At 42.9% G+C, this 57,671-nt stretch carries 52 protein-coding genes and 2 pseudogenes (1 of these 54 running past the window's edge); 35 read left to right on the forward strand and 19 right to left on the reverse strand.

Annotation, left to right across the window (positions count from 1 at the left end; all coding sequences use genetic code 11):
- Positions 1–692: 692 nt before the first annotated feature.
- Both R7P69_RS19975 and R7P69_RS19980 read right to left on the reverse strand, forming a co-directional pair.
- Entirely contained in the window at positions 693–983 is a 291-nt protein-coding gene (locus R7P69_RS19975; RefSeq protein ID WP_005377002.1) for a type II toxin-antitoxin system RelE family toxin, read from the reverse strand.
- Positions 973–1,221, reverse strand: coding sequence for a type II toxin-antitoxin system Phd/YefM family antitoxin (locus tag R7P69_RS19980; RefSeq protein ID WP_005377003.1), 249 nt, complete (start codon positions 1,219–1,221; stop codon positions 973–975). Before R7P69_RS19980 ends, R7P69_RS19975 begins: the two co-directional genes overlap by 11 nt.
- Positions 1,222–1,408: 187 nt before the next feature.
- Here R7P69_RS19980 and R7P69_RS19985 point away from each other — a divergent pair, with 187 nt between their 5' ends.
- From R7P69_RS19985 to R7P69_RS20085, 20 genes and pseudogenes are all read left to right on the forward strand, one after another.
- A complete protein-coding gene (locus R7P69_RS19985) occupies positions 1,409–1,666 on the forward strand; it encodes a class I SAM-dependent methyltransferase (protein WP_238951964.1) in 258 nt (85 codons plus the stop codon).
- 259 nt (positions 1,667–1,925) lie between these two features.
- Positions 1,926–2,385, forward strand: a pseudogene (locus R7P69_RS19990) (N-acetyltransferase family protein).
- A gap of 156 nt (positions 2,386–2,541) precedes the next feature.
- Complete coding sequence (locus tag R7P69_RS19995) at positions 2,542–3,183, forward strand: hypothetical protein (protein WP_155486758.1); 642 nt, start codon at positions 2,542–2,544, stop codon at positions 3,181–3,183.
- A 1,496-nt stretch (positions 3,184–4,679) separates the two neighbouring features.
- Positions 4,680–5,651, forward strand: coding sequence for a phosphotransferase (locus R7P69_RS20005; protein ID WP_047102731.1), 972 nt, complete (start codon positions 4,680–4,682; stop codon positions 5,649–5,651).
- 686 nt (positions 5,652–6,337) lie between these two features.
- A complete protein-coding gene (locus tag R7P69_RS20010; RefSeq protein ID WP_054575062.1) occupies positions 6,338–7,402 on the forward strand; it encodes a hypothetical protein in 1,065 nt (354 codons plus the stop codon).
- A gap of 140 nt (positions 7,403–7,542) precedes the next feature.
- Complete coding sequence (locus R7P69_RS20015) at positions 7,543–8,064, forward strand: GNAT family N-acetyltransferase (RefSeq protein WP_054575061.1); 522 nt, start codon at positions 7,543–7,545, stop codon at positions 8,062–8,064.
- Between the two features lie 104 nt (positions 8,065–8,168).
- A complete protein-coding gene (locus R7P69_RS20020) occupies positions 8,169–8,570 on the forward strand; it encodes a DUF2007 domain-containing protein (protein WP_005377076.1) in 402 nt (133 codons plus the stop codon).
- Positions 8,571–8,713: 143 nt separating this feature from the next.
- Positions 8,714–9,322, forward strand: coding sequence for a pyridoxamine 5'-phosphate oxidase family protein (locus R7P69_RS20025; protein WP_149192529.1), 609 nt, complete (start codon positions 8,714–8,716; stop codon positions 9,320–9,322).
- A gap of 141 nt (positions 9,323–9,463) precedes the next feature.
- Positions 9,464–9,877: an RDD family protein gene (locus R7P69_RS20030; protein WP_065274600.1), complete on the forward strand. Its 414-nt coding sequence runs from the start codon at positions 9,464–9,466 to the stop codon at positions 9,875–9,877.
- A gap of 143 nt (positions 9,878–10,020) precedes the next feature.
- The gene (locus R7P69_RS20035) at positions 10,021–10,584 is read left to right on the forward strand and encodes a sugar O-acetyltransferase (protein ID WP_005389307.1); all 564 of its coding nucleotides are present in this window, start codon (positions 10,021–10,023) and stop codon (positions 10,582–10,584) included.
- A gap of 253 nt (positions 10,585–10,837) precedes the next feature.
- The gene (locus R7P69_RS20040) at positions 10,838–11,383 is read left to right on the forward strand and encodes a GNAT family N-acetyltransferase (protein WP_025768089.1); all 546 of its coding nucleotides are present in this window, start codon (positions 10,838–10,840) and stop codon (positions 11,381–11,383) included.
- Between the two features lie 142 nt (positions 11,384–11,525).
- Positions 11,526–12,167: an alanine--tRNA ligase-related protein gene (locus R7P69_RS20045; protein WP_053350311.1), complete on the forward strand. Its 642-nt coding sequence runs from the start codon at positions 11,526–11,528 to the stop codon at positions 12,165–12,167.
- A 143-nt stretch (positions 12,168–12,310) separates the two neighbouring features.
- Entirely contained in the window at positions 12,311–12,598 is a 288-nt protein-coding gene (locus tag R7P69_RS20050; protein WP_053306982.1) for a putative quinol monooxygenase, read from the forward strand.
- 143 nt (positions 12,599–12,741) lie between these two features.
- The gene (locus tag R7P69_RS20055; RefSeq protein WP_017634583.1) at positions 12,742–13,038 is read left to right on the forward strand and encodes an antibiotic biosynthesis monooxygenase family protein; all 297 of its coding nucleotides are present in this window, start codon (positions 12,742–12,744) and stop codon (positions 13,036–13,038) included.
- A gap of 81 nt (positions 13,039–13,119) precedes the next feature.
- A complete protein-coding gene (locus R7P69_RS20060; RefSeq protein ID WP_238951961.1) occupies positions 13,120–13,725 on the forward strand; it encodes a hypothetical protein in 606 nt (201 codons plus the stop codon).
- Positions 13,726–13,822: 97 nt separating this feature from the next.
- Positions 13,823–14,173 (forward strand): DUF1428 domain-containing protein, encoded by a 351-nt coding sequence (locus R7P69_RS20065; RefSeq protein WP_064354014.1) that lies wholly within the window; start codon positions 13,823–13,825, stop codon positions 14,171–14,173.
- A 132-nt stretch (positions 14,174–14,305) separates the two neighbouring features.
- Positions 14,306–14,932 (forward strand): LysE family translocator, encoded by a 627-nt coding sequence (locus R7P69_RS20070; RefSeq protein ID WP_064354013.1) that lies wholly within the window; start codon positions 14,306–14,308, stop codon positions 14,930–14,932.
- Positions 14,933–15,259: 327 nt separating this feature from the next.
- Complete coding sequence (locus R7P69_RS20075) at positions 15,260–15,886, forward strand: LysE family translocator (RefSeq protein ID WP_033907480.1); 627 nt, start codon at positions 15,260–15,262, stop codon at positions 15,884–15,886.
- Positions 15,887–16,055: 169 nt separating this feature from the next.
- Positions 16,056–16,520, forward strand: a complete 465-nt coding sequence (locus R7P69_RS20080) for a DUF2846 domain-containing protein (protein WP_005377099.1) — start codon at positions 16,056–16,058, stop codon at positions 16,518–16,520.
- A 336-nt stretch (positions 16,521–16,856) separates the two neighbouring features.
- Positions 16,857–18,515, forward strand: a complete 1,659-nt coding sequence (locus R7P69_RS20085) for an autotransporter assembly complex protein TamA (protein ID WP_258488408.1) — start codon at positions 16,857–16,859, stop codon at positions 18,513–18,515.
- Between the two features lie 58 nt (positions 18,516–18,573).
- Here the strand turns inward: R7P69_RS20085 and R7P69_RS20090 are convergent, their stop codons facing one another.
- The 6 genes from R7P69_RS20090 to R7P69_RS20115 form a co-directional block, all read right to left on the reverse strand.
- Positions 18,574–20,025 (reverse strand): phospholipase D family protein, encoded by a 1,452-nt coding sequence (locus R7P69_RS20090; RefSeq protein ID WP_025768095.1) that lies wholly within the window; start codon positions 20,023–20,025, stop codon positions 18,574–18,576.
- A gap of 101 nt (positions 20,026–20,126) precedes the next feature.
- Positions 20,127–22,166 (reverse strand): carboxylesterase family protein, encoded by a 2,040-nt coding sequence (locus tag R7P69_RS20095; RefSeq protein ID WP_238951959.1) that lies wholly within the window; start codon positions 22,164–22,166, stop codon positions 20,127–20,129.
- Positions 22,167–22,375: 209 nt separating this feature from the next.
- On the reverse strand, positions 22,376–24,031 hold the full coding sequence (locus R7P69_RS20100; protein ID WP_238951958.1) for a hypothetical protein: 1,656 nt from the start codon (positions 24,029–24,031) through the stop codon (positions 22,376–22,378).
- Positions 24,032–24,333: 302 nt separating this feature from the next.
- Positions 24,334–25,689 carry an FUSC family protein gene (locus tag R7P69_RS20105; protein WP_318121668.1) on the reverse strand — a complete coding sequence of 452 codons (1,356 nt, stop codon included), beginning with the start codon at positions 25,687–25,689 and terminating at the stop codon, positions 24,334–24,336.
- Between the two features lie 13 nt (positions 25,690–25,702).
- Entirely contained in the window at positions 25,703–26,566 is an 864-nt protein-coding gene (locus R7P69_RS20110; protein WP_005377105.1) for an HlyD family secretion protein, read from the reverse strand.
- Positions 26,567–26,576: 10 nt separating this feature from the next.
- A complete protein-coding gene (locus tag R7P69_RS20115) occupies positions 26,577–26,789 on the reverse strand; it encodes a DUF1656 domain-containing protein (protein WP_005377106.1) in 213 nt (70 codons plus the stop codon).
- Between the two features lie 426 nt (positions 26,790–27,215).
- Between R7P69_RS20115 and aspT the strand changes: the two genes are divergently transcribed.
- From aspT to R7P69_RS20145, 6 genes and pseudogenes are all read left to right on the forward strand, one after another.
- On the forward strand, positions 27,216–28,931 hold the full coding sequence (gene aspT / locus R7P69_RS20120) for an aspartate-alanine antiporter (RefSeq protein WP_005377107.1): 1,716 nt from the start codon (positions 27,216–27,218) through the stop codon (positions 28,929–28,931).
- Between the two features lie 95 nt (positions 28,932–29,026).
- A pseudogene (locus R7P69_RS20125) lies at positions 29,027–30,622 on the forward strand (bifunctional aspartate transaminase/aspartate 4-decarboxylase).
- Between the two features lie 125 nt (positions 30,623–30,747).
- Positions 30,748–31,605 carry a pyridoxal kinase PdxY gene (gene pdxY / locus R7P69_RS20130; RefSeq protein WP_213906138.1) on the forward strand — a complete coding sequence of 286 codons (858 nt, stop codon included), beginning with the start codon at positions 30,748–30,750 and terminating at the stop codon, positions 31,603–31,605.
- Positions 31,606–31,815: 210 nt separating this feature from the next.
- Positions 31,816–32,985, forward strand: coding sequence for a patatin-like phospholipase family protein (locus tag R7P69_RS20135; RefSeq protein WP_158156557.1), 1,170 nt, complete (start codon positions 31,816–31,818; stop codon positions 32,983–32,985).
- A 17-nt stretch (positions 32,986–33,002) separates the two neighbouring features.
- A complete protein-coding gene (locus R7P69_RS20140) occupies positions 33,003–33,431 on the forward strand; it encodes a hypothetical protein (protein WP_238951957.1) in 429 nt (142 codons plus the stop codon).
- Positions 33,432–33,573: 142 nt separating this feature from the next.
- A complete protein-coding gene (locus R7P69_RS20145) occupies positions 33,574–34,482 on the forward strand; it encodes a LysR family transcriptional regulator (protein WP_017821360.1) in 909 nt (302 codons plus the stop codon).
- A 287-nt stretch (positions 34,483–34,769) separates the two neighbouring features.
- Here the strand turns inward: R7P69_RS20145 and R7P69_RS20150 are convergent, their stop codons facing one another.
- The 5 genes from R7P69_RS20150 to R7P69_RS20170 form a co-directional block, all read right to left on the reverse strand.
- Positions 34,770–35,921 carry an ABC transporter permease gene (locus tag R7P69_RS20150; protein ID WP_047009844.1) on the reverse strand — a complete coding sequence of 384 codons (1,152 nt, stop codon included), beginning with the start codon at positions 35,919–35,921 and terminating at the stop codon, positions 34,770–34,772.
- A complete protein-coding gene (locus R7P69_RS20155; RefSeq protein ID WP_225452410.1) occupies positions 35,918–37,084 on the reverse strand; it encodes an ABC transporter permease in 1,167 nt (388 codons plus the stop codon). Before R7P69_RS20155 ends, R7P69_RS20150 begins: the two co-directional genes overlap by 4 nt.
- A gap of 22 nt (positions 37,085–37,106) precedes the next feature.
- Positions 37,107–38,087 (reverse strand): HlyD family secretion protein, encoded by a 981-nt coding sequence (locus tag R7P69_RS20160; protein ID WP_206949659.1) that lies wholly within the window; start codon positions 38,085–38,087, stop codon positions 37,107–37,109.
- Positions 38,088–38,090: 3 nt separating this feature from the next.
- The gene (locus R7P69_RS20165) at positions 38,091–39,506 is read right to left on the reverse strand and encodes a TolC family protein (protein ID WP_005387166.1); all 1,416 of its coding nucleotides are present in this window, start codon (positions 39,504–39,506) and stop codon (positions 38,091–38,093) included.
- Between the two features lie 130 nt (positions 39,507–39,636).
- Positions 39,637–39,864, reverse strand: coding sequence for a hypothetical protein (locus R7P69_RS20170; RefSeq protein WP_005377125.1), 228 nt, complete (start codon positions 39,862–39,864; stop codon positions 39,637–39,639).
- Positions 39,865–40,340: 476 nt separating this feature from the next.
- Between R7P69_RS20170 and R7P69_RS20175 the strand changes: the two genes are divergently transcribed.
- A complete protein-coding gene (locus tag R7P69_RS20175) occupies positions 40,341–41,960 on the forward strand; it encodes a sensor histidine kinase (RefSeq protein WP_053306993.1) in 1,620 nt (539 codons plus the stop codon).
- Entirely contained in the window at positions 41,957–42,643 is a 687-nt protein-coding gene (locus tag R7P69_RS20180; protein WP_238951955.1) for a response regulator, read from the forward strand. The genes R7P69_RS20175 and R7P69_RS20180 overlap by 4 nt, the downstream gene beginning before the upstream one ends.
- A 91-nt stretch (positions 42,644–42,734) precedes the next feature.
- Here R7P69_RS20180 and R7P69_RS20185 read toward each other — a convergent pair whose 3' ends face one another.
- Positions 42,735–44,870 carry a TonB-dependent siderophore receptor gene (locus R7P69_RS20185; protein WP_104979271.1) on the reverse strand — a complete coding sequence of 712 codons (2,136 nt, stop codon included), beginning with the start codon at positions 44,868–44,870 and terminating at the stop codon, positions 42,735–42,737.
- A 99-nt stretch (positions 44,871–44,969) separates the two neighbouring features.
- Complete coding sequence (locus R7P69_RS20190) at positions 44,970–45,935, reverse strand: helix-turn-helix domain-containing protein (RefSeq protein ID WP_104979270.1); 966 nt, start codon at positions 45,933–45,935, stop codon at positions 44,970–44,972.
- Between the two features lie 537 nt (positions 45,936–46,472).
- Between R7P69_RS20190 and zwf the strand changes: the two genes are divergently transcribed.
- The 3 genes from zwf to gnd are packed head-to-tail and all read left to right on the forward strand — an operon-like array spanning position 46,473 to position 50,175.
- Entirely contained in the window at positions 46,473–47,975 is a 1,503-nt protein-coding gene (gene zwf, locus R7P69_RS20195) for a glucose-6-phosphate dehydrogenase (RefSeq protein ID WP_017634563.1), read from the forward strand.
- Positions 47,972–48,688, forward strand: a complete 717-nt coding sequence (gene pgl, locus R7P69_RS20200) for a 6-phosphogluconolactonase (protein WP_005387158.1) — start codon at positions 47,972–47,974, stop codon at positions 48,686–48,688. Before zwf ends, pgl begins: the two co-directional genes overlap by 4 nt.
- Positions 48,689–48,726: 38 nt before the next feature.
- Positions 48,727–50,175: a decarboxylating NADP(+)-dependent phosphogluconate dehydrogenase gene (gnd, locus tag R7P69_RS20205; protein WP_005377160.1), complete on the forward strand. Its 1,449-nt coding sequence runs from the start codon at positions 48,727–48,729 to the stop codon at positions 50,173–50,175.
- A 93-nt stretch (positions 50,176–50,268) separates the two neighbouring features.
- Here gnd and R7P69_RS20210 read toward each other — a convergent pair whose 3' ends face one another.
- Positions 50,269–50,472, reverse strand: a complete 204-nt coding sequence (locus R7P69_RS20210) for a hypothetical protein (protein WP_005377162.1) — start codon at positions 50,470–50,472, stop codon at positions 50,269–50,271.
- Positions 50,473–51,050: 578 nt separating this feature from the next.
- Here R7P69_RS20210 and R7P69_RS20215 point away from each other — a divergent pair.
- Entirely contained in the window at positions 51,051–51,188 is a 138-nt protein-coding gene (locus tag R7P69_RS20215) for a hypothetical protein (RefSeq protein ID WP_005377165.1), read from the forward strand.
- 61 nt (positions 51,189–51,249) lie between these two features.
- On the opposite strand, the gene R7P69_RS20220 is transcribed toward R7P69_RS20215, so the two are convergent.
- Positions 51,250–53,016, reverse strand: a complete 1,767-nt coding sequence (locus R7P69_RS20220; RefSeq protein ID WP_203345984.1) for a sigma-54-dependent Fis family transcriptional regulator — start codon at positions 53,014–53,016, stop codon at positions 51,250–51,252.
- 239 nt (positions 53,017–53,255) lie between these two features.
- Between R7P69_RS20220 and R7P69_RS20225 the strand changes: the two genes are divergently transcribed.
- On the forward strand, positions 53,256–54,776 hold the full coding sequence (locus R7P69_RS20225) for an aldehyde dehydrogenase family protein (RefSeq protein ID WP_005377169.1): 1,521 nt from the start codon (positions 53,256–53,258) through the stop codon (positions 54,774–54,776).
- 126 nt (positions 54,777–54,902) lie between these two features.
- Here R7P69_RS20225 and exsE2 read toward each other — a convergent pair whose 3' ends face one another.
- Positions 54,903–55,208: a T3SS regulon translocated regulator ExsE2 gene (gene exsE2, locus R7P69_RS20230; RefSeq protein ID WP_005387156.1), complete on the reverse strand. Its 306-nt coding sequence runs from the start codon at positions 55,206–55,208 to the stop codon at positions 54,903–54,905.
- An 8-nt stretch (positions 55,209–55,216) separates the two neighbouring features.
- Positions 55,217–55,663: a type III secretion system regulatory chaperone ExsC gene (gene exsC, locus R7P69_RS20235; RefSeq protein WP_005377174.1), complete on the reverse strand. Its 447-nt coding sequence runs from the start codon at positions 55,661–55,663 to the stop codon at positions 55,217–55,219.
- Between the two features lie 388 nt (positions 55,664–56,051).
- Here exsC and R7P69_RS20240 point away from each other — a divergent pair, with 388 nt between their 5' ends.
- Positions 56,052–56,465 (forward strand): YscW family type III secretion system pilotin, encoded by a 414-nt coding sequence (locus R7P69_RS20240; RefSeq protein WP_031778954.1) that lies wholly within the window; start codon positions 56,052–56,054, stop codon positions 56,463–56,465.
- A 609-nt stretch (positions 56,466–57,074) separates the two neighbouring features.
- Positions 57,075–57,671: the 5' portion of an AraC family transcriptional regulator gene (locus tag R7P69_RS20245; protein ID WP_005377191.1), read on the forward strand. Its footprint extends 264 nt past the window's final position; the window shows 597 of its 861 coding nt (coding positions 1–597); it begins with the start codon at positions 57,075–57,077; its stop codon lies beyond the right edge, outside the window.

The following is a 57,671-nucleotide window of genomic DNA, read 5'->3' on the forward strand; positions in this document are numbered from 1 at the left end:
GTGGTTAGCATAGGCATAACAAACTGTTTAAGAGTGATTCGCAACGCGTGGCATTTTTATTATGCGTTGGTTTTAGTTGTTAAGGTGGTATGCGGCGGCTTCGGTATTGCGTTGCTCACACCTTAACAGGGCGTTAGTACGGGTTTGATATCAAAGGTTATAAGTTTTGGTGTTTATCTGTTTTGGCGCTCGTCTTTACACCTTTCAGTTCGTACCTTTCACGTTCTTTCCGGTGGCACTATATGCGGATTGTTCGCTTTGATTTCACCGTTTACGGCTTCTAACTTTTAGCCTATTTCTTTGTCGCTTCTTCATTTTCGTGGTGTTTTTTGAGAGAGCCTTGATTACTTTTGGTGTGGCTGTTGAGTTACGAGGAAAGAATCCTTTTTTAATTTAAAGTCAGTGAAAGTCGGGCAGTTCAGTGCGTTTTTCTTCTAGCCAACTTTCGTCTTTCAATCGGGGTAAAGTTTTGTAACGGCCCGTCTCACTTCAGTGTTCAAAGCCTTTCATATCATGCCACTTTTCAATATCTTGGAGCGCATAAATAGAAGTGGCGCATGTACTAACAAATTGCTTAAGAGTGATTCGTAACGCGTGGCATTTTTACTATGCGGCGGCTTATGGTGATTTAGGCACTGTGCGGTAGCTTTTGTATTGCGTTACTCACACCTTAGCAAGGCGTTATACCGCAATCAGTCATCTAACCTTTTCATGGCTTTACGATAAACATCGCTACGTTCGCGCTTTCCAACTGCTAGGACGGTTACAATGATGACATCGTCTTCAACTTTGTAGACGAGACGGTAGCCCGATTGACGCAACTTAATTTTATACATGTTGTCAGCTCCAGATAGTTTTGAAGCCGGAACATGTGGGTTATCTAAGCGCTCGATTAGCTTTTTCTTAAATTGTTGTTGCAGAGTAGAACCAAGCTTTTTCCACTCTTTGAGGGCGCTCTTTTTAAAGTCGAGTTTATAGGTCATCAATATTTACCGAAATGCTCTCTTCAGATTCACGCTCTTTAGCGATAGCGAGTAGTTCAAGATCTTCGAGTCTGTCCATCATCATTTCGTACGCTTCGGCAGGTACGCAATAAAATGCTGGTTCATTTCGGTTTAATACAGCAACAGGTTCGCCGTAAGCACTAGTTGCAACTTTCATAGGGTTAGCTTTTAACTCAGTAATGCTTGCAGCAACATCGGCTAAAATTCTAGTGGTCATATAATCAATCTCTTAAGTGGTCTTTATGCTGGCCATTTTAGCCTCAACCAAGCGGTATAACAAGTTGCTTAAGAGTGATTCGCAACGCGTGGCATTTTTACTATGCGTCGGTTTATGTGTTTAAGGTATTATGCGGAGGCTAAGGTATTGCGTTGTTCACACCTTAGCAAGGCGTTAGCAGTCAAGGATGAATATGAAACAAAACTACCAAGTTCATGAAGACATGTATGTTGAAGCTCGCGAAGCTGGCTGGGAAGGTTGGGGTGGCAACGAGCGAATGTCTAAAGCAGTTTTAGTTGAGCGTTTTCTCGAGCTATTTAAACGACCGGTGCAAGGTAAACTGCTCGAACTAGGTTGCGGTGAAGGACATCATTGCAGAGCTTTCCAGAGGTTAGGCTTTGAGGTGGCAGTCCATATCGTCATGTTACCTCTGAAAGTGATCTAGTTGTTGAACTAGAGAAAGCAGGGTTCCAAGTGCTTCATGTCAGTGTCTATGAGCGTGAAACTTCAAACCACATAACGGTGTATGCGATAAAAGCATAATTTTGTGTAGAAAAAACTGCTAACAAATTGTTCAAGAGTGATTCGGCACGCGTGGCATTTTTACTATGCGTTGGTTTTAGTGGTTAAGGCGTTATGCGGAGGCTTCGGTATTGCGTGCCTCACACCTTAACAAGGCGTTATGTGCTTTGGTGGAAATGAATATGGAAATCACAATCAGGCTTATCGAAACAGAAAGCATAGAGGACAAGGGTATATTCGAGACTTTGTTTAGAGAGTACTTATCTGGATTCTCAGTTGAGCTAGATCTCTCAGTAATTGCTCAGCTATTTGCGTTGCCTTATTTCCACGGATTTATCAGTTTTGTCGACAATAAGCCTGCCGGTTTTGCGGTTTGCTTTGAATCGTTCTCAACTTATCGTGTGCAAAGAGTGATGAATATCCATGATTTTATGGTGTCGGACAACTTTCGTGGTAAAGGTGTGGGGCAAAGCGCAACTGAATGGTATCGAACAGTATTGTCGTGATAATGATTACCTCAAAATCACACTAGAGGTCGGTGATGATAATGTTGCAGCTAAAAAGCTCTATAGCTCATTGGATTACGAAGATTACAGAGTAGTTTTGACAGGGCAGCAACATTGGCAAAAGTACCTCAATTAGCACGCACATAACAAACTGTTCAAGAGGGATTCGCAACGCGTGGCATTTTCACTATGCGTTGGTTTTAGTGTTTATGGTGGTATGCGGCAGCATCGGTATTGCGTTACTCACCCCTTAACATGGCGTTAGGCTTCTTTCTAGAAAATGGAGGTAACTTTGATAAAGGTATTTATTACGGCTAGTGAAATAGTATTGCTAATCGTTGCTCTAATTATTGGCGCTTTCTGGATAAAGCAACCTGACGCAAACTATGAACCTATTCTTGTGTTTCTGAGCTTTCTTTTACCCATGTTAGAGGTAGCAAGACGCAAAGTGAGCAACAAACAAGTTGATATGGTTCCGCAAACTACATCCTATGCTAGGCGCTATCTTGATCAGCCTCATCAATGTCACTTTATCAATAATCTTCCCAACCTAAAGAAAGCTGTAGAGCAAAGCTCACAAGAGTTATGGGACAGTGGAATTACAGCAAACATGCGGCAAGGTAGTTACGATCTAATCCATTCGTTGCAAGATTACTGGGTTTCTCTTGCTGAATTTTTCCCACCGTTACACTTTGACGGTAAAGAGCCACGCGCTTACATTTCTGATTACACACAAAGTCGGTTCTCGTTTCACAGATCAAACCTAGAACCTGATGGGGCTGGTACTGGAGGCTCCATTGTTCACGTGATGGCAGGCGGTGGTGTTATTCAAGATCTGGAGAATATGATCGAAGAAACAGTCTGCACATTATCTTCAAGCACTGATACGTTAGATTTTGAGAATTGGAAAAAGCGATGGCGCGGCAAAGCCTAACAAACTGTTTAAGAGTGATTCGCAACGCGTGGCATTTTTACTATGCGTTGGTTTAAGTGATTAAGGTGATATGCGGCGGCATTGGTATTGCGTTGCTCACACCTTAACAGGGCGTTAGCACTGGGTTGGCATCAGAGATCAAAAGTCTTGGTGTTTATTGGTTTCTTTTCCTAGCTTTACACAGGAGCAAATGTGCCTTTCATGTTCGCTCCGGTGGCACTAGATGTGAAGTTTTCGCTTTGAGTTTATCGTTTACGGTTGCTAACTTTCGGGCTATTTCTCTGGTGTGGTTTCTTTAGTGCTGAGAAATTTTCGGCAAAACAAGCGTTGCTTTGTCGCTGTTGTTCAAGTTCGAAGCCCGTATTCTTTGCTAATTTGAAAGCGGTGAAAAAGGGCAGTTAAGCATGTTTTTCTTCTAGTCAACTTACGTCTTGATGTCTGTTTTTAGTTTGGCAGCTGTCCGTTTGGTTTAGTGTTTTAAGCCATAAGTTTCGTGCTATATTTCAATGTCTTGGCGTGTACCAAAAGCTTAAAGGGCAGCGTGCTAACAAACAGTTCAAGAGGGATTCAGCACGCGTGGCATTTTTGGTATGCGGTGGTTTCGGTGTTGAAGTGCCATGCGGAAGCTTAGGTATTGCGTGCTTCACCCCTTAACTGTTGCCAGTCCGTTTTCTGCGGCGTTGGTTGTTCCAAGTGGTTCCATTAAACAGCCGCTTTGAGACTACGCCTGACTTAAGTGCATCAAAGCACATAAAGTTTGTTGTTCGCAAAGTTTAGTTTGGCTTAAAATTGGCGCTCGGTGCCTCGCGACTAACAAACTGCTCAAGAGGGATTCACAACGCGTGGCATTTTTACTATGCGTTGAATTTAGCGATTAAGGTGGTTTGCGGCGGCTTTTGTATTGCGTTGCTCACCCCTTAGCAGGGCGTTATGTTTCTTTAGGAGTTAAACGTGGAATTTTTGGAAAGTCGTATAAATAAGCTATTGGGCGAAGCTAGAAAGATTGAAATTGATGTCGCGCATCATCAAATTAGTTGGTCTCAATGGGATCTAAAGCAAACCGGAGTTCGGTCGGTTTCCTTAGCTGAGCTAATGCGAATAATTTCAGTTTGATACTTAAGTTTACTGATGTGAAAGGCGGCACAAAGCCTTCTAATAATATAAGGCATTCGTGATTAGTTCGGCGCACTTACATCGCCGAAGTATGGTGTTGTGAGACGCATTTCAAACTAAAGATAAACGGTAATTTTTTGGTTAAATACATATTTGAGTTAGCTTTGTTAATCATTAATTAGCAAAACGAGCTTTGGCGAAAGTGGCTGAAAGATCAGCGAAAACTGAAAGGTGCTCAGTTAACAAACTGTTCAAGAGGGATTCGCAACGCGCGGCATTTTTACTATGCGTTGGTTTAAGTGTTTAGGGTGGTATGCGGCGGCTTCAGTATTGCGTTGCTGCCCCTTAATGCAGCGTTATGTACCTATGAGGTCAATTGAACTATGAGTGATTTTGTTCGTGAGGTTAGTGAAAACTGGAACCAAATAGATGCTGATGCTAGTTTAAATCGGCAATCAGCTGGCGCGACTAATCATGTCTTTCGAATCCAATCCTCAGAGACTTTTTACCTTAGAAAATATCGTGTTCGCAATGTTGCACAAATCAAGCTTGAGCATGAATTATTACAAAAACTCTCCCAAAATTTGAATACTATAATAGCCCCAGTTTTGACGCGCGATGGCTGCTCCTTTGGCAAAATAGGTGATGGCTTTTACGCTTTATTCCCTGAAGCAAAAGGGGGGCTAATTGGAAAAAGCGAGCTGTCGGAGTTACATGCTTTTCAGTTAGGAAAAGCACTGGCTGAATTGCATGTTCAACTAGCTTCTATGGCTGGAAATAGTTTTCCAACAATCGAGCTCTCATGGGATAAAAGTGCTTGGGTCGATAGGTTACAAAAAATAGTTGCCTGTATTGAAATCAACAGTGCGCTTGATGCAAAAGGTTCGGTGCTACGAAGAGTAAAACAACAGCGTGACTATCTAGCGAGCTCACAAGCCGTACACTCATATACTCCTTTAACAAGCAGGCAATTAATTCACGGCGACTTTCATCATTTTAACGTCTTTTTTGATTTAAACGGTGCTGTAAGTGATGTGATTGATTGGGACCTAGTACAAAATATGCCACCTGGTTATGAGGTGGCTAGAGCCTGTATGTACATGTTTGACATGGATGTTAATAAATCATTGGCCTTGTTAAAAGGGTATCTGTCTATTAAACCTATGACACAACCTGAGCTTAACGATGGAGCAAAGGCATGGGCTGTTTATGCTGACCATCATGTATGGGCTTTGGAAGAGGTGTTCTTAAAAAACAATACCGCTGCACAGAAGTTCATCCCCAAAAGTGACTTTATTCCGTTCATGGTTCAATGGTCCAAAATTGAAAGTGCATTATTTTGCGGCGGTACATAACAAGGCGTTTAAGAGGGATTCTCAACGCTTGGCGGTTTCAGTTCAAAGTTTAGCTTTTGTGTATATAGCACAATAGTTTAAGTTGGGTGGTATAGCGTTGCTCACCCCTTAACGCGGCGTTAGTAAGGGTTTGGCATCAAAGGTCATAAGTTTTGGTGTTTATCTGTTTTGGCGCTCGTTTTTACACCTTTCAGTTAGTGCCTTTCACGTTCTTTCCGGTGGCACTATATGCGGAGTGTTCGCTTTGATTTCACCGTTTACGGCTTCTAACTCTTAGCCAATTTCTTTGGCGCTTCTTCATTTTCGTTGTGGCTTTTGAGAGAACCTGGATTACTTCTGGTGTGGCTGTTGAAGTACGAGGAAAGAATCCTTTTCTAATTTGAAGCCAGTGAAAGTAGGCCTGTTCAGTGCGTTTTTCTTCTAGCCAACTTTCGTTTCTTAACCGAGTTTAAGTTTTGTAGCGGCCCGTCTCACTTCAGTGTTCAAAGCCTTTCATATCATGCTAGTTTTCAATATCTTGGAGCACATAAATAGAAGTAGCGCATGTACTAACAAATTGCTTAAGAGTGATTCGTAACGCGTGGCATTTTCATTATGCGTTGAGTATAGTGATTAAGGCGTAATACTGGATCTTCGGTATTGCGCTACTCACACCTTAACTCGGCGTTAGGCAAAAAGGAAGACATATGGCTATAGAAATAATTGTTGGTGCTGCTGGTGCATCCCTTACACTTCTTGACCTTGTATTAAGGGCTAAAGGGTCATTAATTGCTCCCAAAAAAGATCCTTTCATAAATTACGATACTAGCTATCTGTTAGGTGTTTACTCGGAAGAAACGCCGATTTCTCATTTTATACCTTACAGTGAACTAATAAGCATGTACCCTGAAGGTAAGAAAATAGAAATTAAAATAAACAATCGAAAGTTCATGCTTCGACCACCAAACCAAGAATGGTCTAAAGTCTCAGACCTTGGGTTCAGTCAACTTATAGAGTCCCAAAGGGTTAGAGATAACGAAGGAGCGATCAGGCTTCATGAAGTTTTAGAGTCAGGTGATAATATAAGCTTCTCACTACAGAAGGCATCATACTTTGACCAATGTAAATCCAATTTAATATTAGATTGGTCATCTCAGGATGATGATGGCATTTCACTAAGGTCCTTACAGCGTGGAATCTATGGAGGGCTCTTACCTAATTTAAATGATAAAACTATGGCTAACACAGTTGGAATTGCAGCTCTCATTTATTACAGAGAGGAAGACGAATATGTCCCCTATATGGTTAAACGTGTAAAGAAAGTAGGAGTCTTTCCTGGTGGTATTCACTGCACTTCGTCCGGGGTTGCAAAGTGGCCCTCAGATTCTGCCGATACTAGCTTTGAAAATTTCTTTACAAAGCATATGTACTCTGAATTAGAGGAAGAAGTTGGTCTGACAAAGAATGATATTTCAGAACTTATTCCCATGGCTGTTTGCAGGGAGTTCGCTAGGGGAGGAAAGCCCCAAGTCTTTTATGCTGGTTTTACTGAGTTATCTAAATCTGAACTAATAGAAAAAAGAATTAAAGCGCAAGCAACAATTGCAGAAATGAAGCTATGGCCAGAAATTGAACAGCAAAGATGGTATCACTCTGAAATCGTATTAGGTACTGATGAATTAATGGGATCTATTAGTAAATACAAAGTTACTTTAGAAGGCGTGGCATCTCTGCATTATGGAATAAAGTATTTGCAGCAGCACAGGATATAAAATGCCTAACAATCTGTTTAAGAGTGATTCTCAACTCGTGGCATTAACTGGGCGTTGAGCTCAGTGATTAAATCGGTATGCGGCGGCTTTTGTATTGCGTTGCTCAACTCCAAAAGGTCATTAATACTCAAAGGTCAAATATGGATATTTACCCAGAAATCGAGTTATCTAAAGCGCAGCATAATGCAATTGAAGCTCTTAGAAACCAGTCGTTTCCTGAACACCAAGTTACTCGCTCTTACTATAAGCAACTCCCGCATATGAGAGTTCTGAATTACGAAGGTGATCAGTTAGTTGGTTACATGGGATTAGACTACAGAGTTGTTCGCGTTGGTGATGAAATTTATAAAGTATTAGGTGTGAGTGACTTTTGTGTCGAGAGCAAAGTTCAAAGACAAGGTATTGGCACAACAATGTTGTCTCAACTCAGCGAGTATGCGTCCACTAAAGATGTCGACTTCATCATTTTAGTCTCCGATTTGGAGCGTTTTTATGTGGCTAATGGTTATATGCGCCTTAACTCTCTAAGTTCTTGGTTGCGAGTTCACGAACATAAAAATTACGGTGTCGCTGTAGAGCAACTAGATGATTTATATGTTAAACCTATCAGCGGTAAAACTTGGGCTGTTGGTCATATAGATTGGTTAGGGTATATGTATTAGTCTGTAGTGGGCTAATAAATTGTTCAAAAAGAAATACTACACGTGGCATTTCCAATTAGCGTTTCTTATACCTTACGGGAGCGCTTTCCCACAAGGAGTAATATGTGATTGTAGTAGCAAGGTTTTCTTTTCCTCATGAAGCTCATATTGCGAGAGCAAGCCTAGATAGTGTCGGAATAGAAAGTTACATCGCTGACGAGCACACGGTAAATACTCAGTGGCTTTATTCAAATGCAATTGGCGGCGTCCGTCTGATGGTGGCCGAAAGTGATGCAGAAGATGCGAAACAAATACTTAGTAGCGATTTCTCAGAATCATTGGGAAATGAAGTTGACGTTGATGAAGAAAAAGACGTTTGCCCTAAATGTGGTAGTAAAGATCTATTTGCATTTACAAAAGGTAAACGCCCAGCTTTCTTAGTTTTTATTTTACTGGGTTTTCCACTGTTTTTTTACAAGCATGGTTATAAGTGTAAGCAGTGTGGGGAGTTTAGTGAAAAACTTTAAATCTTCAGATAACAAGGCATTAAAGAGACAACTTGTACTCGTAGTATTTTTACGATGAGTTAGGTCTAGTGCCTATACAAGAAGTCAGAGTTACTGCTTGCTTACAAGCAAAGCATTATACGATAGTGAAGGAATAACATTGAATGAGTGAAATTAAAACAATAGAGCAGTTAAAAGAAATTTACGCAGAGCCAAGTGCGAGAGCTAAAAATAAAGCTCTGCCTGTGCTGGATGTTCATGCGATTACATTAATTAATAACTGCCATTTTGCAGTTCTAAGTACCGCTGATTCACAAGGGTATATCGATCTTTCTCCTAAAGGAGGGGAGCCTGGCTTCGTAAAAGTTTTAGATGAATCAACATTGTTGCTCCCTGATAGCTCGGGGAACAATCGTATCGATAGTCTAAAAAATATCATTAGTAACCCCAAGGTAGGGTTGTTATTGATGGTAAATGGTATTGATGAAGTGCTCCGTATTAAAGGAATCGCAAGTATTCACACCGACGCCAACTTGATATCTGCTTGCCCCGATGGAAGTAAAGATCCTAAGGTTGTTATCAAAATAGTCATAGAGAGTATGTACTTTCATTGTGCGAAAGCGGTGATGAGAGGGAAACTTTGGTCTGATGACTATAAAGTAAATCGCTCAATTCTCCCTTCATTAGCTCAAGTCTTTAAAGATCAACAAAAGTTAGAAAGTAAAGCGCTTAATCAAGAAGAGATGTTGAAATATTACCAATCTAGCCTTTAGAACGAGCGTGGTAATATATTGAAAAGATAGAAAAATCAGGTTCGACCGTACTATGCGGAAGTATGGATTAGGTTTAGTGGGGATGTTACTGTCTCAATAGCGTTAGTTCACAAATAAACAATTGTTAGTCCAAATTTTAAAATGAAAAATGCAGGAAAATTTACTCTAGAAAATTACGTTTTGGCTAGTCCGGGAGTTAGGTGTGTTGGACAAATGATTGATCTTTTTGTCAGTTTTAGCATTTTTACGCTCGTTTTATGGGGCGGCTTAGAAATCGGTATTGAAAAAGAGCTTGTGCGCGCTACAGCAGTAACTGCGACTGTATCGTATTACCTTTTTTCTGATTGTTTACCAAATGGTCAAAGTGTGGGTAAAAAACTTTTGGGCATTGCAGTTATAAGTGCAAGAACGGGTAAAAAGTGCAATATTTTTCAGTCGCTCTTTCGAAATGTTATTACTCCATTCTTAGGTTTTATTGACTCAATTTTCATTCTTGGTAAAAAGAGGCAACGGCTCGGTGATAAGTTAGTGAGAACGGTGGTGGTAGTGCACTAGTTTGTTGAAAAAATTGTTAACGCTGAGGACTTGGGTTCAAGTCGGGCTTTGTTTTCGTGGTGGAACAGCCTTGCTTAGGTGGTAGCGTTACTCACATACTTAATGTAGCGTTGTAAGAAAATTGGTATTGGAGTCCAAGTTTTATGTCAGAAAAAGAGAAAATGTTAGCAGGTGAGCTTTATGACCCAAGTGATGAAGAGTTATTAAAGTTAAGGTTGAGCGCTAGGTTACTAACTGAAAAATTGAATGCCACCTCTGTTGAGCATAAACAAAAGCGAGTTCAAATCACTAAGCGCCTGTTCGGCACAACAGGTGACGATATTCATGTTGAATCTTCTTTCAATTGCGACTACGGATCCAACATTCACGTTGGAGATAATTTTTACGCTAATTTTGGTTGTGTGATTTTGGATGTTGCGGAAGTTAAGTTTGGTGATAACTGTTTACTTGGGCCTCAAGTTGGCATTTATACTGCGACTCATCCCTTAGATCCTATCGAGAGGAACAGTGGTTTAGAGCTAGCAAAGCCCATAAACATTGGTGACAATTGTTGGATAGGTGGCCATGCCGTAATCAACCCTGGCGTAACACTTGGGAACAACGTGGTGGTAGCCTCTGGCGCAGTCGTTACGAAGAGTTTTGGAGACAATGTCGTTGTTGGTGGCAACCCAGCCAGAGTACTGAAGGAAATCGTCACTAAGCGATAATAAAGTATATGGACTATTTTGAGCCTGTGTTTAGGACTTATGATCAACTCACTCCAAGCTTTGATGCGTTCAGCGGTTACTTGTTGACGCACTTGAATGTCTAAAATTTGCTTCAATATAGAATCGTTACACGTGGCGCTTTTGCCGTGCGTTGAGCTTGTTTAAAAGTCTCATACGAAATCATTTGTATTACGTGTCTCACACTTTTATTGGATTTTCGTCACCAATAACGAACCAAAAGGCTGACCCCAAAATGTTAGTAACAAAGATTGAAACGGAACGATTAATTCTAAGAGAGCTAGTTGAAGATGATGCAAGCGAATTGTTTGACATCTTCTCAGACCATGAGGTCATGAAATATTGGAACTCTGGCCCTTGGGTTTCAATTGAAGAAGCGCGGACATTTATAGCCAAGAGTACACAGGCCATGAATAGCAATACAGAAGTGACACTAGGCATCTTCCTAAAGAGCAATGGCCAACTTCTGGGTAAGATAATGCTGTTTAATCACGTGAAAGAGTCTAGGCGCGCAGAAATTGGCTTTGGCGTGAGTCGTCATTTCTGGGGTAAAGGCATTGTATTAGAGGCGGGAACTGCATTAATCGAACACGCATTCAAAACACTGAATCTACGTCGAATCGAGGCTGAGATAGATCCAGACAATGCTTCTTCAGGTAAAGTCTTGGAACGGTTAGGTTTTATAAAGGAAGGTTTCCTAAGGCAGCGTTGGGAAGTGAATGGAGTAGTCTCAGATTCCGCAATTTACGGGTTGTTAGCTAAACCCTTAGACAGCGTTTAGTATCCGGCCTTAAACGCATCTAATAGGTCTAGCCTGCTCGTGCTCTATACACAGCCTTACATTTGACGGTGAGGTTTCTTGAATTGACTTGGTGGTCACTGAATGTACTATCAAAGATAGGACTTACTGCAAGGATAGCAGCATGAGCGAGAAATTATTTTGGGTTAATCCCTACCAAACAGAACTTAACTCAAGAGTGAGCAATGTAGACGGAAATAAGGTTGAATTGGACCAGACTATCTTCTTTGCAGAGTCTGGAGGCCAAGAGAGTGATAAAGGAACGATTAATGGTATTCCGGTTTTGATTGCTCAAAAGTTAGGTGTTCGACTTATTTACACATTGGAATCCTCTCCAAATTTTACTCTTGGTGACATTGTAACTACGAATATTGATTGGAAGCGTAGATACGCCTTAATGAAGCTACACTTTGCGGCTGAAGTGGTGCTCGAGATGTTTTATCAGCGTCGGGAAGGCATTGTTAAGATAGGCGCGCATATTTCTGAAAATAAGAGTCGCATAGATTTCGAGTGGTCTGAAAGTATTGGCCCGCTATTGAAAGAAATTGAAACTGATGTGCAAGATTTGATTAACTCTGATTCAGTCATTATTAGTGACTTTTCCGATCAAGAGAGTGAAAGAAGGTATTGGAGAGTGGATGGGTTTGCGCAAGTGCCTTGCGGTGGCACTCACTTAAAGCGCACATCAGAAGTCGGCCAAATTCAATTAAAACGCAAGAACATCGGTAAAGGCAAAGAAAGGGTAGAGATAACCTTATGCTCGTAGGTCGATAGGGCATTAGAAATAGATTCCTAACACGTGGCATTTTAATTCATGGTGAGATTCACATTTGCGATATGATGGTTGAGATTGAGGGCGTGTTGGCTACTTCTTAACGAAACGCTACACGATAGGGGCGGGAGGATGATATGTCGAAAGTTACATTGAAAGGCTTTATTTTAGTTCCGGAAAAGGATCTAGAATTAGTAAAACATGCGTTAATAACTCACAAAAGGCTCACGTTAGAAGAGCCGGGCTGCCTTAGTTTTCTTGTGACTCAAAGCTCGACTAATCCGTTTCGTTTTGATGTCTATGAGGAGTTCGTCGACAAAGCCTCTTTTAAACAACATCAGGAAAGAGTTCAAGCCTCACATTGGGGAAAAGTAACAGCCAATGTTAAACGGCAATACGAAATCTTTGAATGTGTGCATGACTAATCGAATCGGAGTGATTTAGAGCGTTTACACTTTGCTTTTCATGTTGCTCTACGCTCTACTATGTTGCTTTATTCAGCTATTCACCTGGCTTAGTGTTCTTAATGCTTTGCCGTATTAAATCTAGAAATTTTAATGGAAGTGTTATGTTTAGAGTTGTGTATGAATGGCGTGTGCCAAGTGAAAAAATGGATGAGTTTCAAAATATATGGCGTTCGACGACAGATTCAATTCATCAGTCAGTAGATGGGGCGCTTGGTAGTTTTATGCTTCGTTCTTACGATGTACCGGAAAAGGTTTTAACTATTGCCAAGTGGCGAACACGTGAAGACTGGGAGCGGTTTTGGGGAACTAGTAACCCAGAAAAAATGAAGAAGATGAGTGAAATTGCAGAGCGTGTTTCAGTTGAACCATTCGATGAAATTGAAGATAGAACTAAGTAGGGCAATAGAAACGTTAAAGTGATGCCTAATGAACAGTTTGGCGGACAATATGAAAGACAACCTTAACCAAGGAGTAGGGTTATGCAGATTTTAATCGTTGGAGGTAGTAAGGGGCTAGGAAGGTTCTTGGCTACGAACGTACAGGGTACAGAAATTTATGCGATTTCTAGATCAAAGCTAGTTGAGGAGGGAGTCGCTTCTGTTTGTATTGACGTTGATCCCGGTAAAAAACCAGATTATACGTGCTTCAAAGGTGTAGAGTTTGACATCATCGTTTATTTGGCGTCGATGTGGGGAGAGTCTTCAGAATTGACAACAAGCGAACTGATTGAGTTTATGAATGTTGGCCCGATTGGGTATCTTAATTTAGTCAATGAGCTTAACGCTTTAGGTTCACTTAACGATAAATGCAATATTGTATCTATTGGATCTACAGCCGAGCTTTCAGAAAGTAGTGAATACCCTGCATTCACCCTCAGTAAAAGATTACTCAAAGATATTTCTAGCCAGCTGCAAAACGTTTATCGTGATTACCGCTTTACTCACTTTACAATAGGTGGGATCGGGCATGCTGAAGAGGAACGTATTGAGTATTCGAGTGTTTTGGAGATTATAAATATGCTAACCAAGCTTGATCCAAACACATACCTTTCAAATATGCATATAAAGTCCAAGCTAGGAATGTAGCTCTCAAGCTGTATTACGTACCTGCTTCTATGGTTTGGCATCATGTGCATTCTTTTTATTGAGCTATGGTTATAACTCCAATGAAAGGAGTTTACTTATGTCATACATTGATGGGTTTGTCGCTGCAGTGCCGACAGCGAATAAAGAAAAGTATATCGCACACGCAAAAATAGCAGCAGAAATGTTCAGGGAGTTTGGGGCCTTAAAGGTTGTTGAGACGTGGGGGAGTGAAGTACCAGATGGTGAGATCACATCATTTCCCATGGCAGTTAACGCTGAAAGCAACGAAACCGTTGTGTTTTCGTGGGTAGTCTGGCCTTCAAAAGAAGTTCGAGACTCAGGGTGGCTGCGGATCATGGGTGATCCTCGAATGAGTCCAGACAATAACCCAATGCCCTTTGATGGAAAGCGTCTCATTTATGGCGGATTTGATGTTATTTTGGAGTAGTAAAATACCAAATAATCTCAACTCGATTCGTGACACTTGGTGTTTTAATCAGTATTACGCTTCTGATGTACGTTCAATAGAGTATTCCGCGATAAGTGTTGATAAAACTCCATTTGGAGGCTTAGAGTAAAAATGGAAGAGATAAATTATTCACTGATTGTCGTATCAGCTATCGCTGCCATCGCTAGCCCCGGACCTGCGACTCTTGCGATAGCAGGCACGTCAATGAACCACGGTCGACGCTTTGGTGGGTATTTGGCTGCAGGTGTTTTAACGGGGTCTTTATTTTGGTCAACCTCAGCCGCTTTTGGTCTCGCAACCATACTCTATAGCAATGTTTGGCTTTTTGAAATTCTTAGATATTGTGGGGCATTTTATCTTTTATATTTGGCTTTAAAGTCCGTACATTCTGCCTGCAACATCGAGCAGCTAAAGTTACCCAAAACATACGTAACGACAGAGAAGGGTAATTACTTAACCGGAGTGTTAATTCACTTAACTAACCCAAAGGCTATTCTGTTTTTTGGTGCGCTTTATTCGATAGGGGTTCCTCCTACGGCCAGTCCGTTGGAATTGTTGTCGGTCATTTTTGTTGTAGGGCTGGTTAGTGCTTTGGTTTTCTTTGGCTATGCTTTTCTTTTCGCGTATAAAAAGGTCAGGCAAACCTATCTCAGATCCAAAGCAGTTTTTGAAGGCGTGTTCGCGTTATTTTTTGGTGTGGCAAGTATTAAGTTGCTGCTTAGTGAGGCAGGAAAATGAAGCAAAAAAGGCTTGAAGAAATAAGAATAGATAATCTATCTGATTTGACGGTCTATTAAGTATACTAAGTAGCCGATTTGTTAACTTCCATAAGAGCTGCTGGCTAGAAAAAGCTTACAACCAAACGATGCTAAATATTATCATTCAAAGGGCTAACAAAGGCCCATAATTTAATTCGTATCACTGTTCATGATTGTGCTCTTCGCGCAGTGCTGTAGTATTAGTAACGTGTTGTTAATACTAAATATAACCAATTGAAACCTGGACGTTGCATTACTTGTAGTTCGATGAAATGTTATCCCGCAAGACGTTAATTTGGAGAAAAGAATGGATTCAAACTCACTATTATTATTTGTTGTCGCTTGTCTCGCTATCAACATGATTCCTGGACCTGATGTAATTTATATTGTTTCCAATACAATGAAAGGTAAATTATCTGCTGGGCTGAAAGCGGCTCTGGGGCTTGGTATTGGTTACTTTTTTCATACACTAGCGGCATGTTTAGGTTTGTCAGCAATAATTCTGAGTTCATCTTTGGCTTTTAGCGTTGTTAAATGGTTAGGGGCCGCTTACCTAGTTTATTTAGGTGTTCAGTCATTACTGTCTATGTGGCGTGGAGAAAGTAAAATCGTTGAAAACAAAAATGTTGATAATAATAAAAATGTGTTTGTTCAGGGGGTTATCGTCAGCGTCTTGAATCCAAAAGTAGCGCTATTCTTTCTCTCGTTTCTGCCTCAATTTATTGATACGTCTGCAAGCTCAACATCAATGCAATTATTAGTACTTGGCTTGCTGTTCAGCGTACTTGCGACGACATGTAACGTTTTGTACGCCTCTGTGGGTAATTGGGTATTTAGTCGTCCACACTCTCAGCGTTATTCAAGAACTCTTGAAGGTGTTTCAGGTATTCTACTTATCAGTCTAGCGAGTAAAGTGGCATTTAGTGATCGTTAGATACAGGGCATTTTATTCTCGTGATTATTATATGGCTAATGTTTGCTCAATCTATACGCTAAATGAGTGCTATTGCATAGGTTGAATCACAAATTTCAAAAATACCAATAAGTGAACGTATTTATTTATAGTATGGTTGGCGCGATTTTATCGTAGCTAGGTTAATAACATGAAAAATAAAGTAATTCTGTGTTCCGCATTCCTTTTGGGTTTGTCAGGTTGTGCTTCTGTTCCTACTGTTGATTCGACAGTATCAAATCAAATGAAATCATTTGAAGCACCTCAAAAGGGGAACGCAGGGATTTACATTTACCGAGAAGATGCTTTTGTCGGAGCAGCGCTTAAAAAGTATGTTTACGTCGATGGGGAATGTATTGGTGAAACCGCTCCTGGTGTATTCTTCTACCATGAGGTCGAAGGCAATAAAGAACATCAAGTAAGTACAGAGTCTGAGTTTTCTGAAAATCACTTAACTATCTTAACGGAAGAGGGCCGTAATTATTTCGTTAATCAATACATTAAAATGGGTGTATTTGTTGGTGGTGCGGGCGTAGAACTCGTAGACGAAAGCAAAGGTAAAGCAGAAGTACTAAAAGTCGACATGGCAGAAAAAGGAAACTGTTCTTCGATCTAGTTTTACAAACAGACCGCTTTTTAGATTAAAAAACACATTATCAATGTAACCCAACGCTTGATGAGATCCATTCAGCGTTGGGTTTTGTATTTTTGGCAAACAGTATACCTATTTCAGACCGCATGATTTGCCACCTCCTAGCTTGAGCCCACTTATTGTTCAAAGAATCTACTTGTGAAACGTGAATTTTCGAGAGGATTTCGTAGGGAGCAATCCTACAAACGCGATTAACAGATATGCCATTCCATCATTAACCTTGTCGAGTGTATTGCTAAACTAGGTAGCGGTGTGTCTCCTCACATTAAACAAATAATAGGTATATCAGTTTTAGCTTCTATGCCTTTACATCATGCACTCGGAGCGCAATTTAAAATCAAAGGGCTAACACCAATATTAGAGAAAAATCTTGAAAGTCACCTTACACCACTAACGAAACTCTCTGTTTCAAACATTACCTCAAATCGACTAACGCAGATGGTTAATAATGCGTTAAACCCTTATGGTTACTATCATTCCGAGCTCAATGTTAAGAGATCGGAAAATGATATCATCACGCTTGAGGTTGACGCAGGGGAGGTTATGTTGGTCAAAAAATCTAACCTTGCTGTGTCGGGGGAGGCCAGTAACGACCAGGATTTCATCGAACTAATTAATCAAGCTAAACTTAAACAAGGGCAGCCGTTGCTTCATTCTGAGTACGATACGCTAAAGCGAAACTTGATTTCATTGGCTCAGCAAAAAGGTTACTTGGATGGACGTTTTATCGAATCGTCTTTGGAAGTCATTCCAAGTTTGAATCAAGCCCATGTGAATCTGCATTTCTCTAGTGGTTCTCGTTACCAATTTGGAGAGCTGTCTGTCCTTACGTCGGGTATCGAAACGGCTCGAATAGAAGCGATGAGAACATTTGAGCGGGGCGACGATTTTGATACTTTGAAATTGAGTCAATATCAGGCCGATCTCTCCAGTACTGATTGGTTTCGCAGTGTGATTGTGAAAGCGGATTTCGAGGAGATATCCGATGGTCATAAGGTGCCGATAGAAGTGCTCGCAGAGCCGAATTCACGCAATATTGTGCAAGTCGGTGGAGGGTATTCGACAGACTTGGGATTACGCGCTTCGCTGAACTGGACCAAGCCTTGGTACAACGCACGTGGACACAGTTTTGAGGCACAAGCGTACGTTTCCAAACCGGAACAATCTCTATTACTTGGTTATAAAATTCCCACACAAAATGTTCTAACGGATTACTACGGGATTCAGTTTGAATCTAAGCATGTCGATTATCGAGATACATCGAGTTTTTCTAATGATTTATCGTTTGAAAAGCACTGGCAGTTAGACAGTGATTGGCAAAGCACCATGCACGTTCGTTATTTGCAAGAAAGTTATCGACAAGCGTCGGAGAATAACGAATCACAGTTGTTATTACCGGGGGTGATATTTTCACTACTTGATCGCAAGAACGATCAATTAGAAGTAAAGCACCGTCACGTTTACTCATTGGAATACTCAGACCCCAATTTTTTCTCCGATTCTCGTTTGCTGCGTATTGAGGGCAATAGTGTTCTGTCTTGGGACATTAGTGCAAAACACAAGTTTCACTTTCGTTCCAATGTCGGTATTAATGTCGCTGACACTTTGAGCGATATTCCATCCTCGTTACGCTTCTTTGCGGGAGGTGATGGCAATCTTCGTGGTTATGGTTATGAGTCTATCTCTCCGAGAGATGAAAATGGCGATTTAACGGGTGCTCGTTACATGTTCACTGCTGGGCTGGAATATAAATATCAGGTCTACCGCCAACTGTGGCTTGGGGCATTTTATGATGTTGGTGATGCCTTCAACGATAGGGTGGATTGGAAAAGCGGTACAGGGCTGAGTTTGATATGGAACTCAAAATACGTGCCTGTCAAAGTGGACTTTGCTTATGGTTTAGATGCTCCGCAAGGAGACCAATTCCGCGTTCACTTCTCACTAGGCACGCAGTTTTAGAGGGCATTAAAAAGGCTCTCATCCTTGCAGATAGAGAGCCTTTTTAAGTCTTGATTGTTTAGAGTTCGAACTCACCATTCAGTTTCTTGAATATCCAGTTAGGCGCCTTATGCCATCCACCATAGTTTGGATTCTTAGTATGGATCTCATTCATTGATTGCCATTGAGTTTGGCCTTGTCCATCTCGAGATACTCGCCAAAACAGTTCATCTTGTTGTCGATTTAAGTAGTGCATGACATGTTCTGCAAAGGCTTCGCTTTGGACCAACACACCAAATTCCACATTGAGGAAGTCCGATCTTGGGTCGAAGTTTGATGAGCCGATATAAGTCAGCCGATCATCGAGTATCACCGTCTTGTTGTGATAATAAGTATCCGCATGGAAGTAATGGTCATCATTTTTCGCTTGGTTTTTGTACTCAAGTATATGAACGCCCTTATCCAACAGGGTTTGGCGATGCTCCTCGTAATAAGCCGGAATAAAGCCAGAATCATTAGATGCAGACGAGTTCGTCATTAACGTGATGTCCGCTTTTTGCTCCATCAAGGTATCAATAAAGGCAAACTCACCATCACTTGGTACCACGTAAGGCGTTGATATCACGGCTTTAGACGCAGTGGCTATTTGTTGCCAAACTTGGTGTTCTGCACGTTTTCTAAAGTAGGGTTTGTTGTTTTCTAACTTGTTTAATGAGTCGAAAACGGGGGTGACTTGCGCAGTGATGAAGTCGGGACTGGTCAGGTGTTTAACCTGTTTTTCAACCTCAGCCAGAATGATGCTTTTGTCTTTCTCACCTTTATTAAGCGCTTTAGTAAACGCGGAATAGTTTGGGGTAACGTTAACGATGTTTTCTATTGGCGTGACATGCTCGCTGTCCCAAAGTTGTTGGTAGTTTTGGTCGAACGCTCGAAGAATGCTGCCTTTGAACAAGACATCCATATCAAAGAAGTTGGCTTTGCGGCTGTAACCAAAATAGTCGTCGCCAATGTTGCGTCCACCTAGAATCATCCATTGATGGTCGACGTTGAAGTACTTCTCGTGCAGACGATTGTCCAAACGTTGTTGGTGAGTAGAGAAGTTGACGGCGCGACCAATCCAACCTGACTTACGTGAATCAAACGGATTGAATAAACGGATTTGAATGTTGTCGTGAGCGCTGAGATCAGCAAGCCATTTCTCGTTAAAAACCAATAGATCATCGAGAGTGAGTCGAATTTGCACGCCTCGATCTGCTGCTTGCTTGAGTTCATTGAGTAGCATCAAACCAAGCGTGTCACTCTCCCAAGAAAAGTAAGTCATATCGATGCTTTGCTGAGCATTTCTAACCAGTTCAACGCGACGCGCAAAGGCTTCCGGAGCGTTAGGAATTAAGTAAACTTCGGCTTGATGCTGAGTAGTTTGCCAATTGGCTTCAAAATCCGGTTCAACTTGCGGGTAGGGCTGGGCACAGCCAACCAATAGTGCGCTGAAGATAAAGAGTAGCAGGGCACGAAGGGCGTTAGGAAACATGAGTAAACCTTCCTAATGATGTTCAAGGAATAAGGATGAAAAAAGCCAGTGAACTGGCTTTTAGGTATTTGGTAACGAGCTATTAGTGACTGAAGATAACGTTACATGTGACTCAGAATCAGCCCAAGTTCCTCGAGACCGTTGAGGCGACCTTGGCGCAGTTTTGGATCGATGCCTGAGTGATGAGCATTGTCCCAGTCTTGTGTGGATTGAATACCGCCATCGTTATCGATCAGCAATACTCGGTCAGTCGCGCTGTTGTATTGGAAGTCCTCAAATAAACGTTCGCTAAACCACATACGAGAGAGCTCGTTCATCATTGCTTTGTCTTTGCTACCTGGACGAACACTTGAACCATCAAGCTTTAATGCTTTATTAAACACAAATGGTAATTCCGATGCATTGCAAGCGCCGACAATACAACTGATGCTTTTGAGTAAATCGCCAACGTCGAGATCGCCATTTTCACCTTTGGTATTGTAAGTCCATACGTTGAATCCAGGTTTGTAGTCAAAGTAGTAGAAGCTTGGCGTTGCCCCTGTTGCTTCTTCAGTTGAAACTTTATGACGGTTTGGACCCGTGAAGAGCAAATCATGCAACGTGGTTTTGAATTGCTGCATGTTTTTGGTCGCACCATTTAGTTCGCTTTCATCGTTGGGGAAGAAGTCAGCCAGAGCAAGTAACTCCGTTGTTGAATCGGAGTTCCCCAAACCGAAGAACAACTTAGTCATCGCCTCATAAGCGGTGCTAGGCAGCAGTTCCAATAAGTCAGAAAGATCGAGTTCAATCGAAGCTGAATCGTTGAGTAATGAACGATATTCGGTGCGTAAACGGTTTAAGTTCGTTTCCGATTCTAGCCACTCCACCATGTATTCGACGATTAAGTTTTCGTCACCACTTTCAATGATTTCTGGCGCTTCTTGGCTCAAGATTTCAATAATAGTTGGGATCAAAAATGTCAGGCTCGGCAGCATGCCTAGAGTATTGCTTTCTGCACTGTTTGAGCCAATTACCGTCGGTACGATCCATTCACTCTCAATCGCTTGTTCAGTAAAGTGATAGCCTGGTACTTCTTTCACTAGAAACGCTGGTGGGCGATGCTCGATGTAAGGCGCAAATGGCATCAACGTAGCTAATGGGCTGTTGTCTCGTGTTGGACTTATAACCGGAATATTCGCAGCGGTCAGTACCCAGTTCTTAAGACGTTGAATAGGATCAAGCATCTCGCTCTGTACCTTCATGACCTCTTCAAGTGGTAGTAGCGTTAGATCTTCAACACTTTGCTCTGGCCTTTGGCTCTTGGCAACATCGTAACTTTTATATTCAAAGCCGTACGCGTTGCTTTGCATGATGGCACGCTGAAAGTGCTCACCTGCGATTGCAGCATCGCCTTTTGATTGCTGTAAAATTCCCACCGACATGGCACCCGCACCTTGCCCCATGAGTGTCACGTTTTGCGGATTGCCGCCGAATGCCTCTATGTTTTGTTGAACCCATTCAAGCGCGTGTTTTTGATCGCCTAGGCCAAAGTTACCACCCTCTGAGTTGTCCAAACCATCGACCCAAACACTGCCCAGCAAGCCCAAACGATAGTTAAAAGTAACAGCAATAAACGGGTTACCATCGTCAGCACCTTGCGCAACCACCATATCACCATGAATCAGCGGTTCTGAGCCTGCGCCGTATTCAAAGTCTCCACCGTGAATAAAGACATAAACTGGCAAATCTGCGTACGCTTCTGTCCCGGCAGGTCGCCAAATGTTTAGGTTCAAACAATTTTCTGATTGCGTTTGTGTCGTGGTTTTTAATTGCGGACACGCATCACCGAACTGAGTCGCATCAATATCGCCTTCAAGTGGGACCGCAATGCTGTGCTGAAAGCGGTCTGCTTGCGCAAACTGGATACCTTTGAACGCCTCTACCGCTGCCAGTTTTTCATCCGCATCAAGAGGCGTGATGACAAGGGACTCTTTGGTCGCTTGAATGGTCGCATCACCAATTTCCAAAGCGATTTGCTCTGGCGGTAACGGTTGTAGTGGCTTCGGGCCGTTAGGAACGCTAGGTTTACCAGAGTCATCACTGCAAGCTGCTAAGGCAAGAGTGATGGTAATGGCTAAAGTTGAGCGATTGAGTAAAGTCATTGTTATGTCCAAAAGTCATTTGGTGCGTACACCGAAAATGTTAAACGGCATCTAACAAGCGACGTCCTGACGCTTTGGCATTAATCCGTGAATGGTTGGATGGCTTGTTGTATTGATGGCTCAAATGGTAGGACATCGGCGACAGTTTCAGTAATCGCCTTTGTAGGATGCAGTCCTACCATCGTCTAGGGGCGGGCTCTTTATGAGAGCTAGAAACGGTAACCAAGATTTAAGGTTACTGACTCTCGAGTTTCCCCTTTGTTATAGAGAAAGGTCAGGTTGTAGTTTTTGCCGATTTGCTTATTGAAACCAGTCAAAAACGCCCATTGATTAAGATCTACACCAATGTCGTAATCGAATTCGATATCACCACTTTTTACATGCCCGTCCATTCGAGCGTCCAGTCCTTGATATTCTGCTCCGACAAAGAACTGCGTGCGATAATCGACAAGTTGATAACCCAACATCGGCTGTACAGTAACAATACCATCGCCCCAATCATCTAAGCCCTTTAAGCGAGTTTGCGAATAGGTACCAGTGACAGAAGCAAAGAATTCTTTATAGCCAACCGAAAGGGTTGTACCTATACCACGAAGGTCATATTCCAAATGCAGCGGCACGTCTAGGCGTCCGCGACTACAAAGTGCAGATAAACCATCGCAAAACTTATCACCTAATCCTGGCAGTTTATCGTTCAGCTTATCTTTTATGTACTGGCCACCTTCACCCGTGTAGGCGGCATCAACATTGGCATCGACATTAACTTTTCCGATGTAACCAAATACATTCCAAAATGGCAGGATGTTTACATCGCCACGAAGCGTCATGCTCTCAGCACTCACGATGCCGACACTGTCTTCTGGATCAAACAATTCATTAAGGCCGATGCCTTCAATCGTGAAATCATTAAATGGAATATTCATATCTTGATTTCGATACGCTAGCGATACACCAAACGGCAGAGGCAAATCGATACCTTGACGACGAACCATATCACCCATTAAAGGAAAAACGCGGTCTAGCTTAACACTGGCTTCTTGCATGCGTGGATCAGAGACCTCATTCAAGTGTTTTTCGTCTAGTACTTGCACGCCAAGCTTATCTTCATAAATCGCTACCGGTTTTACGCTGCTCATCATTTCGAGGGGTTTATTTTTCTTTGAACCAACTATCTTGGTGTTTTTACTGGCAATCGCAATTTTGCCTGATGTTAACTTCTGGAAGAGGATCTCTTGATCGTAAGAATCCACTTGGTAGTTGTGATGTGTGAACGGTTTATCGTTGGTAATGACCATACGTTTCGGTTCACCATTAACCAACTCAATATCAACGCTTAAAAAGCGAAAGTAGGCGATATCTTGAGGAAGACCGTATTTTGAGTAATTAAAACTGATGATCACATTACCATTCTGATCCTCTTTGGCTCTTACTGATGACGGATCAAAACTCTCCGCGTAGTTTCGAAGGCGGTATTCTGTTCGTGTGAAAGCTTCGATCTCATCAAGTACTTTTTCATTTTCATCGAGTTGTTCAGGGTTGTACTTGATACGCAGATCAATGTTGCCTTTGTTATCGGTGTTCTTGACCAAGTAGACGGACGAATCGCGAACGCTATCACCGATTTTAACACTTCGGTGGGCATGCTCGACCAAATGCTCGCCTTGAACTAGAGAGCTGATGGCCAGTTTTGGTAAATCATGACTGATACCGTATTTGTCGAACAGTGCTCGGCCTTGCTCGATTACTTCGTTGTAGGTCGTCGTCTCTTCAGCGGCGAAGCCAAAAGTGGGGGTAGTAAGCATTAGTGCGCTCGCGAGCACAGTAAGAGAAGACGTCTTGCCGGCGCGTAATTCAAAAAAACTCATGACAGTTTCCACTCTGAATAGTCTCAAACCTTCGAGACTCAGACAGTTAATGTGTCACTGAACTTCTTGTTCAGTTAAATAGATGTGTTTGCTGTGATTGACGTTGTGAATGCGGCGTTTTAAATTGCATTTCGTAAATCAATGAGAGGATTTTATGGGGGCTAGAGAAATACCGTTAATCGCTTTTGATGGATACTATCCTCGCTTTATGGGTTACGAAAGAATAATGGCTAGCTCACAAACAAACAGCCCCGCATAGCAGAAGCAATGCAGGGCTTTAGTTTCAAGTACGGAGCTGACGCTTAGACCGTAACGCGAACACGAAACAGATCAGTAAACAACTTGGCAATCATCAAAATGATCATAATGTTTACCAGCATCAGCAAGGGCGTTTCAATTCGATATGCTGGGGTTAAATTGAGCGCTCCTGATGTCAAGACAACCAATAAGTTAATACCTAGAATTCTGTGTACCATCAGCTTTGGTGTGGAAAATATCTTCCAAATTACGATGATGTTGATGAAGTAGAATAGCCCAAGCTGCCAAAGCTCGGTCATCATTGGCATTAGGAAAATGTATTGCAATAGAATCACCGTGCCAGTGCCTATCACACCAAAAAATGCATCTTTAATAATGCTTGGTGGCATAGTAGGAACGATTGAAGAGAACACGCCAGCTAGCATCGGAAAAATGAAACCTCCGGGTACGGGCAGATAAATCCAGATCAACAAAGAAGTGACGAACATGGATACACCTTGCAATACCTTTCTGCCGTCTTCATTCAAATGCTGGATATACGTTCGATGCTCGTGATGCCAAACTGTGTTTTTCTCTCTTTGCATGACACAAGCAACGTGACCAATGAGCGAAGTACTTGGATTTCTAATATCAAAGCTTTGAAGTTGCTGCGTTAGCGTTGGCCAATCGATCTCACGACTTTGCGATTTATCTGCTTGTTCTAGCAATCGGTCTTGGATTTGTGCCATCTCATTTAAACGCGCACGCCATAGCTGACGATGTTCTTTCAAGTGGTAGCTGCCAGTAAGTGGTAAGCCGACCAGTTGGAACAACTTTTCTATGTTGGCGCTGTTGGTCTCAAGAGCTTCAATATCTATATCATTGGGCGATTTCATAGCGTTAAGCATCGCCTCTCTGCTGGTCTCAAAACGTTGAATGAAGTTTTGTTCTGTACTGACTGGCCAGACTAATCGGTACACAACAGAAAACGTGATCACACCAAGAATCGTCTCTTGCATGCGAAGAACAGCGAAGTGGAACGTTGCTTGACTATCAAATCCTCCCATACATGCGATGATGGAGCACACAGCAAAACCGATAGAGAACACATAACCATACTTTTCGTCGCTCGACATAAAAATGCACGCACCTAAAAACAAGGTGAAGAAGGTGAGAAACAAAAAGCGATCTTGAGAAAACGTCGTGATGAGGAAAAAGGCATAACCGATGCCAAGGAGGGTTCCTAATAAGCGATTATGACCTTTGTTTATTGAGTGAGCGAAGCTTTCATTTAATGCCATTACCGCGACTGCGATCGCTGCCCAATACGGTTTCTCCCATTGAAACCATAAGGCAAGGCAGATCGCGATAACGATAGACAGCGCAGCTTTGATTGCTTCTTTGGTTGAGGCATTAAACATACATTCCACCGCATTATTGTTTGATGATTTTGATAGAGGCCGTCATACCAACACGTAGTTGAAAATCTTTCGGTAAGTGATCTAATTTAACTTTAATTGGAATGCGTTGAGCTAAGCGTATCCACTGAAAGTTAGGGTTCACATTGGGCAAAAGATCGTTACCAGTACTACCATCTTGCTTCGCAATGCCGTAGCCAATGCTTTTGATTTTGCCTTCCAGCACAGCTTCATTGTGCATCATTAAGGTCACGTAGGCTTTATCTTGTGGATCAACGCCAACTAAATCCGTTTCTTTGAAATATCCTTCGATCCAAAAGCTGTCTTCATCAATCAAAGCCACGACTGGGGAGTTAGCGACGACTTGAGAGCCGACGCGTAAGTTCAAATTAGTGATATAACCATTCGTTGGCGCATAAACTTTTGTGTAATCAAGGTTTAGCTTGGCTTCTTCAACATTGGCTTTCGCGAGTTCTACGTTGGCAACGGCTGTCTCCACCGCATTGTCTAGGTTATTCAATGTCAGTACAGGTACAGCGCCAGGTGTGCGCTTTTCTAACTTAAGTGCTCGCTGCTCTTCATTTTTGGCCTTTGCTAGTAATGCAATGGCTTGCTTTTGAGCTGCTAGCGCTTTGTGGTACGCCGCTTTATAGATGCTTGGGTCAATCTCAAACAGCAAATCGCCTTGTTTCACTTGCGAATTGTCTTCGACGTAGACTTGGATGATTTGTCCTGTTACGCGGGGGGTTATAGAAACGATGTGCGCGCTAACTTGGCCATCTCTAGTCCAAGGGTTGTCAGAGTATGATTGGTAGTAGCTGAAAATCACGGTGCCAGCGGAACACAGTAATAGCAGTGTGATGAGATAACGTTTTATCACGGAATTTGCCTCAAAATATGGTAATGAATCGACCAATAACGCCAGTAAAAATCACAATTAGGCTTAGCTCAGCGAGCGCAGGAAATGCAACGTATTTGTGGAGTCCCAGTTTTGTTGCAACGGTTCCAACCAAAATGGTGAGCATGTAAGCCAATGCAATAACCAGCAACAAGGGAGGGAAGTAAACTTCGCCCCACACAAGTTCATGTGGCATTGAGTTCATGGTGTTTTTCTCTATTAACTTGATGAATGTAAAGATAAGGCAAGTGATGGCATCAGTGATAATCGCTTTTGTAGGATCTAATCCATCAAGAGAAAGGTGTTATGCGCTATATAGAGGGAATAGCGCAACAAAGTAGCTTTTTGGACAGTGAAAATAAAAATAAATTTATTTTCCAATTTATTTGATGTTCATTTCAGACCACTAAGTTATTAAATTTTCGACAATTATTGTTCAATGTTTGCGTTTGAATATGCGAAGTGATGGTTTCATCCTTCAAATGGGATTACGAGTTGTGAGGTTTTGTTTCTAATATTCGCTTCGAAGCAAACGAGATGCTTTTTAAATTAAATAATCCAACAAATATGAGTGACAGATTATTCGTTAGATTATTTGAGTTTTATATTTATTAGTAAGAGTAAAATTGTCATGGAAATTATTTCTAACCTTTTTGACATGGCACCATTTGTTGCTCTCTTTATTACGCTCTCTCTCGGTTATATGGTAGGTAAAATTACCATTGGTCGATTTGTTCTTGGCGGTGTTGCGGGAACATTATTAATGGGTGTAATTATTGGGCAATTTGGTGTTCATATTGATCCCGGCGTAAAAAGCATTTTCTTTGCGCTCTTTATTTACGCAGTAGGGTATCAAGGTGGTGCGCAGTTCTTTAAAGCATTGAACTTTAGAACCATCAACATTCTACTTTCTGCTGTAGTGATGACGGTTTCTGGCCTGCTTTGTGTACTAGCAGCAGCTTGGATGTTTGATCTAGACAGAGGTACGGCAGCAGGCCTTGCAGCTGGTGGTTTGACTCAATCGGCAATCATCGGTACAGCGGGTGATGCGATCGCACGTCTTGGTGGTGTGACAGAAGAAGCGAAGCACCTAATGCAGACCAACGTCGCAGTAGGCTACGCGGTTACGTACATCTTTGGTTCGCTTGGTCCAATTCTGATGGTGACATGGGTATTCCCAACACTGATGAAGTGGGATATCCGAGCAGAAGCGATTGCGCTAGAAGAGAAAAATTCAAATGGTAAGCGTGATTTAGCGCCGGGTGAGTTCAACGCTATCACAGCGCTGGTTACACGAGCATTTAAAGTGAGCAAAGATGGTGGGCTAGCAGGCAAAACCTTAGCTCAGTTAAACCAACACGCTCTAGCTGCTTGTATTGAATTGATTCAACGTGATGGCAAAGTGCTAGAAGTGGACAAATTCACAGCACTGAAAGAAGGGGATGTCATTGTTGTAACTGGTCGTCGTAATGCGGTACATAAGCTGCAAGATGGTTTGGCTGACAACGAGATTGCACTTCCAGAAGGCTATGAAGTTATTGAAGAAAACCGTCAACTGATCGCAGACAACCGCAAACTGATTGGTAAGTCGCTGCAAGAGATTAAAGAGGCTTCGAACCAAGGCTCTATGCGCGGTATTTATGTGACAGACTATATTCGTGAAGGCAACTCAATTGAAATGACGCCGGATCTTGTGGTGAAGAAAAACGACGTCATCCAGCTTACAGGTACCGCAAAAGATATCAATCGCGTTGAGAAAAACATTGGTCAGCGAATGGGCTCAGCAAACGTGACTGACTTAATCGTGCTTGGTATGGGCATGGTGGTGGGCCTATTAATTGGTCTAATCAGTTTTAAGATTGCTGGTATTCCCGTCACTATCGGTTCTGGTGCAGGTTGTTTGATCTCAGGTTTGATCGTCGGTTGGTTGCGTAGCCGCAATCCGCATGTTGCTCAGTTTCCTGTGGGTGCCGCGAACTTTATTCGAGATTTCGGTTTGGCAGCATTTGTAGGCATTGTTGGCCTTGAGGCTGGGCCTCAAGCGGTCGACACCATCAAAGAACACGGTATGTCTCTGTTGTTCCTTGGCATGGGTGTAACGATTATCCCTCAGATTATTTCGTTCTTCTTCTCATATTTTGTATTGAAGATTAAGAACCCGGTTGAAGCACTTGGCTGTGTGACAGGTGGACGAAGTGCGAACCCAGCATTCGCGGCTTTAATGGAAAAAACAGGTAACGCAACGCCAGTATTCTCATTCACCGTGACTTATGCTGTCGCCAATGTACTGCTCACCCTATGGGGTCCTATTATTGTCGGCATTATTACTTTAAACGCAGGCATGTAATTTAAATAAATTCGAACACGCTTATCGCCTAATTAAATAGGCGGTAGGGAAAGTATTATCCAAATTTCACTAAATAATAAATTCAGGTAAATATTATGACTACGCCAAATACAACAATTGATTTTTAAAAATTTGCAGATTTAAGCCCATTTGAATTAAAAGATAAACTTATTGAAGTGGCACAAACTGTTCCTGACCGCGCGTTATTAGATGCAGGTCGTGGTAATCCTAATTTTCTTGCGACACTACCACGTAAAGCGTTCATTCGTTTGGGTGAGTTCGCAATATTGGAAGCCGAGCGCACTTATTCATACCTAGATGGCGGTTTCGGTGGCATTCCAGATGGTGTGGGCATTGTTGAGCGCTTCGATACGTTTGCAAGCAAGAATAAACAAGACCAAGGCGTACAGTTCTTGGAAAAGTCGCTGAGCTACGCAAAAGACCGTTTGGGTCTAGAGAAACAAGCTTTCTTGAATGAGCTGGTTAACGCATACCTTGCATGTAACTACCCAGTGCCACCACGCATGTTGACGAACATCGAAAAGGTTGTGAAGCAGTACATCGCAGAAGAGATGTACGGCCCGATGCCAATGACAACAGACTTCGATCTGTTTGCAACGGAAGGCGGCACAGCGTCTATGACGTACACGTTCCAAACTATGTTCAACAACGGTTTATTGAAGAAAGGTGACAAGGTTGCGCTAATCACTCCAATCTTTACGCCGTACCTAGAGATTCCAGAACTGAGTGAATACGAACTGGAAATCGTTGAACTACGTCTGGATGAGACAACATGGCAACTGCCGATGTCTGAAATCGAAAAGCTTGCAGATACAGGCATCAAACTGCTTTGTGTTGTTAACCCAGCAAACCCAGCGTCTGTGAAGTTCTCGGATGAAACTCTGGATAACCTATCAAACTTCGTGAACAACGAACGTAGCGACCTGTTCATTGTGACTGACGATGTATACGGCACATTTGCGGACGACTTTGTCTCACTGTTCGCGAAACTTCCATACAACACGCTTTGTGTTTACTCGTTCTCTAAGTACTTCGGTGCAACAGGCTGGCGTTTAGGCTCGATTGCGATTCAACACAACAACGTGTTTGACGATGCAATGCGCAGCCTTCCTGAAGCGCGTCAACTTGAGTTGGACGATCGTTACAAAACACTGACTCCGGAACCTCGTGAGATTAAGTTTATTGACCGTATCGTAGCAGACAGCCGCAGCGTAGCGCTTAACCACACAGCAGGTTTGTCTCTTCCTCAACAAGTTCAAATGGCGCTGTTCTCTTTGAACTGCTTGATGGACTCGGAACAAAACTACAAAGAAGCATGTAAACGCATCATCCGCGAGCGTTACAAAACTCTGTACAAAAACATGGGTGTAGAAATTGAAGAAAACAAAGATCGTGTGGACTACTACACACTGCTTGAGCTCGACACTCTGGGCGGCAAATTGTACGGACCAGCATTCGTTGAATGGTTCAAAGCGAGCGAGAAAGGCAAAGACTTCCTGTTCCGCCTTGCACATGAAACCGGCGTTATCCTACTTCCAGGCCAAGGCTTCGATGTAGTGCATGCATCAGTTCGAGTTTCGCTAGCAAACCTTACTCACCACGAATACGAGCTTATCGGTCGTGCAACACGCAAAGTGTTGGATGAGTACTTTGCTGAGTTCAAAGGCTAATGAATCCAACCTGATTAAGAATAAGCCTCGGCGTTGTCGAGGCTATTCCGACCAAATAAGCACAGTGCGCAATATTGTGTTTATTTAGTCGCCAAGCTAACAAACTTCTCAATTAAGAGTGACTTATGAAAAGCATTATTTCTATTCAATCTCATGTGGTTTATGGCCACGCAGGAAACAGTTCTGCCGTCTTCCCGATGCAGAGAATGGGCCTCGAAGTCTGGCCAATTCACACGGTTCAGTTTTCAAATCACACTCAGTACCAGCAAGGTTGGACTGGACAGAAGTTTGGGGCAGATGAAATTCATTCTCTAATGAGAGGCTTAGATAACATTGAGAAGTTAGGCGAATGTGGCGCGATACTGTCCGGTTATCAAGGCAGCGCAGAGCAATGTCGAGCGGTGGCCGAAGCGGTAAGTTTAGTCAAATCGCGTAACCATAGTGCACTTTATGTGTGTGACCCAGTTATGGGTGATCCAGACAAAGGTTGCATTGTGGCAGACGGTGTCAAAGAAGCGATAAGCCATAGCTTGTTGCCCATCGCTGATGTGATTGTTCCTAACCAGTTTGAACTGAGCGAGTTAACAGGTGTGAAAATTGACTCTCTTTATGATGTGGTCACTGCATGTAAAAAAGCCTTAGAGTTAGGACCGAAAATGGTATTGGTGAAACATCTGCATGCTCTAACAGATGACGCCTTCAGTATGATTTTAGCGACGCCGAAAGCAAGCTATTTGGCCCAACGCCCTAGTGTTGAATTTGCTATGCAGCCAGTCGGTGTCGGTGATTTAATTTCTGCGATTTTTACCTCTTGTTTGGTGAAGAAGATGTCTCCTGTCGCAGCCTTTCGTCATACACATAACGCCGTTTACGGTGTATTGGAGATCACCAAAGGCTATGGTACATGGGAGCTACAGACGATCAATGCCCAATACGAATTTGTCGAACCGACGCATGAGTTCAACGTCGTGAAAATTGCTTAGCGCAGTACCTAATTAACGGAGAAGCGTAAAGTTAGCATATAGAAACTTGGCATAATTGCTTTGATGGATAGCATCCTACCATCGCGATTATGGGGTTTAGCCGTGCCTAGCTATAGTAACTCCACACAACGAAACGGACTTCATTTTGACCCAATTAACTTCAAACTGAGTCTCTGGTCATACGCCAGAGAACATTAAATGAGACTGATTATGAATCGTTTAATTTCCTCTGGTGTGACGGTTGTACTTTCGCTGCTGATAGTAGCTTGTAGTTCACCCCATACGCTGGATGTTCGTGTTTCTCAAAGCAACTATAAAGATGTCGAGATCGCGAGTTCGACACCAAATGAGCCACTTCGAATGTGGGCCAATGAAGCTCCGGATTTTCTCTACTCGTCGCACAATCAAACCACACCGATCAAAGTAGAGGGTGAACAGCTCAATATTTTGGCCTTATCGGGTGGTGGCGTAAACGGCGCATACGGTGCCGGCGTTTTGATGGGGCTGCAGGAAAAGGGGGAGCTAAAAGATTATGCCATCATTACTGGAGTCAGTGCGGGTGCCCTAATCGCTCCTTTTGTTTTCATTGGCGGTGATGCGATGCCAAAGATGAAAGAAGTCATGCTCAACATCAATGATAAGAATATTTTGGGTAAGAAGAACTTCTTAAATACCCTGTTTAAGGACGCGTTTACCGATGGTGAGAATCTCTATGATTTCATCGCAGACGCTTACCCTGAGCCCATGATCGAGGCGATGGCGCAGCAACACCGCAATGGTAAACGCCTCTTTATTGGCAGTACCCATTTTGATTCAGGCGAACTGGTGATTTGGAATATTGGTGCGATTGCGAACAGTGATTTGGCGGACAAATCTGAACTGATTTACAAGGTGCTTGCTGCGAGCGCATCGATCCCTGGTGTTTTCCCTCCACAATTTATCGATGTTGAACATGATGGAGAAACTCTTGAGGAGTTACACGTAGATGGTGGTCTCGCAGCGCAGGTGTTCTTTAATCCGTCTAACTTCAACTATCAACAAATCTCAGATGCTTTGGGGTTAGAAAAAGCGCCTCAGTTGGATGTGATTCGCAATGGTGCGTTAAAAGCGCCGTATCGTCCACTAAAAGACAAAGGTTTGGACTTGGTATCGAAAAGTGTCTCAAGCCTTACGCTAGCGCAAACTCGTGGTGATCTCTATCGAATGAAATACATCAGTGAAATCAACGATATCGAGATGCAGTTTACCTACATTGATCAAGATTTCAGATACGCCAAAGTAACGAAAGATATGTTCGATCACCGCTACTTGCTGACGATTTACGAATATGGATTCAAAAAAGCCACCCAAGGGCAACTTTGGGTAACTGAACTCCCTTAATACAGGAAAACGATACAATGAAAAAAGCCGTTCTTACACTCATGATGCTTACCGCTTCCGCGACTGCATTCGCCCAAAGTGGAGCCCATCTTGACCAGCAAAAAGTGGATAGTGATATGCAGCAACTGTCTGCAATCAAAGAAGAAGGTGCAGCCTTTATCATGATTGACGAGAACTCGAGTTACGTGGCGGTCGAGTTCGTGGGAAAGTGGGAAGAGATCAACAACTATGTGTCACACAAAGAAGCGAAACAACGTAAATTGGAAAAAGTGAACAAGCAGTTCGTGTACGCTCAGGTCGGTGAAACGTTGGAGTCACTTGAGCAAAAAGTCGTTGACCACATTTACGCTGATCAACCTAAATATTTCAGTGTCGATGTCTACCGCGATTACCATGGTGACTCAGGAGAATTCAACTATTTAGCTCGTGTCGTTGAGTACAACTAAGTGAGAGAAAACCTACTGAAGCTAGTAGGTTTTTTTGTGTCGTCGAGAAGGAATTCAAACGCAGATTGTTTCCGTTACCAAGTAGCAATTCTACGATCTTGTGGTAATTTAATTAGATAACTCTAAAAAGTAAGCACAACCTATGAATTTTAGTTTTGAACAACTTCTCGCGTTCGTAACCGTTTATGAACAGCTTTCGTTTAGTAAGGCGGCGGTCAAACTCAATAAGCACCGAACCACAATAGGGCAGGTGATTACCAATCTTGAAGATCAACTGGCGGTCAACCTGTTTGAGCGAGTGGGGCGCTCGGTAGAACCGACAGAAGATGGTCATCTTCTTTACCACTATGCTAAGCAAACCATCGAACAAGCACGTACTTTCGATAAAGTCGCATTAAGTCTGGCTTACGGTGGGTTAGAGAATGTTAGTATCGCCTATTCAAGCGCTATACCACACCGTTTTCTTGTATTGCTTCGTATTCAATTAGCGGCAGATTTTCCGATGATGCGAGTTAACTTTCTTGTTCGTAATCGCAACGAAATTAAAGAGGGTTTACAGAATGGTGAGTATCAATTCGGTATTGTCAATGTGCATGATAGTCGAGCAATACATAGTCTGGATGCGACGTTTTTAGGTCATTTTGAATTTGTTCCTTTCGTCCAGAAAGGTGGTGAACTCGCTTCTGTGGCACCAGATCGAGTATTGACAGCCTTGAGGAATAGTAAACAATTTGTACTGCGTTCTCTTATTGAAGAGGGAATGGGCGAAAAAGTCATCGTAAGTTCGAACCATGAAGAGGTCGACCAATTGGCCCTAGTAGTGAAAATGGTTGAAGCAGGTTTAGGATGGGCGATTCTCCCCAGAACGTTTGCCCATTCGGAGTTTTCTAATAATCATATAGAGCCAGTGGAAGCTTCTGAATTATTGGAAGGTTTTAAGTTTGGTTTTGGCCTATGGTGCCAACCCTCTAAGCAAGTCGGTGATGTAAAAAATTCAATCATGAAGGTCGTTACAGAATACCGAGAGAAAATAATCCGCGATATGACTTAGCGGCGACATGTATCTTGCTCATCCCTATCAACAACAAGACTCAATGTGAGTCTTGTTTTTTTGTGTCTGAAAAACGTTATCTTTCTAGCGAAGAGCTAATGTCTATTGGAAGGATATAACCCTCTATATGAGAGTATGGAGTCCATACTTTTTGGCTTAATCTAATCTCGCTCAATGGGTAAGCCCAGAGCAAAAAGTGTTTTTACCATATGTCCGCTGCAAGGACGCAGATTTTCAGCCGGGTTTAGTTACCCGGCTTTTTTTATAGTAATAGAAAATGTCAGCTGTCACCCCAAGCTCTCTGTTACAACTGGCTTGTTACTTCGCTTAGCAATCCAGTACGCAACGCTACCCCAAAGCACGGTGAGTGCCCAAAGCGCCGTCCAATGTGGAGCGACTTGTTGCCAGGTTGCCCCCATTTGGTTTAGCGCTAAGAAAGCTTTGATCGCCCAAGTGCTTGGGCTTAAATCAGCAATCCATAATAAGGGAGTAGGTATGGCTTCAATCGGCCAAATAAAACCAGCCAAGAAAATGAGCGGCATAGAGCTCACTAGGACGACTAAGGTGACAAGTTCACGCCGAGGTAATAAGTAACCTAGCCAGAAGCCTAGTCCGCAACAACCTAAAAAGAACGGTAACAACATAGCCAGCAATTCGCCCGCGTTGGCGATATGGTTTACGTTTAAGCGTTCGAAGCTAAAACCAAAATAATAGGCTCCGAGTAAATAATAAATTGCCACAAATACTAACGTTCTCACAAGCAGCAGCGATCCCGTTGATACTTGTGACCAATAGCCACGACCATGACGCTGTGTTCCCGTTTGCAATCCAACCGCCATGATCAACGTTTGTTGTAAAATCAGAACAAATACTGCCGGCACTACGTATTCGATGTAACCCATGGTTGGGTTGAACGTCGGTTTCATGTTAAGCTTAATAGCTGAGTAATTATGGCTAGCCATACTCATGGGCACACCATCTATCACCATTTTACTGACTTTCACTTGGGCCCCTAATGTGCCTCCCGCTTGGGCCAATCCTTCTACCACGGTTCCGTACACGAGAAAATACGAGGCGTCCGCAGCGTAGGCCAGAGTCGGGCTTTTACCTAGCATTAGGTCTTTGTAAAAGTGTTCTGGTATGACTAAAAAACCGGTGATCTCTCGTTGTAAAAATGCTTGCTTTGCATCGGCAATCGTATGAAGTCGAGTGACTACGTTGACTTGTGGGGTGGCATCAACCATACGTTCCAGCTTTAAACTCGTCTGACTACCATCTAGATTAACAATCGCGATTGGTTGTTCACGAGGCGTTTGTTGTGCATAAGGCAAAGGGTATAAAAACGAGTAAAATACGACACCACCAAACACGGTCAACGTAACGACTGGATTGGTTAGAACGGCCTTAAGTTCCGCTTTAATCAGTTGCCACAATGTCATACCGCCTCCTTCGCTTGGCGTGTTGATGAAGCTGTTCGATGTTTACCCATCAAGGCTGCGGTAATGAGCAGAGGCATAACGTAACCAATCATAGGCCATAGCGAGCTTAAAGATTGCGCGGCCGATGCTCCATAGCTTGCTTGACTCACTTGTACTTCAATGTAATGGGTAATCGGCAATAATGAACGCCATGCATAAGCGAGCGTGTTCATGTCAGAAACTGGGAATGTAATTCCCATGAACGCGAAACTTGGAGCCGTAAACGCGCCAGCAAAACTCATCGCACGTGCAGGATCCATCGACAAGAAGAAGAACAACGCTCCCATAATGATACAGGCGATAACCGTCGCCAATTGTGCTAGTAGCATAACCACAAAACTGCCTTCCATTGGCCAATCAAGCACAGAATAAAACCAGTACAAGAACAACGCACCTTGCGCCATAAAGACCGGAATGTACTGACTTAATAGGGTAGTGAGCCTGGCGTATGGCTTTTCGCCCAAAAATGCAAAGCCATTCTTTCCACCATAAATGCGAAAGTGCGCGGCAAGAATCAAAATAGTGCTTACTACAATACATATTTGCCAAATGGCTGGCACGATAGCCGTTACCAAAAATTGTGCGTAGTTATTGTTACGGTTAAATAATGCGGTTATTTGTGTCGACACGGGTACAGCCTGTCCAGCCGCTGCTAACGTTGTGGTGTTACCCTTAGCCAAGTTTCCCATTACTTCAACCTGAGCGTCGAAATAGCCTTGTGCTTGCGCAACGGCAGAGTTGATCAGTTTCGCTACCAAAATGTACTGACTGTTGTAAAAGACAGAAAGTTGAGGTTGGCGGTGCTGGAGAATATCTTGGTCGAACTTAGATGGGATGACCGCGTAAGCGTAGATATCGCCTTCAATCATCGCATTTTTTGCTTCGCTTGCACTGGTGTAGTGATAGTTAACAGCCAGACTCGACGACGCATCCAAAGATTGAATGAGCTTTCGAGAAAGTTGGGAATGTTGTAGATCAACCACACCGATTGGTAGATCCCGGGCAATGCCCGCAGAGAACACACCCCAAATCATCATCGCGAGCAAAATCGGTATCCAAGTAAGGCACGAAAGCAACCACTTGTCTCGTCGTAAGATATGCCGCTGTGAAATCTTAATCGTCATAGCATTAACCTAGTGGTTGTGATTAAAGTTCAACGACAACACTCATTCCCATACGCAGTTCAGGTTCGGGTTGAGCTGGACGAGCTTCTACTTCAAAGGTACGAAGATCAAAACCTTGAGAAGCATCGGTTGCTCTCCACGTTGCAAAGTCACCCATAACGGCAACATGCGTTACTTTGAACTCAACATTTTTGTTTAAGGCAGGCAAATAGGCATCAAAGGTTGCTCCTTTTGTAAAGTGTTGAAGGTAATCTTCACGCACATTCAGTGTCGCCCAGGCATCTTCTGTATCTATCACAGTAACTACTGGGAAGCCCTGAGGTGCTAATTCACCACTTTGAAGTAGAACTTGAGAGACTTCGCCGTCGAACCAGCTGTAGATCTGAGTATCTTTCGCGTACGCTTCTACTTCGGCTACGGCACCTGATGCCATGCGCGCTTTTTCCGCCGCAGCCACTTTGGTTTCACTTCTAGCGCCTTCTTTTGCCATTTCGTACATTTGAAACGCGGCACTTTCTGTGTATTTCGCTGCTTGCCACTGCGTTAAAGCCTCATCGCGCTTTTGTTCTGCAACCACGCCATCGTTATAAAGGTTATTTACACGATTGTAGGTTTTTTCCATTAAATTCGCAGCGGCTTTGGCTTTCATCCACTGATCTTTTGCTGCTTGGATTTGTTGCTCACGTGCGCCTTTCTCAGCTTCTTGAGCTAAGGCGTCCGCCGCTTTTTCACCTGCTTTTGCTTGTTCTAACTTCGCTTCAATTTCAGGACTATGAAGGGTAAAAATAAGCTGACCTTTCTCTACATCGTCGCCTTTACGTACCATGACCTCATCAATACGCCCTGGAACTTTTGAGGAAATACTGTATTGCTGGGCTTCAATTAATCCCTGTAAGCGGATCGGTTCCGGTTGATAGGCTTGGTAAAATTGATACCCAACCCAAGAGGCAACACCCAAAGCACAAAGTGAGAGTAAAACGGGTTTTAGTGATTTAGCTGCCATGATTTATTTCACCTCTTTGGATGTTGAAGCAGGGATATAAGCGGTATTTTGATATTGTTCGAAGCTGTTCATTTCACTGCTCAATGCGAGTAGCTTGGTTAAAGATATTAAATAGCGGAAACGCGCCGCTGAACGTTGTGTTTCTATACTCGCGACATAAAGTTGTGCATCCACAACATCCAGAGAAGACGACAGACCCTGAGTAAATGCTTTTTCACGCAAGCGCAGGTTTTCGTTAGCGAGTTCAATGCTAGATGCGAGCCCTTGTACTTCATCAATGGCTTGCTGAGCCTCCAAGTATGTCTTTTGGACTAACAGCGATAAGTCTTGTTTGGCTTGGGACTTTAATGAGTCGACCTGCGAGACGACGCTTTGAGCGGCTTTGACTTTTTCGCTTCGCCCTGATGATTCAATCAGTGGAATGCTGACACCAACACCAACTAACCAGTCAGGCTTCATTTGGCTTGCGAGAGAATCGTCTTCATACAAGCTGTAGTCGCCGTAAAGATAAACTTCAGGGTAGTATTTCCCTTTTTCTGCTTTGATTAAGCTAGAGGCTTGTTTGTGTTTAGCGCTCAGAAGCTCTAACCCCGGATAGGTAAGCAACGTTTGATCGACAAAAGCAGTAAGAGGGGGAAGACTGTCGTTGATAAACAAAGATTCAGCGGGCTCTACGGCATCATCTTGCGCGAGTAATTTACCTAATGCAGCCTGAGCGATACTCAAATCGCTGGCTGCTTTACGTGTTTCTACAGATGCTTTATCTAAAGAAGCCTCGGCTTGCAGGCGCTCAACGTGCGCGATTTGTCCTTGCTCTTCAAGCTTAATGGCAAAATCTCGATGCTTTTTTAGCCCAGCTTCAACCGCTTGCCGCGTTGCGAGTACTTCCTTTGCCAGTACGACAGAAAAGTAGTACTTCGATAAATCTTCAAAACGCGCTTGTTGTTCCATTAAAAGCTGACTTTTCGCCTCATCCGTTTTGCCTTCTGCTGCTGATTGAGCCGCAGAAATTCTACCACCAGTAAAAATTGGCCAAATGGCACGAATAGACGAAGAGAAAATATCGCGCTCGGTTATGGTCGAAGTGGTATTAGCTAAGGCACCAAAAATAGGCTGAAAAGCAGGAGGTACGTTAATGTGTGCTCCTGTGCTGTCTAGGATCTGTTTTCCCGAAAGCGTGATATCGGTATCTAAACGCGTGTAATTCGCGCCAATGGTAACTTGAGGTAAGTTGAGATTGCTGGTGGCACTCTCTTGGTATTGGTAGTTCTCGACGTTTGAGCGTTGAGCTTTAAGAGAATAGTTGTTTTCTAGCAATAGCTGCCATGCGGTATCAAAAGTGATCGGTGCCGCATGACAGGCAAGGGAAATCGAGCTGCTAAGTAAGCCCAGTATCCAAAACTTTCCTGTTTTTTTCATAATGGCTGCTTTGTCGTAGAGTATTAGCTCTAATATAAAGGATTCGTAACTGCGTGTTAAGTAGGAGGGAAAATTGGGCAGTAGTATGCGCCCAGTTATATTTGTGCTGGGCGCGGGAGATGTTACAAATTTATTTCGTATATGGACAGTGAAACTCCGCTCTCCACTCGAGCTGACGAGAACCTCGCATCGTATTCAATAGATCTTTTCCACTCATTTGAGGGAACGATAACAGGACTTTGAGATCAGAAGTACCGCCTCCGTTTTTTTCATAAGCCCTGACGTGTGTAAATGTTGAATACATATTCTCTGACAGCATCGCCTTATTCAGGCATATTCCAAAGGTATCGCGTTCCATGTTTGGTGTTCCTTCTAACTATAAATGCACCTCTGTTTATAGTTTTCCAGTTTTCAGATGGTGTCTAAGTGTTTGTCATGTAGTCAGTATTTGTGTTTTGTTTTATTTTTGTCCAAACCACTGACATCAATGTTGAGCTTTTAATAGACTTCCAGCTTCACTGCTTTCAAACCGAAACTCTCATTGGTTTCGTTGATTAAAAATTATACGTTGTAAAGTCTAAAAACGCCTCAAAAACCGCTAAAATCGATGTGATCGCGATCATGATTTTAAGGGCAATTTATGTATGGAATTGAGTATCAGAGAGGAATGCTAAATTTGGTGAATGGTTGTAATTTTATGTTTCAGCTCGTCGATTAATTAACCGTAAACTCTGCGGTTTGTTTGCCTTCCTCACAGATTTATCACCGCGACAACGTCATGCTGTTAACTGAGTGTTAACGTTACGCTCAAGAGTGAATCACAAGGATGTATCAATGAGTTGGAAAACCATCAGCTTTCGTAAGCGGATGCTCATTATCATGACGCTATCGGGGTTGATAGAGCTGTTATTGCTTGTCGCCGCGGGGTTCACTTATCTCAAAATCAATCAAGAGCAAGAAATGGGAGAAAAAGCACTGGGTGTTGCCCGTTTTTTAGCGGACTCAGCGGTTGTTCGTGAAATGATCGAAACCCAAAACCCCCAGCCATACCAACTTCGCTTTAGAGAATTAACCGAAGCCATAGGTGCTGCATTCATCGTTATTGGCGACCATAAGGGAGTACGCTTAATCCACCCTGTTGATGAGCGGTTGGGCAAGCCAATGAGAGGTGGCGACAATCGTCGAGCGCTAGAACAGGGGTTGTCTTATGTTTCGACGGCACAGGGCTCGTTAGGTTATTCAGTTCGTGGTAAAGCTGCGATTTTTGACGAGCAAGGGAACATTATTGGTGTGGTTTCAGTTGGCTATTTGCTCGACCGACTGCAAGACCGCATCGAACCATTTTTGGCCTTTTTGATTTTAATGGTCATCGTAGTTGTCGTCGCTAATGCCATTGTATCTAATTATGCGTCGAGAAAGTTTCAGCGCGCCATTTTAGGCTTTGAACCTGAAGAGATAGGGCGGTTGTACGGCGAATTAGAAGTGACGATGAGCACCATCAAAGAGGGCGTGTTAAGCATTGATGCCCAAGGGATACTTCGCTCGATAAATCGTAGTGCCTGCCAGATTCTCGGTATTGATAGAGAATCAGCGCTCAATAAACCTTTGACTGATACGCTGCGTGATAGCGATCTATATACAGTGTTAGAAAGCGGGCAGGAAGATCATGATATTGAAATATTCCTTAATCATAAGCGCCTGATTGCAAATCGCTCTCCAATTTATGTTGATGGAAAAATCGTGGGGGCGGTATCGAGTTTCCGTTTAAGGGATGAAATCAATGATCTAACCGAGCAGCTATCACAAACCAAGGAGTATGCAGATTTGTTACGTTCGCAAACCCATGAGCATCGAAATAAGCTCAACACCATTAGTGGGCTAGTACAAATGGGTGAACTTGATGCGGTGCAAAAGTTAATTGGACAAGAAACCGCACACTATCAGGCAATGATTGAGTTTTTAAGAGATACCGTTAAAGACCCGCTAATTGCAGGTATGTTGCTTGGAAAAACTGAACGTGCTCGCGAGTTAGGCTTACAACTGGTGGTTGAGGAAGGCAGTCGTCTGGAGCCCCTGCCTGAGTGGCTAAATTCGGAAGACCTAGTCACAATTTTGGGTAATTTGATTGATAACGCTTTCGATGCCACGTTAACTTCAATTCGCGATGAATCAAATGTTGCGTCAGAACGCAGAAATATTGATGTGTCCGTTAGCGATTACGGAAATGAAGTGATACTTGAGGTGATAGATCATGGCTGTGGCCTCCCAAAAACAATGGATCCACAAACATTATTTACAAAAGGCGTTTCGACGAAATCTCGTCAAAATCGAGGTGTTGGGTTACACCTTGTCAATCAGCTTGCTACTCGATATCACGGCCATGTTGAGATGATACCCAATACAAATTATGGGACAAGAATAACGGTGTACTTACCCAAGGAAGAACAATTATGAGTATGGCGACTCGCGTAATGATCATTGAAGATGATCTGGCTATTGCTGAGCTGCACCACAAATACTTAAGCCAACTGACAGGTTTGGAAGTGATTGGAATTGCGACCACGAGAATGGAAGCAGAAATGCAACTCGACATTCTTAAGCCAGATTTACTATTGATGGATGTCTATCTTCCCGATGGCACAGGGCTTGAGATACTAAATACACTGCGTGCAAGTAACCAAACGTGTGATGTCATTTTGATTACAGCCGCAAGGGATGTCGATACATTACAACAGGCGATGAGGGGTGGCGTTGTCGATTACCTGTTAAAACCAGTGATGTTTCCACGCTTAGATGCCGCACTGAAAAAGTATGTGTCCCAACGCCAACAACTAGACATCGTAGAGAGTTTGGATCAGAACCTCGTTGATAAAATGCTGCAGTCTCACGCCAATCAAGACAACTTGCCGAACCGATTACCAAAAGGGATTGATGGTGTAACCCTAGACAAGATCAGAGAGTTGTTCCCAAGTGGCAGTGTGCTGACCGCTGATGAGGCAGGCGAAAAGATCGGCGCGAGCCGAACAACGGCGAGGCGCTATTTGGAGTATCTTATCAGCACTGGTGAACTAGAGGCTGATTTAAACTATGGCTCTGTTGGTAGGCCAGAAAGGTGCTATAAAAAAGTGACACGGTAGCGTTTATATTGATGCTCTATGCAAAATAAAAAGCGATGGCTTGTTGTAGAAACCATCGCTTTACAAATTACTGCTGTTCCGTTCTAAGAGGTTAGAAGTTGTATTCTAACTTCGCTTCGATAGAGCGCTCAGCGCCAAACCAACAGTTATTTTTGTCGTAACAAGAATAGTATTCTTTATCGAATAGATTGCTTGCAGAAAGCGTGACGCTAGCCCCTTTCATTGATTCAGATACCGTTGAGAAATCGTAACTTGCTGCTAAATCAAACAAGGTGTAGTCCGGTACTTTTTGACTATTCTGTGCATCAATTTGTGCTTCTCCGACATAGCGAACGCCAGCACTGGTACGAAGGCCTGAAAGATTTCCTTCAAAGAAGTAATTGGCCCATAGAGAGGCCGTTTGCTCAGGTACCCAAACCGGCGTTTTACCTTCTTGGTTGTAATAACTGTCCTCGGTAATCTCCATATCGGTATATGTATAGCCTAGAGTGAAATCAGCTTGTGCTGTGGCTTGCCATTTTGCCTCAAGTTCAATACCTTGTGATACCACTTCGCCCGCTTGATAGTTCGGTGCATATGGATTATTCGGATCGGTCAAGATCGCGTTTTTCTTCGTAATATGGAAGAGTGCTAAGTTACCTGAGATATCACCAGATAATGGGGCGTATTTAAAGCCTAACTCCCATTGATGACCGGTTGATGGCTCAAATGCTTTACCAGAAGAGTCGGCACCCGCAATTGGCTCAAAACTTTCCGAGTAAGTAAGATATGGCGAGAGACCAAAGTCTAGCTCATACAAACCACCGACTCGGAAAGATACGTTGGTATCGTCTAACTCTTCCTTGCTGTTGGATACTGCTCCTAGATAATCGCTAACGGCGTCTGTATTTGAATCGTATTTATCCCAACGAAGACCTGCAATCATTACAAGTTGGTCGTAACGAACTTGATCTTGGAAATAAACGCCAATCTGCTTCGTTTTGATATCTAAGTTTTGTTTGTATTGGAAATTCAGTGCATTACGATCAATGCTGTTGTGGTCAGGATTAAAAATGTCCTGAGTTAGCGAATACCCAAGCGTGTCTTTGTATTTTACATCTGAATCTAGATACTGATAATCAAGCCCGAACAATAAGTTATGTTCAAAATTTCCTGTTTTAACGTAGCCAGATAGTTGGTTGTCAATCACAAAGGATTTGGACTTTTCATCGGTTAAATAGGCATTTCGACCAACGGTACGGTTATCCGCTTCAAGTGCACCGTTATATGTGTTTTCCTGATAGGCATCGGCGGTCATGTAGCGGGCATTCTGTAGAAATTGCCAATTGTTGTTAAAGTCGTGTTGGACTTTGTAACCCATCATCAGAACTTCGCGTTCGTAAGTGTTCCAGTCCTCATCCCCCAAATAAGTGCTTGGTGACATCGAGCCAAGTGGGTTTTTAATCACTGAGCCAGACGCAGGCACAGTCGTGTAGATACCTGCTGATGGATCATTTTGATAGTAAACATTCACGTTCACTAATGTGCTTTCTGTCGCTTGCCAATTGAAAGATGGGGCGAGTACATAACGTTCATCTTCAGACGTATCGGCTTGACCATCTCGCTGTTTTGCCAGGCCGACGATACGGTAATCCACATTAGAATCACCAATTTGTCCTGTGGTGTCGAACGTCAGTTCTTTTAGGCTGTTAGTCCCTGTACTAATCGAGACAGAGTGCGAGGGTGTTGACTGAGGCGCCTTGGCGATAATGTTGACCATACCTCCTGGTGGAATATTGCCGTAAAGAACAGACGTTGGCCCTTTAAAAACCTCGATTTGCTCAAGAGCAACGGAATCGACCTGCGGTTGAAGGTTCCAACCGTTGTACAGCAAAGGAAGACCATCATAAAAGTTGGTGTAGTTAATAAAACCACGAATATTGAATAGGTCAAGTCGGGAAACGGCACCACCACGCAATTCTGTATTTACGCCAGGCGCATAACGCAATGCTTCGCTCACCGAGTTTACGCCGCGTAGGTCCATGTCATCTTTAGTGATTACCGTGATCGCTTGCGGTGTTTCCTCCGGTTCTAAAACGGTTTTAGTTGCGGTGTTTCGGTATGTTTCTCCTAGCACCGTAATCGTTTCGTGTTGGAATACGCTCTCAGTCGCATTGGCGTGGCCAGCGAGCAATGCGGATACGACGATAGCAACCGCTGAACGATGAAATCGAATCGGACTTTCCATATTTATAAATTCCACTACTTTTTCTATTTATTGATAATGATTGTTATTTGTATTCTATATTCAAAGAAATAGGAAAAGTTAACAATTTGGTGCAAAACACTAATCTTTGGAACTTATTCTTCTGTTCTTAGGTTTTAAAGATAGCGCGTCGTTTGGCTCGACAGGAATCCAATACTGCATTTGTGCTTGTTCGCTATCAACATCATAACCTTCTGGATAAAGCTCTAACTCATAACCATCGATAGCATGATAATTAGAGTAGGGTAGCCAATGTAAAATAAACCATTCCAGCGTTGAGGCGAGCTCTGATGCTTTGCCTATGTGTGTAATGACGGCGTAGGTTTGCTCAGGAACAGCCAAGAGGTCTAACCCCGAGTTGGAAGAGTTCGTTGATCTTGATGCGTTTACTGTTGGACTACACTCATAACCTGCCCAGTACTCAAGTTGTTGGTTGTTTGAATACGCTTGCGTCACATCAATCACGCCAAAGTAAGTACTTTCCGAATTATTAAGGTTTTCAGATGAATAAAGACGTGACCAAAGTGACGGTACTTTGGATTGGAAATCGGGCGTAGCAGAAAACAATCCGTGAATAGGTTCATGATAACCAGCAAGTTCAAAAGCCGGTTTTGTTTCTATTCGAACTTCAATAAAGCGCTGATGTTTTTTCTCTTCTTTTGGTGTCTTACGCAGCGTCAAAGGTTGTCTCAACCCGGAGAGTTGTTGCGTTTTTCGATATTCACGGGGGCTTTTTGAAAACATATTCCTGAACGCTCGGCTAAATGCGTGTTCAGATGTAAATCCCATTTCTATCGCTATATCTAACGAGCGGTCAGAAGTATGGATTAAGCGCTCAGCCGCAAGGCTAAGTTTAAGCTCTCTGATATAGTGAGCGACGGATACGCCAGTGTGTTGTTGAAATACGCGTTGCAGTTGCCAGCGCGACCAACAACTTGCTTTCGATATTTCATCTACGCTCAGAGTGCTGTCTAAGTTGGTGTGAATGTAGTCAAGCACCGATTGTATTCGGTTTATGGGATGTGGGTTAATGGCGCTTGATTTCATGGCGTTCTACTTTCACATTAATAGTGATTTCATTATCTTTAATTGAGTATCATTATCAATAGGATGATGAAATAAAAAGTAAGTAACACAGATCACGATAAAACTGTAATGGCTTGCAAGGATGAGTAATTATTGCCCATATTAGAGTTTTTGCTTAAATTTTGGAGCGTTCAGATGAAACTTTTTTTATCAATAAAATACAATCGCTTATGACGTTTTGTGCAACTTATTTAAACGTTTGCACTGGCAAGTGTTGATGTAAATCAAATAGTCGTAGACAATATTGCCCCGTGTCGGACTCTCCTCCAGCGAGTACAGTGTGTACTTTTGAGACATAAGTGACTTAAATGACCTCAATACGTCGTGTTTCCAAGAATCGGAAATGCAACTTCTTGAGGTTCTTTGGGCCCATAGACTTTACCTATCAACGTAATAGGTAAGACCAATTTTCTATTTTGAGGTGCCATTGATAGGGTTGGCTCATTCTCTAGCCGTATCCGGGCACACAATAAGTACCTCGTTTTTAAGGGAAAGATGATGGTAATACCAGAAAACAGCAGCATCGTTATTTTTGGTGCTTCAGGTGACCTTACGTACCGTAAGCTCATTCCTGCTTTATACCACCTCTACGCGAACAAGCAGCTTCCAGAGAATTTTGCCATTCTGGGTGTAAGTCGCACTGAATACAGTGATGAGTCTTACCGCGCGAAGCTGAAAAAATCGCTTCAGGAAATGGAAAAGACTGAGCCAGAAACGCTTGATGCATTTATTAACCATCTGCACTACCAAGCAATTAATACTTCTGACACACAAGATTACGGTAAGCTATCTTCTCGCTTAGACCAACTTGCTGACGAATATCAATTCGAGCAACGCAATACGCTTTTTTACTTAGCAACCCCACCAAGTTTGTACAGTGTGATCCCTGCAAGTCTTGCAGCACATGGTCTTAACAGTGAAGAGGATGGCTGGAAACGCCTGATCATTGAGAAACCATTCGGTTATGACCTTGAATCGGCGCGTATTCTGGACAAAGAAATTCACGAGCACTTCCAAGAGCATCAAATCTACCGAATTGACCATTACTTAGGTAAAGAAACGGTACAAAACCTACTTGTGCTTCGTTTCTCTAATGCGATGTTTGAGCCGCTTTGGAACCGTAACTTCATTGATTACGTTGAAATCACAGGCGCAGAATTCCTTGGCGTAGAGGAGCGTGGTGGTTACTACGACAACTCTGGTGCTGTGCGCGACATGTTCCAAAACCACTTGCTACAAGTATTAGCAATGGTAGGTATGGAACCACCAGCGCAAATCAATGCAGACTCGATGCGTGATGAAGTGGTAAAAGTGCTTCAATGCCTAAAGCCATTAGACGAAAACGCTCTGCGCAACGATCTAGTATTAGGCCAATACACGGCGTCTGAAGTTCGTGGGCAAAGCCTACGCGGCTACCGTGAAGAACCGGGAGTTGCAGACGATTCTCGTACAGAGACTTACATCGGTTTGAAAGCGTACATCAACAACTGGCGTTGGAATGGCGTGCCATTTTACGTGCGTACTGGTAAGCGTCTTCCAACACGCGTTACTGAGGTGGTTATCCACTTTAAACAAACACCGCATCCTGTGTTTGGTCAAAACGCACCAGAAAACAAGCTGATCATTCGTATTCAACCAGACGAAGGCATTCAAATGAGCTTTGGCTTGAAAGAGCCAGGCGCAGGCTTTGAAGCGAAGGAAGTGAAAATGAACTTCCATTACGCTGACCTGCAAGAAACGCAAATGCTAACGGCATACGAGCGCCTTCTACTTGATGCTTTGAATGGTGATGCTACGCTATTTGCACGTAGTGATGCGGTGGAAGCGTGCTGGCAATACGTACAGCCAATCTTAGATTTTAAGCAAGATCCACAATCCCTCTTCGGGTACGCATGCGGCACTTGGGGACCTAAAGAGTCAGATGACTTGTTACAGCGTGATGGCCGCGCTTGGCGTTTCCCATGTAAAAACTTAACAGATACGGATTACTGTGAACTATGATCAACCATAAGATCTACCAAACAGCAGAACAGGTAGTTGAAAGCCTAGCTAACGATATGAAAGCGTTTAGCGAAATGGGCAGACCTGTTCACATCTCTCTTTCTGGCGGCAGCACTCCTAAAATGCTGTTTAAACTACTGGCTTCAGAGGCTTACGCAACCTCCATTCAATGGGAAAACCTCCACTTTTGGTGGGGTGACGAACGTTGTGTTGCCCCTGACGATGCAGAAAGCAACTACGGTGAAGCGAACACGTTGTTGTTTAGCCAAGTAAATATTCCTGCAGAAAACATTCACCGCATCCGTGGCGAAGATGAGCCTAAAGCAGAAGCCGAGCGCTTTGCAAAAGAGATGGCAGAGGTAATCCCGAATGAAAACGGCACACCTGTGTTTGACTGGATCTTATTAGGCGTTGGTGCAGATGGTCATACAGCTTCTCTGTTCCCTGGCCAAACGAATTATGATGATGCGAACCTATCTCTTGTGGCGTCGCATCCTGAATCGGGCCAACTTCGTGTGTCGAAAACCGCACGCGTATTAGAAGCAGCGAAACGCATTAGTTACTTAGTGCTTGGTGCAGGAAAAGCGGACATTGTTGAAGAAATTAACAGTTCACCAGCACACGCACTGCCATACCCAGCGGCTAAGATTCAAGCGAAATCGGGCCTAACGGAATGGTATTTAGATTTAGACGCGGCAGCAAAAATTGCTTAAGACGCTGCTCGTCGATGAAATAAAATTGGAGAGAAACAATGAAAGGTGATATCGGTGTAATTGGCCTAGCAGTAATGGGTCAAAACCTTATCCTAAATATGAACGATCACGGCTTTAAAGTGGTTGCTCACAACCGTACTGCTGCTAAAGTAGACGAGTTCCTGGAAGGTCCAGCAAAAGGCACGAACATCATCGGTGCATACTCTCTAGAAGAACTAGTAGAGAAGCTAGAAACGCCGCGTAAAGTAATGTTGATGGTTCGCGCTGGTGACGTTGTAGACAAGTTCATCGAAGCGCTAGTACCTCTGCTAGACAAAGGCGACATCATTATTGACGGTGGTAACACTAACTACCCAGATACAAACCGTCGTGTTGCTGCACTACGTGAAAAAGGTATCCACTTCATCGGTACTGGTGTATCTGGTGGTGAAGAAGGTGCGCGCTTCGGTCCATCTATCATGCCTGGCGGTGCTGCTGAAGCATGGGAAGCGGTTAAGCCTATCTTCCAAGGTATCGCTGCGAAAACTGACGCTGGTGAGCCATGTTGTGACTGGGTTGGTAACGACGGTGCTGGTCACTTCGTTAAGATGGTACACAACGGTATCGAATACGGTGACATGCAGCTTATCACAGAAGCTTACCAGTTCATGAAAGACGGTCTTGGTATGTCTGCTGACGAGATGCAAGCAGTATTCGCTGATTGGAACAAGACTGAACTAGACAGCTACCTTGTTGAAATCACGGCTGACATCCTTGGCTACAAAGATGAAGACGGTGAGCCTCTCGTTGAGAAGATCCTAGACACAGCAGGCCAAAAAGGTACTGGTAAATGGACTGGTATTAACGCACTAGACCTAGGTATTCCACTAACACTTATCTCTGAGTCTGTATTCTCTCGTTGTCTATCTGCACTGAAAGACCAACGTGTTGAAGCTGAATCTCTATTCGGTAAGACAATCACTCCAGTTGAAGGCGACAAGCAAGAGTGGGTTGATGCACTACGTCAAGCGCTACTAGCTTCTAAGATCATCTCTTACGCTCAAGGCTTCATGCTAATGCGCGAAGCATCGAACGAGAACGGTTGGGACCTAAACTACGGTAACGTAGCCCTAATGTGGCGTGGTGGTTGTATCATCCGCTCTGCGTTCCTAGGCAACATCCGTGATGCGTACGAAGCGAACCCAGACATCGCATTCCTAGGTTCTGATGAGTACTTCAAAAACATCCTACAAGGCAGCCTAGCAGCATGGCGTAAAGTAGCAGCGAAGTCTCTAGAGTCTGGTATCCCAATGCCATGTACGATTTCTGCGCTATCTTTCCTAGACGGTTACACAACAGCTCGTCTACCAGCGAACCTGCTTCAAGCTCAACGTGACTACTTCGGTGCTCACACTTATGAGCGTATTGACCGTCCACGTGGTGAATTCTTCCACACTAACTGGACTGGTACAGGCGGCGACACAGCGTCTACAACTTACGACGTGTAATCGTTTTAAGTAAACCGACTAAATATAAAGATATAAAGGGATGCCCAAGTGGCATCCTTTTTTGTGTTTGCTTTTACGGAACTTCGAGAGCGCCTAGGCGCTCTTTTCAGTGGTCGTTTTCTTGTTTTGATAAAACCTGTCTTTTAGGTAGAGAATTGCACTGACCACAAGAGCCACTAAAGAAACAGTAAATAGGGCGTACATGCTGAGAATCCATGCGAATGTGGCCGTCAAGAATGCGATGAAGGAAAACATCCTGCTGAAAGACATCACATGGCCAAGTTTGTTACTTTTCATAAACGCCTCCCGAAGCTAAGTGGGGATAGACAATTGTGGTCATATGCCACACTTTTAATTGTCTGCTCTTTTGGGGCGTTTCACACAAAAAAGTGGCTAAAGATTTCTCAAAAAAGGTGAAATATTGAACTGGTAGACAAATCGTTAAACTGAGTTGCACAGATATGACTTCGGTTGTCTATCACTTCAAAGTTTTTAACTACGCAGATTAAGGGCATGTAGCGTTATTATTATCGTATTCGAACTCTACGATACACAATTGCAAGTGAACCTACACTCGTAAGCTCATCCCTGTCGTCAGTTACAGTAAAAGCTTTTTTCTCTGTTTAACAATACCTTAGTAACTACGGGCAATTAAATCTGTTTTTCGATCGAAACTCAGATTGCACAAAAGGTGAAAAAGAGTGCTAGGTAAGCCTCTAAACTACGCCTATAATTAGCGCCCACATGGAGGATGTTTATTATATGAACATCCTTTATTTTTTGAAACTAGCAACAAGGATCCAGTAAAACATGTTTTTCTGGTTTTGTTTACGTCGACCAAGAAGGTAATTAACACAGCAAATTGAGGTTCTAAGATGACTCTTAACAAGTACTTTGTTTTCATTCCAGCAGAATTGGAACAGGAAATGCACAAGGACAATCAAGTGATCTCTGAGAAGGAAACTCAACGTCAGGCATTAGTAAAACAGGCACAACAACAAGGCGGCCTGTAAGCTAGGTTTCAAAGAGAAAGAGCACCGCAACGGTGCTCTTTTTGTATCTGAGGTCGTAGAATTAACTTAATATGCCAAGGCTTTTCAACTTTCTGTAAATGGTATTTCGGCTCACACCAAGCATACGAGACGTTTTGCTAATGTTCCCCTGATTGGCTTGATATGTTTTGAGCAACTTATCTTCGACGGTTGCACGCAGTTCTGAAGTTGGTTCAGCGGATGCTGCTCCTTCTTGAGCTTGGCTGAGTTTCTTACTTAGGTGGGCTGGGACGTGTGTGAGTTCCAATATTTCTTCACCTTGCGCCATTAAGGCGGATACTTTGATTAAACTATCGAGTTCACGCAAATTTCCTGGCCATGAGTAAGACAGCATCAGAGAAAGTAGGTGAGGGCAAAGCTGTTGTTCAGATTCGGCGTGACGCCGATGAATGTTCTCAATCAGTTGTCGTTTGTCATCACGTTCCTCAAAGCGAGGTAGCTCAATGATCAAGCCATTAAGGCGATAATACAAATCTTGGCGGAACAATCCTTCGCTGACCAAATGTTCCAGATCTTTATGCGTGGCTGCAATGATTTGCGTATCGACTTGAATACTTTGGTTTGAACCCACGGGAAGCACGGTTTTATCTTGCAATACATGGAGCAAGCGGCTTTGAGCTTCCAAGGGTAAATCTGCGATTTCATCCAGAAACAAAATCCCTTTGTGTGCTTGGCGAATTTTTCCCTGATAGCCTTTGCTGTTTGCGCCAGTAAAGGCACCGGCTACGTAGCCAAACAATTCAGATTCAACCAGATCTTTTGGTAGCGCTCCGCAGTTAACGGAAACCAACGGTCCCGTTTTTCTCTGGCTGTTTTTATGAAGCGCTTTCACAAACTCGTTTTTGCCAACACCAGTCTCTCCGAGAATCAACAAACTGATGTCTTTATCGATGACGCGATTAGCTTGCTGCCAACAGTGCTCAACAGCGGAGTCGCCATAATGAAGATCATTGGACGCCGCTACAGCACGAGACTTGACCTTGCTATCTTTATCGGTAAGCGGTTTTGTTTTGAAAACGAAAGGGTGCTCATTTCCCCGAGTGGATAGAATGTCGTCTAAGGATTGCCCAATGATACTTTTTTGCGCAAAAAGTTGAAAGGCTACTTGATTGTGAGCCAAAACTTGTCCGTCTTCATTTGCAATGATAATTCCTTGCCAACCACTATTCAGTAAACCTTTTTCGCACGCTAAATCCACACGAATATGCCCTTGTGGAATCAAGTTAAGTAGTTGATTCTCCACTTGCTGGACCATGTTTTGTACTAGTACTTGCGTTGAGAAGTCATGTCTCTTTTGCTCGCTCGTAATATCTAATACGCCAATGAGGTTACCAAGATGATCGAAAATAGGATTAGCCGAACAGCTAATAAAACGATGGTGTTGGATAAAGTGCTGATCACCAATAACAGAAACGGGCTTTGCTTCAACCAAGGCTGTACCAATCGCGTTGGTGCCTTTGACCTTTTCTTGCCAGCATGCACCAGAGCTTAGCGAGATTTCCGTTAACTTTTCACGAAATCTAGGCTGTCCCCAACTGCCGATGATGACACCATCTGAATCCGTCAAAATTAAGCGACTGTCGCTATGAGCAAATAGCTGATTAAACAAAGGGAGCGCAAATTGAGTGACTGTCTCTAGCAAAAAATTGAGTTGGTGACGCCTATCTTGGAGCGTCGCTGGCGTTACTCGAATATCTTCAGGGCGTCGACGCTGTTTTAAACCCGCTTGTTCACTTCTGACCCATGAAGTTGAAAGCCAATTGTTATCGCTAATATGTTGAAGTTCCATGACTGTACCATTTTGTCACAGTGAGGGTGTGCCATTTTGGAACACTTGAACATTGGTGTTCACACCATACATCCGCTCAAACATCGCTCACTTGGTTTGTTATCGCTTGGTAATCATAGTTTTACATTTAATTAACAACAAGTGTGGCGTAGTTGGCGTGTGACTTGCGTAATGCTCTTTGTGAACAGTGCGATACGACACTGCAATAACACATTGAACGAGAAACAAAAGGAAGAGTTATGATCTATGCACAGCCAGGTAGTGAAAATGCCATTGTTAACTTTAAATCGCATTACGATAACTTTATCGGTGGGGAATGGGTAAAACCAACGGGTGGTGAGTACTTTGACAATATCTCACCAATCAACGGACAAGCGTATTGTAAAGTTGCTCGTTCTGGCGAGGAAGATATTAATTTAGCACTGGATGCCGCGCACAACATCAGAGCAAAATGGGCCAAAACCAGCGTGACAGAACGTTCGAACATCTTGCTGAAAATTGCTGACCGTATTGAGCAGCATCTAGAAGAGCTTGCAGTTGCAGAAACTTGGGAAAACGGCAAACCAGTTCGCGAAACCTTGGCGGCAGATTTACCTTTAGTAGTGGATCACTTCCGTTACTTCGCTGGCTGTATTCGCGCACAAGAAGGCAGTGCGGCAGAACTGGATGAGCACACCGCAAGCTACCACTTCCCAGAACCGATTGGTGTGGTTGGTCAAATTATTCCGTGGAACTTCCCAATGTTGATGGCGGCTTGGAAACTAGCACCGGCACTAGCGGCGGGTTGCTGTGTGGTATTGAAGCCAGCAGAGCAAACCCCAACATCCATTCTGGTTCTGATGGAAAAAATCGGTGACCTTCTTCCTCCTGGTGTCATCAACGTTGTAAACGGATATGGTTCTGAAGCGGGTCAAGCATTAGCAACCAGCAACCGCATTGCGAAACTCGCTTTTACCGGGTCTACGCAAGTTGGCAACCACATTCTGAAATGTGCAGCAGACAACTTGATCCCATCGACAGTTGAGTTAGGTGGTAAATCTCCAAACATCTACTTCTCAGATATCTTCGATTACGAAGATGAGTATCTTGATAAGTGTATCGAAGGTACGTTACTTGGTTTCTTCAACCAAGGTGAAGTTTGTACTTGTCCATCTCGCGTACTGGTTCATGAAGCGATTTATGACAAGTTTGTAGAGAAACTGACGGAACGTGCACAGCTGATTAAACAAGGTAATCCGCTCGATACCGATACTCAAGTCGGTGCTCAGGCTTCTCAAGAACAGTTTGATAAGATTTTAAGTTACCTGGAAATCGGCCGTGAAGAAGGCGCAAAAGTGGTCTTTGGTGGTGGAGTGTCAGAACAGCCAGAGTCTATCAACCAGGGGTACTACATTCAGCCAACCATGTTGGAAGGCCACAACAAGATGCGAATCTTCCAAGAAGAAATCTTTGGCCCAGTGATTGCTATCACCAAATTCAAAGATGAGGCTGAAGCGTTGGAAATCGCAAACGACACCGAATATGGCTTAGGCGCAGGTGTTTGGACACGTGATGCGAACGTCGCATATCGTATGGGCCGTAATATTGAAGCTGGTCGAATCTGGATCAACTGTTACCACGCTTACCCTGCACACGCAGCGTTCGGTGGTTACAAAAAATCGGGTATCGGGCGCGAAACGCACAAGATGATGCTGGATCACTACCAGAACACGAAGAACTTGCTGATTAGCTACAGCATCGACCCGTTAGGCTTCTTCTAGTGAAACTAAGTAATTAATAAAGAAAAAGCAGTATGAATCAAAACCCCGAATCTTCGGGGTTTTTTATTAGCGTGAGCTTGTCGGCTGAAGGGTAACTTAGATGTTTAACCTGCTTATATTGTGATATCAGGAACGTTGAATTATCGCCACTTTTCGTTCCATAAGCTTTTCTACGGCGGCGTTTTGCTTGTCAATATTGAGTTGTGGATCAAAGTCCAAAACGCGATTGCAAGATTCGAGACTGGCAAATTGATTTAAACATTCACCAAGCTCTCTTTTAGAGCTTGTTCGCATCAGACTGCTTTCTGATGAGGAGAGTAGGGTGACTTTACGGCCATGAAACGTTCCTTGCGGCACTGCATCACTTTGCTGCGCTTGTTGAGCGTCATGAACCGATGAATTGGTGTATGTGGATTGGATGTCATTGGACATAAAGACACCTAAACTCTCAAGTCTAAAGTTTGTGGCATCGGTGGTGCCTCATCAATGGTTACATGAGAAGACAATAACGCTTCCCACGACTCGCTGTGCGTCAGCAATTCTGCTAAAGCTGTTTCAAAATATTCGTAATCCAGTCGCCTAATGTTAATGAGTCGGTTTAAACATAGGACATGTCGGTGGTTATCTAAACTAAAAAATAACTGGTGCTCAGGCCAGTGATAATTAAAGGCCAAGAAAGAACGATAAAGATCGGAATTTACAATTTGAAGGCCAACAATCTCAGCTTCGAGCTGCAGAGTTGTCGATTCAGGATGAAAGATGATATGCACCCTTAGATTATCATCAAAGGCTAAGCTTACTTCATTTTCCGTTAGATGCAGTGCAGGCAAGCCTATTTGATGAGCAAACTTTAGCAAAATCTCATCGATAGTTTGGCGTGCTGACATAGGAATAGTCCCTTTTGAAATTTTATCAAGGAAAATATTAGATGTATCTCTTCATGTTTATCAATATTAGTCGGTTGTTATTATATTTTGGCTTTTAAATGTGTTGAGAGAAATAGAAAGGCAAAAGTAAATGTGTTCAGATGCATATCTCGATGGTAATGATATATATGAATATCATTTTTCTCTAATAAACTTCAATTAAGGAAGGAATGAAAGTGAGCAGAAACTGCTTTTGAAATTACAGTCCATGTTAACTACGTGTTGTTGAAAAATGCGATTTATTGTCCGCTTGTAGTATAAATATAAGTTGATCTTTTATATTTTTACATAAAGAATTGTGTGGATTTCAAATGAGCTAGATTATATAAAATAAGTTTATGGGGTCATAATGAACAATTCTATATGGGCTGGTTTTATTGGGTTATTCATACTGAGTGGGTGCAGTCAGACTGTGTCCGTCAATGGGGTGGATGACTTTGATACACAGAGTCAGGCATCAGTCTATGGTTGGGTTTCTGTCGACGGCTACTTTCCACCTTCGATTACTTCTCTTGAAGTGGAAATATGTAAAGTTATTGATAATCAATGTCTTAAATCGGTATCTCAGAGCTACCAAGGCGTTCAGTTGCCTGTGCAGTATTCGTTTTTAATTGCACCAATTCAAGCTGGTGAAGGAAAAATGAAGATTATTGGAAAGCTTTATTCAAACGGTGAACTCGTTGCGGAAAAAGAAAAGAACTATTTATTTTTAGAGGGAAATAAACAAGAAAACTTGATTCTTGTTCCAAAAATAAACAGATAAAATTTTAAGCACTACATTTTTATTAGAATTTTCTAATTTATAAAAATAAAGACTATATCTTTCCTGTTGTGAAAGATTTGTTGTCTTTTATAAACATTAATTACATGACTTTGAAGTCATCGGGTCAGTTGTTTTTTAGACTCATACTTGTTGCAAAAACAGTATTTTTTATGATTATATCTCGCTCCTTGAACACGTTGGCTTGGCGTTTTAGGCTATAAAATATACATTTTTATGATTTTGGAAATTTAATTTTGTTCTCGAAACGGTGCCGAAATCTATTTAATTGTATTCTAATGTATAACAAAACAACCAAACTTAAATAACGAAATGATATTTAAGTTTTGGCTAATGATAAACGCTATCTGATAAAAATAATAAAGACGGACAGCAGAAATTTACTAAGTCAAACCTTTACCTTCAGGTAAAGGTAATGCTTGGGTTATTTGCTAATTATTCGGGGGGTATGGTAAGTGATAGAACTTCTATGCTCTTTTCTTTGCTTCTTTAATTCATACAGCAGTACTTAGAAATAACAACGATCAAAGTAGTGCTTTGAAAGTTTCTCAACATTTGCACTGAGAAACTCAAAATAATGAAGGGTAGAAAATGGATGTGTCAGGCCAACTAAACTCAGAAAGGGTCGACTCGAGTTCACGAAAAATTCGTAGTTTTTCCTGCTATGAAAAATCTGACGAAGTATTTCACTCAGACCAGTCTCACATTGTTGTCGTTCACAATGGTCAGCTTCGAGTTCAAACAGGTGATTGCACAATCGATGTTGCTGCAGAAAATGGGGTATTTCTATCTCAAGGGGATTACTTGTTAGAGTACTCTCCGCTAGATGGGGCATACAAAGCGTCGATTATTGCTTACGACAATGAACTCGTTAGTCAGTTGCTGCAAAAACACAGTGATCTCTTGATGATGCTGCCTAAGGTAGACAAAGTTTGTTCTGGTTTGTTTACTTTTGGTTTGAACATACTCGTTGAACAAGTGCTTTCTAGCATGCAGACGCTTGAGCAACAAGCGTACCCTGATGCCATTATGTGCCTAAAATACGAAGAACTACTCATTCTCTTGCTACACAGCAAAGGAGGAGAATCACTGTATGCGTTGCTGTCACAACAAACAAACCGTACGTCGGAACGGTTACGTCGATTTATGGAACAGCATTACTTAAAAGAATGGAAGTTGACAGACTAC

Source organism: Vibrio sp. 661, assembly GCF_033339315.1.
GTDB classification, from domain to species: domain Bacteria; phylum Pseudomonadota; class Gammaproteobacteria; order Enterobacterales; family Vibrionaceae; genus Vibrio; species Vibrio alginolyticus.

Coding starts and splice junctions, on each gene's coding strand:
- R7P69_RS19975 (WP_005377002.1), bottom strand. CDS start 983: ATGACCTATAAACTCGACTTTAAAAAGAGCGCCCTCAAAGAGTGGAAA.
- R7P69_RS19980 (WP_005377003.1), bottom strand. CDS start 1,221: ATGACCACTAGAATTTTAGCCGATGTTGCTGCAAGCATTACTGAGTTA.
- R7P69_RS19985 (WP_238951964.1), top strand. CDS start 1,409: ATGAATATGAAACAAAACTACCAAGTTCATGAAGACATGTATGTTGAA.
- R7P69_RS20005 (WP_047102731.1), top strand. CDS start 4,680: ATGAGTGATTTTGTTCGTGAGGTTAGTGAAAACTGGAACCAAATAGAT.
- R7P69_RS20010 (WP_054575062.1), top strand. CDS start 6,338: ATGGCTATAGAAATAATTGTTGGTGCTGCTGGTGCATCCCTTACACTT.
- R7P69_RS20015 (WP_054575061.1), top strand. CDS start 7,543: ATGGATATTTACCCAGAAATCGAGTTATCTAAAGCGCAGCATAATGCA.
- R7P69_RS20025 (WP_149192529.1), top strand. CDS start 8,714: ATGAGTGAAATTAAAACAATAGAGCAGTTAAAAGAAATTTACGCAGAG.
- R7P69_RS20030 (WP_065274600.1), top strand. CDS start 9,464: ATGAAAAATGCAGGAAAATTTACTCTAGAAAATTACGTTTTGGCTAGT.
- R7P69_RS20035 (WP_005389307.1), top strand. CDS start 10,021: ATGTCAGAAAAAGAGAAAATGTTAGCAGGTGAGCTTTATGACCCAAGT.
- R7P69_RS20040 (WP_025768089.1), top strand. CDS start 10,838: ATGTTAGTAACAAAGATTGAAACGGAACGATTAATTCTAAGAGAGCTA.
- R7P69_RS20045 (WP_053350311.1), top strand. CDS start 11,526: ATGAGCGAGAAATTATTTTGGGTTAATCCCTACCAAACAGAACTTAAC.
- R7P69_RS20050 (WP_053306982.1), top strand. CDS start 12,311: ATGTCGAAAGTTACATTGAAAGGCTTTATTTTAGTTCCGGAAAAGGAT.
- R7P69_RS20055 (WP_017634583.1), top strand. CDS start 12,742: ATGTTTAGAGTTGTGTATGAATGGCGTGTGCCAAGTGAAAAAATGGAT.
- R7P69_RS20060 (WP_238951961.1), top strand. CDS start 13,120: ATGCAGATTTTAATCGTTGGAGGTAGTAAGGGGCTAGGAAGGTTCTTG.
- R7P69_RS20065 (WP_064354014.1), top strand. CDS start 13,823: ATGTCATACATTGATGGGTTTGTCGCTGCAGTGCCGACAGCGAATAAA.
- R7P69_RS20070 (WP_064354013.1), top strand. CDS start 14,306: ATGGAAGAGATAAATTATTCACTGATTGTCGTATCAGCTATCGCTGCC.
- R7P69_RS20075 (WP_033907480.1), top strand. CDS start 15,260: ATGGATTCAAACTCACTATTATTATTTGTTGTCGCTTGTCTCGCTATC.
- R7P69_RS20080 (WP_005377099.1), top strand. CDS start 16,056: ATGAAAAATAAAGTAATTCTGTGTTCCGCATTCCTTTTGGGTTTGTCA.
- R7P69_RS20085 (WP_258488408.1), top strand. CDS start 16,857: ATGCCTTTACATCATGCACTCGGAGCGCAATTTAAAATCAAAGGGCTA.
- R7P69_RS20090 (WP_025768095.1), bottom strand. CDS start 20,025: ATGTTTCCTAACGCCCTTCGTGCCCTGCTACTCTTTATCTTCAGCGCA.
- R7P69_RS20095 (WP_238951959.1), bottom strand. CDS start 22,166: ATGACTTTACTCAATCGCTCAACTTTAGCCATTACCATCACTCTTGCC.
- R7P69_RS20100 (WP_238951958.1), bottom strand. CDS start 24,031: ATGAGTTTTTTTGAATTACGCGCCGGCAAGACGTCTTCTCTTACTGTG.
- R7P69_RS20105 (WP_318121668.1), bottom strand. CDS start 25,689: ATGTTTAATGCCTCAACCAAAGAAGCAATCAAAGCTGCGCTGTCTATC.
- R7P69_RS20115 (WP_005377106.1), bottom strand. CDS start 26,789: ATGAACTCAATGCCACATGAACTTGTGTGGGGCGAAGTTTACTTCCCT.
- aspT (WP_005377107.1), top strand. CDS start 27,216: ATGGAAATTATTTCTAACCTTTTTGACATGGCACCATTTGTTGCTCTC.
- pdxY (WP_213906138.1), top strand. CDS start 30,748: ATGAAAAGCATTATTTCTATTCAATCTCATGTGGTTTATGGCCACGCA.
- R7P69_RS20135 (WP_158156557.1), top strand. CDS start 31,816: ATGAATCGTTTAATTTCCTCTGGTGTGACGGTTGTACTTTCGCTGCTG.
- R7P69_RS20140 (WP_238951957.1), top strand. CDS start 33,003: ATGAAAAAAGCCGTTCTTACACTCATGATGCTTACCGCTTCCGCGACT.
- R7P69_RS20145 (WP_017821360.1), top strand. CDS start 33,574: ATGAATTTTAGTTTTGAACAACTTCTCGCGTTCGTAACCGTTTATGAA.
- R7P69_RS20150 (WP_047009844.1), bottom strand. CDS start 35,921: ATGACATTGTGGCAACTGATTAAAGCGGAACTTAAGGCCGTTCTAACC.
- R7P69_RS20155 (WP_225452410.1), bottom strand. CDS start 37,084: ATGACGATTAAGATTTCACAGCGGCATATCTTACGACGAGACAAGTGG.
- R7P69_RS20160 (WP_206949659.1), bottom strand. CDS start 38,087: ATGGCAGCTAAATCACTAAAACCCGTTTTACTCTCACTTTGTGCTTTG.
- R7P69_RS20165 (WP_005387166.1), bottom strand. CDS start 39,506: ATGAAAAAAACAGGAAAGTTTTGGATACTGGGCTTACTTAGCAGCTCG.
- R7P69_RS20170 (WP_005377125.1), bottom strand. CDS start 39,864: ATGGAACGCGATACCTTTGGAATATGCCTGAATAAGGCGATGCTGTCA.
- R7P69_RS20175 (WP_053306993.1), top strand. CDS start 40,341: ATGAGTTGGAAAACCATCAGCTTTCGTAAGCGGATGCTCATTATCATG.
- R7P69_RS20180 (WP_238951955.1), top strand. CDS start 41,957: ATGAGTATGGCGACTCGCGTAATGATCATTGAAGATGATCTGGCTATT.
- R7P69_RS20185 (WP_104979271.1), bottom strand. CDS start 44,870: ATGGAAAGTCCGATTCGATTTCATCGTTCAGCGGTTGCTATCGTCGTA.
- R7P69_RS20190 (WP_104979270.1), bottom strand. CDS start 45,935: ATGAAATCAAGCGCCATTAACCCACATCCCATAAACCGAATACAATCG.
- zwf (WP_017634563.1), top strand. CDS start 46,473: ATGGTAATACCAGAAAACAGCAGCATCGTTATTTTTGGTGCTTCAGGT.
- pgl (WP_005387158.1), top strand. CDS start 47,972: ATGATCAACCATAAGATCTACCAAACAGCAGAACAGGTAGTTGAAAGC.
- gnd (WP_005377160.1), top strand. CDS start 48,727: ATGAAAGGTGATATCGGTGTAATTGGCCTAGCAGTAATGGGTCAAAAC.
- R7P69_RS20210 (WP_005377162.1), bottom strand. CDS start 50,472: ATGAAAAGTAACAAACTTGGCCATGTGATGTCTTTCAGCAGGATGTTT.
- R7P69_RS20215 (WP_005377165.1), top strand. CDS start 51,051: ATGACTCTTAACAAGTACTTTGTTTTCATTCCAGCAGAATTGGAACAG.
- R7P69_RS20220 (WP_203345984.1), bottom strand. CDS start 53,016: ATGGAACTTCAACATATTAGCGATAACAATTGGCTTTCAACTTCATGG.
- R7P69_RS20225 (WP_005377169.1), top strand. CDS start 53,256: ATGATCTATGCACAGCCAGGTAGTGAAAATGCCATTGTTAACTTTAAA.
- exsE2 (WP_005387156.1), bottom strand. CDS start 55,208: ATGTCCAATGACATCCAATCCACATACACCAATTCATCGGTTCATGAC.
- exsC (WP_005377174.1), bottom strand. CDS start 55,663: ATGTCAGCACGCCAAACTATCGATGAGATTTTGCTAAAGTTTGCTCAT.
- R7P69_RS20240 (WP_031778954.1), top strand. CDS start 56,052: ATGAACAATTCTATATGGGCTGGTTTTATTGGGTTATTCATACTGAGT.